Genomic DNA, 57,671 nt, shown 5'->3' on the forward strand with positions numbered 1-57,671 from the left:
CACCACAAGAAGGGCACCAAACCCCGCCGAACAGCTTAAACGGCAAGCTGAGGTGTGTACGCGGGCATCCCGAGGTTCTTCCAGTTGTTCTCCCGCTGGACGGTGAGCACTCCGCGCACGGCCTGGTCGACCGCCCACTCGACCTGACGTGGCTTCGGCTGCATGGCCTGGTTGCGCGGGTCGTTGCGAGCCACCGAGCAGTAGCGCTGGTCGCCGTCGGCCGGGTCGTTCGGATTGCCGGCGGTGACCGAGGCCCGCCCCAGCGCCGGGCTCGCAGCGGAGCCGTTCCCGGTGCCGGTCGCAGGGGTTGTCGACAGGGTGAAGGCCTTGTTCGTGGCCAGCGAGGTGGCCGTGATGTCGACCCGCTGCGGCGCGGTGGGGTCGGCGGGCGCCGCCCGGGGGTCCGGGTTCCGAGTCCGCACCACGGAGGTGACCGCGAGTTCGCCCGACAGCGACATCTCCACGTCGTCGGGCACGGTGACGAGCGAAACCGACGGAGTCGCCGTGCCGGCCGTTCCGGCGCCCGTCACGAAGACCCGCCCGCCGCGGCCCGAGCGCACGCTCACGTCCGTGCGACCACCGGCTGCCAGCTCGGTGACCTTCTTGCCCGCCTTCAGGTCCACCCGGCGCACGCTCGCCGCGGACTCGCCCTCCACCTGCGCGTAGACGACTCCGCCGTCGGCGTCCGCGGCCAGCCGGTACGGCACGCCGTTCGCCGGTGCCAGCACCGTCCGCGTGCCGTCGGGGCGCACACGCACCACCGCACCGGAATCGGCGGCCACGATGCCATCCGCGGCCGGCACCGCCGAGGTCAACTGACCGGGCACGTCGATCGGTTCAGCCAGCTCACCGGTGACGGTGTCGAGTCGCAGGAGCCGCGTCGCGGTGAGGTCCTCGCCACCGCCCTGGGTGAGCACCGCGGTCTCGGTGGGACCACAGCCCGGATTGAAGTAGGCAAGACTGGTCTGCACGGGCAGCTTGCGCACCGGGCCACCGGTCAGGTCGACGATCGCGGTGAACGCGCCACGGTCGTTCAGGACCGCCTCGTTGGTGAAAGTCCGCGGTGCGTAGGCCACTACCGCCCGATCACCCGACGCCGTCACACAGGCGTTGCCGATCCACGCGTCGGTGTCGAACCCAAGCTCCGACAACGACGCCGCCGTCCGCCACTGGTACCCGTTACGGGCCTCGGCCACCAGCACGTGGAACCCGGTGCTGTCGCCCGCCGTGGTCACCGCCCGGTCGGTGGACCGCTCCCAGCCTCCACCCAGCACCTCAGCGCGTTCGGCGGACCGGACACTGCCCGGCGCCGCGGGTCTCGGGTCCGGGGCCGGAACATCCTCCTCGGGCGGGGTGGCCATCGCACTACCCGGTATCAGCCACAACGAATAGAGGACGCACAACAACAAGGCGAGCGATTTTCGCACGGCCACTCCTCGGAAAATGAGATGCACGGAGTCGCCAACTCCGGCGCTCGGACCGAGCGCCGGAGCAAGAGCGACGTGGGCGATCACTCGCCAGGGATCAGGAACGCGCTACTTCCACGCGGTGCAGTGAGTCAGCCCTTCCCAACTGCTGTACCCGCACGCCCGGGTCGACTTGCCCGCCTTGCTCATCGTCGTGGTGGACGCGGAACACGCGTCCCCGCTGCTCACGGACGCGGTACGCGTCCTGGCGCCGGTGCTGTTGTTGATGCCTTCGTGCCAGGCGGTCAATGAGTAGTAGCAATCCGGCTGGTTGATGTCGGTCACCCTGGTCCAGGTCGTCCCGCACGACGCCGAATAGCGGTGATCGACGAGGAACTGCCTGGCCCCCGCCCCGAGCAAGACGATGCTGGCCAGCGACACCGACCCGCTCGTGCAATTCGCGGAGATCGGGCTCTGCCCCTCACACGTCTCCCCGTAACAGGTCGGGGAAGCGGAAGCAGATGGCGCTTCGGACGTTTGCGCAGAGACAGGCGCGCTCGCCCCGACCACGGCGGCCAGCGCGGCGATCGCCATCCCGGCAGTTATGATGAACCTACGTATCATGCAGACCTCCAGGGTGTTGCGGCGACCAAGAACGGTGCGGACGCATTCGGTCCGAGACGTGAAGCGGCCATGTGGGCGAGGTTGCCGTCTGCGTCGACGAGCGACCGGCGACGATCCTCCTCACGTCGTGCCCCGCGCGGTGCGGGACGCTGACGGGACTGTGCGCCGCCGAACGTGTGAAATTGCTGCATCTTTCCGAAATCCGCTGGTCGGAGTGGCCTTCACGATGCCTCGGGAGGGAACAGCGGCTCCGGCGGTGGACATCGGGCCGGGTCGCGTCGGTCGACCGGGTCTGGGGTGAGTCGCCGCCGCCGCGCGCGGGCCACGATGCTGAGCCACCTGTCCCGCCTGCGGTGGGTGCTCCTGACGGTGAGCCGAGGGCTGGGCGGTTACGGCTCCCCCGGCCCTCGGACGTGAACGAGCGAGGTTGACGGCAGGCGACAGACCGTCGCCTCCGCGGGTCAGCGCACGTCGGGCGCCAACAGGGCGCGAACGGTGTCGGCGATGAGGCCGCGGTACCGGGCGGTGGGCGTTCCGTGCTGCAGGTGACGGCGGACGATCGCGTACGGCACGTCGACCATCGCGATGGTCAGCCGTTCCACGTGGTGCGCGGTCGCCCTGCCGAAGACGTCGACCGCCAACTCGTCGAGCAGGGCGGCCACGGGCTTGTTGAGGTCGGCGAGGGTTCGCCTGGTCTCGCCGGGGAGTTCCGCTTCGGCGAGGAGCTGTCCCCGGCTGGTCTGGAGCAGCAGTCGCGCGTCGGTGGGGTGGCGAGCCGCGAACTCCACGACCCAGTCGGCCGCGGCGAGCACGCGTTCGACACCGGCCCCGGCGGCCGCCGCGGCGAGCAGCCCCGCCTGGAAGCGCGTGACGGCGCGGATCCACACCTCGGCGAACAACCGGGTGCGGGAACCGTACCGGTGGTAGAGGGAGCCGGTGGGTGCGCCGCTGCGCGCACTGATCGCTGCCGTGGTCGTCGCCTCCGGTCCGCCCTGCACGAGCAGATCACGCGCGGCGTCCAGGATGGCGTCGTCGCTGTGCACACGGCGTCTGGCCATGCCGACATCCTAAGTCCGCGCTCCGGAACGACCATTCCGACACGGGACGGCACTAGAGTGAGTATTCTAGAACGAGTGCACTAATAACTGGGAGGCAAGATGGCGCGGCATGTGGGTGACCTGCCGCCCGGCCAGGCGGCGACCGCGCTGCGCCGGTTCGGGCTGCCCCAGTTCGCGCGGGTCCGACCCGAGCCGCCGGACTGCCCGGTGGTCACCGTGACCGGCGCGGTCGCACGCCCGACCCAGGTGCGGCTCGACGACCTGCTCGGGCCGCGGGAACGGCGTGCCCTCCGCGCGGATCTGCACTGCGTGACCACCTGGAGCGCACGAGACCTGCACTGGGAGGGCGTGCCGTTCCGCGACGTGCACGCGGCGCTGACCGCGGAGGTCGGCGTGTCCGGCAGGGCCGGCTGGGTGGTCTTCACCGGACTGGACGGTTACCGCGCCTGCCTGCGCCTCGACGACGCCCTCGCCGACGACGTCCTGCTCGCCGACCGGCTCGACGAAGCCCCGCTCGGCGTCGATCACGGCGCTCCAGTGCGCCTGGTCGCGCCGGCGCACTACGGGTACAAGAACGTCAAGCACGTCTGTGCCATCGAGTACCACCGCGACTACGATCCCGGCTCCGCCAAGTGGGCCGCGCACCCCCGGGGTCGGGTCGTCCGCGAGGAACGCAGCAGGTTCCTGCCCGGCCGGCTCTGGCGCCCGATCTGGCGTGCGCTGCTGCCCCGGGTCCGTCAGCGGTACGAGCACGACCGGTGACGTCCGCTTCGAGTTCCGCGGACGTGGTCACCTTTCACGCGCGCTCGACGTCAGGAGGGGCGCAAGACCAGAGCACACCCCCTTCAGGAGACACCGATGAGCGTGCACATCGTCCGGTTCAGCACCGGCACCGAGCAGATCCCCGAGGTCGAGGAGGCCATCGCGGAGTTGTTCGCCGCCGTGGAGAAGGCGGCGCCGACAGATGTCGAGTACGCCGCGACGCGGGTCGGTGACAGTGGCGAGTTCCAGCTCACCCTGCGACTCGCCGACGCCGACGTCAACCCGCTCCTGGGCATCCCGGAGGCGCTGGCGTTCCGGGCCAAGGTCGCCCAGTGGGCGGGCGCACCGGTTCCCCCGCAGCCGCTCACGGTGCTGGCGCGCTACTCCGGCTGACGGCGGAGCTGTCGACCAGGTCGAGTTGACCGCCACGGTCACGTCAGCTTCCATTCACCGACCGATCCCGCCGCACGTGCCGGAGATGAGGGTGACCGAGGTGGTGTTCGCCGAGCTGGTGCACCTGGTGCTGACGGCGCTGTGGCTGGGGTCGATGGTCTACAGCCTGGTCGTCGTGCAGCCCAGGGTCGCCAGGTTCTTCCCGGACGACGGCCGGCGCGAGGAGTTCCTGCTCGCGCTGGCCAACGGCAACCGGTGGCCGGTCGTCGCGCTCATCGCCGGGATCGTGCTGACCGGCGGCACCGTCGCGATCACGGGCGACGGGGCGGTGTCGGCCGGCTACACCGTCGCGGTAGTGCTCGACCTCGTCGCCGCGGTGGTCTTCGCCGACGTCTCGTGGCGGCACTGGCCTGCCCGGGTTTTCGCACTGCCGGAGGAACTTCCCGGGTTCCGGCGCGGGTTGACCGTGCGGACGGTGACCATGACCGTGCTGGTCGGTGCGTCCTTTGTGGTCGCGTTGGCGGTAAGCCTGCGATGAGGATCGTGATCGCCGGTGCCGGCGGGCTGATCGGGACCGCGCTACGCCGGTCCTATGTGGCCGACGGGCACACCGTGATCCGATTGGTGTGCCGGGAACCCGCCGGCGAGGACGAACGGCGCTGGAATCCGACGTCACCGGACCCGGCACTGCTGGCCGGTGCCGACGTCGTGATCAACCTCGCGGGAGCCGGGCTCGGCGAGCGCCGGTGGACGCCCGCGTACCAGGACGTGCTGCGGCGCAGCCGGATCGACAGTGCGCGCACGATCGCGGTCATGACCGCGCAGGCGGACCCGCAACCCCGGATGCTGGTCTCGGCGTCGGGGATGCGTTACTACGGTGTGGATCGCGGCGACCTGGAGCTGACCGAGACAGCGCGCTCCGACCGCTCCGGGTTCCTGCCCGACGTCACCGCGGAGTGGGAGCAGGCCACCGAACCGGCCACGATCCCGGTGCGCCACCTGAGCATGGGCCTCGTCCTCTCCCGTGACGGCGGGGTCCTCCCCCGGCTGCTGCCGTTCTTCCGCGCCGGACTCGGCGCACGGCTGGGTTCCGGCCGGGAGTTCTGGAGTTACGCCGGGCTCACCGACACCGTGCGCGCCATCCGGTTCATCGCCGAGACACCCGGCACGCACGGCCCTTACAACATCACCACCCCGAATCCGGTCCGCAGCGCGGAGTTCACCCGCACCCTGGCCGACGTGCTCGGCAAGCCCGCTGTCCTGCGCGTGCCGCTCTGGGCCCTGCGGCCGGCCATGGGCAAGGTCGCCCCCGAGGTGCTCGGCAGCCTCCGGGTGCTCCCGGACCGCCTGACCGAGGCCGGGTTCCGGTTCACCCAACCGGAACTGGCACAGGTACTGCGCCACGAACTCGCCCGGAGCTGACCCTCGCGCGGCCGGCCGATGGCCCAGCCACGGCCGACCCTCGGAGGCGAAGTCCGCGGATCCGTTGGGTCACAAGCACGCGGGGCCACCGAAACAATCGGGACGGCAAGAACATCCCGAGAGGACTCCCTGTGCGACGACTCCTGACCCTGATCGCCTCGGTGCTGATCGCCGCGGCGGCGGTGCCGGTGCTCGCAGGCACCGCCACGGCCGCTCCCGCCCGTGGCAACACCAGCAACAACCCCGTCATCTTCATCCACGGGTTCGACATCACCGCAGACACCGACTGCACCAGCACGTGGGCGACGGCGGAGAACTACCTCCGGAGCAATGGCTGGACCGGTGAACTCGTCACCTTCGGTTACTACGTGGGCAACACGAACTGCGACGTCCACTACGGATACGGCCTCGACACACCGATCACCATCATTGCTGAAGACCTGGCCTGGTACATCTACGACAACTACTCGAGCAAGGGTCAGAAGGTCGACGTCGTCGCGCACTCGATGGGCGGCCTGATCATCCGAATGGCACTGCTGAAGGTGCAGCTTCGGCACGGAATGGCACAGCCCCGCCCTATCTGTACGTCGAGGACGTCGTCACCCTCGCCACCCCGCACAAGGGCACCCTCGCCGGAGGCGCATGCGACGGGGTGCTCAACTACGGTCAGTGCCAGGACATGGTCCCTGGCAGCGCCATGCTCCAGTACCTGGAGAGCCTGGGCACCGGCTGGGACGGCCACCCGGAACTGCCCGTGTCGGCGATGGGCACCAACTGGACGGTGATGTCGTCGTTCGAGGACTTGATCACCTCGTACAGCTCCGGCATCAGCGTCGCCGCTCAGCACAAGATCCAGTACAACTCGCTCCGGTGCACGGGCGACGAGTTCGGACTGGGACACGGCGACTTCCCGCACAAGTCCGCGGGCAACTACTGCCTGCGTGCCAGGCACTACCCCGGATCGTGGAGCACCTGGGGCATCCTCAACCCGTCCTCCCCCATCGCCCGCGCGTACCTGGGCATCCACCGTCACTCGGCCGCCTGACGACGTAGCCCGATGACGGGCGCGGCCACCACCCGGTGGCCGCGCCCGGTCCATTGTGCCCTGTCAAGGTCAGAGGCGCGACTGGTCCCTATCTCGCGTGTTGGCTGGCGGCGGCGGTCGCGGCGGTCGTGGTGAGTGTGGTGACCGTGGTGCGCAGGCGTCCGCTGGGCCCGCTGGGCGCCGCCGCCGACTTCGGTCTGGCCTGCCTGCTGCTGGCCGTCGCACCGCTGGTGTTGGCCGAGGGCGAACGACTCGGAACGTGGGTCGCGTTCCAAAGCGCGTACGCCCTGTCGGTGGTCATGACCGCCTCCGGGGTGCGCAGCCTCGCCCTCGCCGTGGTGGGCCTGCTGGGCGTCATCGGGTGCTACTTCCTGTTCCTCGGCGAGGATTTCGACGGCCACGCCTCTACCGCGGTCGGCAACGTGATCACCTTCATCGTCTACACGGCGATCCCGCGCCTGTTCGTCAACTACACCCGCCGGGTCGCCCGGGACGCCGACGCCTCCCGCGCCCGCGCCGCCGAACTGGCACGGCGGGAGGAGGAGCGACGGGCCCAGCTGATGATGCACAACGGCGTCGCCGTGATGCGCCTGCTCACCGAACCGGGAACCGACGAGGAACGCGCGCGGCTGATCGACCTGGCGGAAGTGGAGCTGCGGCGCATGCGCTCTTACCTGCGCGGCCGAGAGCCCGACACGGCGGACGCACCCGAGGCGGTGCTCACCGCCCTGGTCAGGCAGGTGTGCGACCGGTTCACCGATCTCCCCGTCGACGCGCTGCTCGACCTCGGCGTGGGCGTGCGGCTGCCCGCGGCGCAGGCCGAGGCGGTGGAGCGGGCGCTGGAGAGCCTGCTGCTCAACGTCCGGGCGCACGCCCGCGCCGAGCAGGTGGTCGTGCACCTCGACCAGGGTCCGGACGGCTGGACGCTGACGGTGTCCGACGACGGCGTCGGGTTCGACCCGGCGACGCGGGCCGTCGGTGTCGGGCTGCGCGAGGTCGTCGTCGGTGAACTGCGCAGGCAGGGGTGCGACGTGGAGATCGAGTCCGCGGTCGGCGACGGCACGACCGTGACGATCTCGTCGGTCCCGGCGCCGGCCCGCGCCGCGCGGGAGGCCCGGTGAAACCCACGGTCGCCGTCGTCGACGACGCGTCGCTGATCCGCGACTCGGTCGGCCTGCTGATGCCCAAGCTCGACGTCGTGGCCGCGGTCGCGACGGTGGAGGACCTGCTGCGCCGCCGCCCGGTCGTCGACCTCGTCGCGCTCGACCTGCACCTGGCCAACATCGACGTGCAACCGGACGTGCGCCAGGGCATCGCCGCGGTTCGGGCGCTCACCCGCCGCGGGTACCGCGTGTGCGTCTACAGCCAGGAGGAACGCCGTTTCGTCCTCGCGGCGTGCATGGCCGCGGGCGCGAGCGGGGTCGTCTCGAAGGCGCTGCCGACGGCACGAGCCGAGCAGCACTTCCTGGACGTCGCCGCGGGCGGAACCGTCGTCCCGCAGCCCGTCGTCGGCATCCTGGAGGTCCTGGTCCGGCGGAACTGCATCACGCTGCTCAGCGAACGCCAACGCCAGATCCTCCACGGCCGAGCCCGCGGTCTCAGCTACGCCCAGGTCGCCAAGCAGCTCTACGTCAGCGAGTCCACGTTGCGCGGCTACTGGCTGGACCTGACCCGTTCGCTGCAGGACTCCCTGGCCGACCTCACCCCCGCCGAGATCGAGCACGCGCTGGGCCTGGCTCCCGGAGACCTCCTGGAGTTCTGGCCCGGCGAGGACTCCGAGGACTGGTGGCGCGTCCGCACCGACCGGTGAAGTCCGCGGATTCGTTGGGTCAGCGCCGGGGAGACCCGCATTAAGGTGGCGTCGACCTGGAGAAATACCGCGGCGTGGTGAACGTCGCGCCATGGGTTCGTCCGCTGCGTCGACCGACTCCGGTCCGACCAACAGGAGGAGATCTTTCATGAGGCTCACGCGTGCGCGCCGGTTGGGCGTTGTCGGCGCGTTGTCAGGTGCTGTGATGGCCTTGGTACCGGCGTCGGCAGGTGCGGAAGGCGACCGGTGGGAGTGTCACGGTGCCGCAGTGCTGAGGTGCGCGGCCATCTGGGAGGACACCGACGGCCGCTACTACGCCCGCGCGAAGATCGTCGACGCCGAGGGCGGCGGTAACTACGACGTCTGGGTCGTCGACGTGCAACTGATCGACGAGTTTGCCGATGGCTCGGGCGTCGTGCGCTCCAACCCCGACCGTGACGGTGGGTTCGACGTCCAGGACCTGGCCCGCACCAGCGCCATCGACCCGTGCTCGTACGGGCGCACGTCGTTCGCGGTGCGGGCGACGTTCTACTGGCGGGGCCCGGTCAACGATTCGGAGACCTGGAAGCCCGACATCAGTTATTCCTTCGGCTGCCCCGACTGAGTGGTGCGCGTGTCCGCCCGCACCGTTCGTGCGGGCGGACAGCGTGGGCTAGCGGCGCGTCAGCATGGCGTCGGCTCCGATGTGGTTGAGGCAGAACTCCACCGAGTGCGCCATCAGCCACCCGGTCTGGGCGTCGCGGAAGATGCGCTGGATCGGTGATGTGGCGACGAAACCCGACCCGCCGCCGACTCGCAGGCACAGTTGCGCGATGTCGCGGGCGACGCGGTTGGCCGTGGGCTTGGCCCGCACCGCCGCGGGGAGGAACAGCGGGGAGTTCCTGTCGGCCAGCCACGCGGTGTTCTGCGCGACCAGGGCGGCGGCCTCCAGCTGGAGGATCGCTTCGGCGACGTCGAACTGCAGGTACTGCTCGGAGGCCAGGGGTTGGCCGGTGGTGGGCAGGGTCCGCGAGCGGGCGTAGCGGACGAGCGTGTCCAGGGCCGTGTCGGCGATTCCGAGCGAGAGCCACGCCAAGCCCGCCGCGATGTGGTTGGGCGTGGGTTCTGGCGACGGTGGGCAGCGTCGGTCGGCGCGGAGCACGGTGCCGTTGAGGCCGACCAGGTGGCTGCGGGTGGCGCGCAGGCCCAGGGTGTCCTGCGGTTCGAAGGTCACGGTGTCGTCGGGTTCGAGCCCGAACAGCGTCGGTTGGCCGTCCACGAGCGCGTTGATCAGGAAGTGGTCGGCGATCTCGCAGCCGGACACGAACCGTTTCGCGCCGGTGAGCCGGTAACCGCCTTCGACGGGTTCGGCGACCTGCTGGGGCGAGAGGAACTGGTTGCCGCCCGAGGGTTCGGACAGCGCGTTGGCGAAGCGGCGGCCGGCGATGAGTTCGTCGGCGTAGTAGCGGGCCACGTCAGGGGTGGAGTGGCGCACCAGTCCCTCGGCGGCGCCGATGTGCATGAGCCACAGGCAGGCGGTGGACGGGTCCGCGGCGCTGATGATCCGCAGGACCGCGCCGACCGTGCGGTAGCTCAGCGCCTGGCCACCCAGTTCGCGGGGCAGGGTGGCCCGGTCCAGGCCACCGGCGTGCAGCGCTCGCAGGTTTTCGACGGGCAGTGTCGCGGTCCGGTCGTGCTCGTCGGTGGTGGCGGCGAACCCGGCGGACAGCTCTCGGGCGACATCGACCCACGACTGCTCGTCCGGGGGTGGCCCCAGTGGATGATCGTCGGGCATGGGCAAGGTCATGGGAACCGAATCCTCTCCGACGAGCTGCTGCCACGCACCGTCCCGGTATACCAGCTCAGGAGCTCATCTCCGCCAGTCCCTTTTCCAGTGTCACGTCGGGCGAGTAGCCCAGCTCCTCCCTCGCGGCGGTGATGTCGTAGGAACGGTCACGGCCGGTGAAGCTCACGAGCCAGTTCGTCAACGGGGGCGCCGACTTCCGATGGAGCAGGCACGCCGCGCGGTCCATCATGGAGGCGATGGGGGCCGCCACCGCCAGCGGAACGCTGCGGCTCTTGGACAAGTCCACGCCGCGGGTCGCCAGCAAGGGGGTCAGGAAGTCCCGAATCGGCATCGGCGTGCCGTCCGTCACGTAGTAGACGCCTTGGTGACGACCCCTGGTCAGCGCGAGGAGCACGGCGCCGACCAGGTTCTCGACGTGCACGAAGTCGACGATGTGCCTGCCGTGGTCGATCCAGGCGAACCGCCCGGCCTCAGCGACCTCGGCCATTTCGTCGATCGTCGTCATCCCGCGACCCCAGATGAACGGCGGGCGGAGCACCACCAGTTCGGTGTTCCCGCCGTCGGCCTCGAGGAGTGCGCGCTCGGTGGCCAGCTTGACCCGGCTGTAGGCGGTGTTGGGCCTGCCTTCCGGTGTCGACTCGTCGACGACAGGTCGACGTTGGCTGCCGTGGAGACGGATGCGGCACTGACGAGCACGAAACGCCGGACCCCGGCCGCAACGCTCGCGGCGTGCAGGGCGACCGTCGGCACGTGATTGGCCTGTTCGAAGAACGAGTCGGGTCCCCAGAACTCCATGTGCGCCGCGATGTGCACGACCGCGTCGACCTCTCCCAGTTCGGCGAACCAGGCCGGCGTCGGGGCCCCGGCCCGGCCGAGGACGGCGAGATCGCCTGACACGGGATCGGCTCCAGCCGCACGCACGCGCCGCATGCTCGACTCCGAGCGGGCGAGCGCCTCGGCGAGCACGGGGTGTCGACACCGAGGTCCCGCCTGGTGGCGGAAGTGGCCCGTTCGCAGCCCATTCGGCTCACCGAGCTCGCACTCGCGGTCGGCATCGCCCAGGGAACCGCCTCCACCCTGGTCGACGCGCTCGTCCGGGACGGACTGCTCGCACGTCGGACGAGCGCGGGCGACCGCCGGTCCGTGCTCCTTCGAGTCACCGCGCAGGGAGCCGCACTGGCCCAGGACTGGACGGCCGGCTACGCACGAGTGGCGGAAGAGCTGTTCAAGCCCCTCACCTCCCAGCAGATGTCGACGCTGGTCGACATCCTCCGGGCTCTGAGCGCAGGCGAGACGTCGGCCGCCGGCGACCGACGAGCGGCACACTCACACCACGGCGACCGACCTCGCCTCGGTGAGTGGTCCGAGACCAACCCCCGAATCCGGTCCGCGCAACTCCCCTGTCGGGCGGCGGAACAGGACCGCGGCGAGCCGGGTGATCGAGTGCCACGGCGTCAAGCCCATCCGGTTCGCCTATTCTCGCGACACACGTCAACGGGAAACCGAAGGCTCGTCCGTCGGAGTTGCCCCGAACGCGGTGCCAGGGTCCGAACGCGTTCCGCGAACCGTCACCAGGTCGTCACGGAGTAGAAACGCCTGCACCCCGTCAGCAGGCCGTCGTCGGCGATGGTGAAGATGTCCGCGAATTCCACGTCGGTCGCCGGATCAGAGGTGAATCGGCCCACCGCGGCGATGCAGTCGCCGTCGGCGATCACCCGCAGCACGTGGTGCGTGCCCTTGGGGCCCTCGGCCGGGGCGAGCACGTCCAGCACCTCTGAGCGGCGGGTCGGCTGGGCCGGGTGGGGCGAGCCGTCCTGCGTTTCGCAGTGCACCAACGACTCCAGTCCTTCGAGATCACCCTCGTCGGCGTAGAGGTAGGAAAGCCGGACGTGATCGACACCGACCGCCGTGACGGTGTCGCTGGGCGGTGGCAGCCGCCGTTCCCCGAGGACCATGTCCCCCTCCTTTCACCCACCTCCCGCGACGTGCGGGGCGGGCCCGCGGAACCGACTCTCCGCTCCTTCGGCAACCGCCCCTTATCACGCCGCTATCGCGCGGGCATCCCCTTCCATAGCCATTCCCAATAGGGTGCGCGATCCCGTTCTTGCGACATCGAGCGGACATACAGAACTCAGGTGCGCAGGTATCTTCTGCATGTCGGCCGGCGCAGGGCCCCACGCCGGGTGGGTGAGCGGAGGTCGCATGGACGAGGTCGGGATCCCGGTGGCGCCCATCGGCGACCACCTGGTGTTCAGGGTCCTCGGGCCGATCGAGGTCGCGGGCGCGGGCGGTCCGGTGCGCATCCCGCCGGGTCGGCAGCAGATCATCCTGGCCTCCCTGCTGGTGGAGGCGAACAAGGTGGTCAGCACCGATCACCTGGTGGACACCCTGTGGGAGGTCAACCCGCCCGACACCGCCCGCACCCAGGTGCAGATCTGCGTGTCACGGCTGCGCAAGACGCTCTCCGACGCCGGTGTGGAGGTGTCGATCGTGACCCGCCCGCCCGGCTACCAGTTGCGCGTCCCCGAAACGTCGCTGGACGTCCACGAGTTCACCCGCGCGGTCGCCGAGGCACGTGCCGCCGCCAAGCGCGGTGCCCTGGCGGAAGCCTCCGAGGTGCTGCGGACCGCGGTGGGTCTGTGGCGCGGGCCGTGCCTGAGCGGGCTGTCGGGCCGTTCCCTGCGCACCAGGGCACTGCGGTTGGAGGAGGACCGGCTCAACGCCGTGGAGACCTACCTCGGCATCGACCTGGAACTCGGCCGGCACCACGAACTGGTCGGCGAGATCGGCAGGCTGGTGCACGAGCACCCGTTGCGGGAGCGGCCGCGCGCGCTGCTGATGCTGGCGCTGTACCGGTCGGGGCGCAAGGCGGAGGCGCTGGAGGTGTACCGCGCCGGCCGCGACCTGCTGGTGGAGGAGCTCGGCCTGGAGCCCGGCGAGGAGCTGAGGGGGCTGGAGCGGGCGATCCACGCCGGTGACGCCTCGCTGCTGCGCAGTCCCGCGCCGCAACGGGATCAGCCGCCCGCCCCTCACGTCGACGCCACACCGTCCAGGGCGGTGCCCCGGCAACTGCCGGCGGACACGGCCGACTTCATCGGCGGGGAGGCGCTGATCCGCACCGCGGAGGAGGTGCTCACCGGCCGACGGGAGCGGCGGGCGATCGGCCTCGTGGTGGTCATCGGCAGGCCGGGCGTCGGCAAGTCGACGCTGGCCGCGCACATCGGGCACCGGATCACGGAGGAGCACTTCCCGGACGGCCAGCTGTACTGCGACCTGCGCGGCACCTACGGCGACGCGGGCCAGTCGGCCGACGTGCTCGGCCGGTTCCTGCAGGCGCTGGGCATCCCCGGTTCCCTGATCCCGGCCGATCTCGCGGCGCGCACGGAGATGTACCGGACGCTGCTGGCGGACCGGCGGGTGCTGGTCGTGCTGGACAACGCCGTCAGCGAGCGGCAGGTGCTGCCGCTGCTGCCGGGCAGCGGCACGTGCGCGGTGGTGGTGACCAGCCGGTCGCGGCTGACCGGCCTGCCGGGGGCGCGTCAGCTCGAACTGGACGTCCTGGACCTGGACCAGTCGCTGCAACTGCTGGGCCGGGTCATCGGGGAGCACCGGGTGTCCGGCGAGCGGGAGGCGGCCGAGGCGCTGGTGCGCACCGTCGGCGGGCTGCCCCTGGCGTTGCGCATCGTCGCGGCGCGGCTGGCGGCGCGGCCGCACTGGTCGCTGGCGTCGATGGTGCACCGGCTGGCCAGCGAGCGGCACCGGCTGGACGAGCTGGCCCACGGCGAGATGACGATCAGGGCGAGCCTGTCGCTGACCCACGACGGGCTCGACCGGGCGACGCGGCGGCTGTTCGGCCTGCTGAGCCTGGCCGAGGGGCCGTCGCTGCCGGGCTGGGTGGCGGGCGCGGTGCTGGACGACGACCGCCCCTACGCCTCGGACCTGATCGAGCCGCTGGTGGACGTCCAGATGCTCGACGTGGTCTCGGTCGACGGCTCGGGCGGCTTCCGCTACCGCTTCCAGGACATCATCCGCCTGTTCGCCCGCGAGCAGCTGTCCACAGCGGACACCGAGGAGCACCGCCGGGTGCAGGAGCGCGTGCTGGGCGGGTGGCTGGCGCTGGCGGAGCAGGCTCACCGGGGCGTGTACGGCGGCGACTTCACCGCGCTGCACGGTGACGCGCCGCGCTGGCACCCGCCCGCCGACCACGTGGCGCAACTGCTGGAACGCCCGATCGAGTGGCTGGAGGGCGAGCTGCCGAACCTGCGCGCGGCGGTGGCGCAGGCGTCCAGGATCGGCATGGACGAGCTGTGCTGGGACCTCGCGGTCACCGCGACGACCGTGTTCGAGGCACGGGGCCACCTCGACGACTGGCGGCACACCCACGACGAGGCGCTGCGGGCCACCAGGGCGGCCGGCAACACCCGCGGCACCGCGGCGTTGCTCGCGTCGCTGGGCACGCTGCACATCAACCGGGGGCGTCCCGCGGAGTCGCGGACAGCGCTGACCGAGGCGATGGAGCTGTTCACCGCGATCGGCGATCCGCTGGGGCAGGCGCTGTGCCACCGCGACCTCGGGCTGCTGACCCGGCAGGCGGGTGACGACGCGGGCGCGCTGGCGCTGTACGAGAGCGCGCTGCGCGGTTTCGGTCAGGTGGACGATGTGGTGGGGCGGGCGATCGTGCTCACGCAGCGCGCGCACATCCTCATGCGCACCGGGCACGGCGACGAGGCGCTGGAGCAGTTGGCCGAGGCGATGGACATCTGCCGCTCGGTCGGTTACGCGGGTGGGATCGCCACCACGATGCGCCGCATCGGCCAGGTGCAGTTGCACCGGGGCGAGCACGCGCGCGCGGAGCGGACCCTGTCGGAGGTGCTGGAGATGGTGCGCGCCAACCGGGACGTGATCGGCGAGAGCCACCTGCTGCACAACCTGGGCGAGGTCAACGCCGCGGCCGGGCGGCACGACACCGCGCGGGACTACTTCGGGCAGTCGATCGCCGTGCGGGAGCGCATCATGGACCACGAGGGCGCGGCGGTGGTGCGGCGGGATTTGGCGCTGATGGAGGCGGGGATCCCCGCTTAGCGCGGAGGAGAGGGCCGCGGTTCGTCACGCGGCGGGTGGGGCGTCGGTGCGGGTGGAGCGGTGGTTCCGGTGAGGCCTGCGGTGCTGTTCCGGGAATCGGCTTCAGTCCCACGGGTTGGTGCCGTCGGTGGTCGGGGCGGCGTCCCACGGGTTGGTGCCGTCGGTGGTGGCCGGGGCCGTGTCCCACGGGTTGGTGCCCTCGGTGGCGACCGGGGCGGCGTCCCACGGGTTGGTGCCCTCGGCCAGTGCGCTCTGGCCGCCGAACAAGGTGGCGACGGTGACGGCGGCGAGAACAACAGCACCCTTGGCGATGGCGGGGAAGTTCATTTTTCTCTCCGTTCCGGCGTGTTCTTCGGTGTTGAGAAAAATGTATGAGGAGAGCCAATCCCGCCCTTATCACGCCATTTATCCCCCGCCTATCACGGGTGATGCCGGCCGCGATAGGCGCTCGGACACGCCCCTGACCAGCTCAGATCAGCCCCAGCCGCACCGCGTGCGCCACCGCGTGCGCCCGGTTGCGCACCCGCAGCCGGGCGGTCAGCTCGTAGATGACGTTCTTGACGGTGTGCTCCGAGCACGCCAGCGCCCGCGCTATCGCGGAATTGCCGAGACCGTCGGCCATGAGCCGGAGCACGGTGGTCTGCTTGGCGGTGAGCGCCTCGACCTCGACCATCGCACCGTCGCCGGACCTGCCCAGCAGCCGCACCAAGGCCTGGTAGGGCACGACGCCGTCGCCGTGCAGGGCCGAGTGCACGCCCGCGACCAGGCGCGACACCGGCGAGGCCACCGGGCAGAGCACCGCGCTGGCGCCCATCCGCACGGCCCGCAGCACCCCGGCGGGGTCGAAGGAATCGGCCAGCACCAGCAGCCGGTCGTGGCCGGGCCGGAACGCGGCGGGGCAGGCGTCCAGCGCCTCGTCCACCGTCTTCGCCGCGAGCACGACGACCACGTCCGGGCCGGGCTGGTCGACCAGGACCATCCCCGCGCCGCGCAGGCGTTCGGCCACGTCGCGCGCCACCGGGCCCACCGCGGTGACGTGCACCCGCACGCCGCTCACAGCAGACCCGCCCGCAGCGCGTAGGCCACGGCGTGCGCGCGGTTGCGCAGCCGGAACCGGTAGGTGATGTCGTGCACCACCGTGGTGACGGTCCGGGGCGAGTAGCACAGCTTCTTCGCTATCTCCCCGGTCTCGTGGCCCTCGGCGACGAGGCTGAGCACGGCGCGCTCCCGCTCGCTCAACCCGGCGCCGGCCAGGACCGACCCGGACGACACCGCCTCGGTGCCGTGCAGCTGGTCGAGCAGGTCGGGCGGGACCGTGCAGTCACCCACCGAGGCGGCCAGCACCGCGCGGGCCAGTCGCTCCGCGCCCGCGTCCCGGCGGCGCAGCAGGCCGCGCACGCCGGCCAGCACCGCGTGCAGGGCCTGCGCGGGCGTCAGGTCGGCCACCACCAGCACCACGGCGCCGTGCCGCGTCCGGGCGAGGTCGAGCACCGCGCGATCGACCTCGTCCACCATCACGACCGTGACCTGCGCGGCCTCCGCGTCGTCCGCGGGCACCACCACCAGTTCGGGGTGCTCGCGCAACGCACTGGCCGCCCCTGCCTCCAGCATCGGGTCCCGGGCCACGACGGCCACTCCCACCAGCGCGCTGACGACAGCACAACTCTGCTCCATGTTCGCCCCCAAGCGACTTCGACGGATGGCATCGCGTTGAGACTGGGTTCGAACGAAGGATCGGCACCGCGGCTATCACGGCGGAATCCCCGACCTATCCACCTGCCGCCGACGAGCGGACAGCGGCGGGATGGGCCGGGGATAGCGCCACCTGCTGCGGGTCAGCGCATCTCGCGCACCGGTTTGGAGGCGAGCACGCCCAGGGCGGTCACGGCGAGGATCACCGCCGTACCGCCGAACATCACCGCGGTGTTCCGCTCGGCCAGCGCGCCGCACACCACCAGCGACAGCGGTGCGACCGCGTAGCCGAGCACCATGTCCACCGAGATGACCCGGCTCAGCACCGAACCCTTGATGTTGCGCTGGATCCAGCTCACCCCGAACACGCCCTGGAAGCCGATGCCGAACCCCATCGCCAGCACGGTCCCGACGGCCACCGCGGCCTGGTCGACGGCACCCAGCGCGGCCATGCCCACCGCGAGCCACCCGGCCAGCGCCGCCACCAGGAGCCCGACCCGGGGCCGGGTGCCCACGGCGCCGCCGACGAGCGTGCCGAGCATCGCGCCGGCCGCGAGGGCGCCGTTGAGCAGGCCCATGGTGGCGGAGCCGCCCTCGACCTCGTTGCGGGCGAGGTTGGCGAAGCCGACGGTGAACGGCCCGGCGTAGCAGAACGTCACGGCCATGTCGACGACGAGGACGGTCCGGATGCGCGGGTCGGCCCACACGTACCGCAGGCCTTCCTTGATCCGCGCCCACAGCGAGTCACCCGCCTCGGCGTCACCGCCGGCGTCCTCCTCCTTCTCGCGGGGCAGCGTGCGCACCGCGGACACGCACAACGCGCACAACGCGAAGCACAGCGCGTCGACGAGGAAGGCGAAGTTGGCGTCCGTGGCGGCGACCACCACGCCGCCGACCGCCGGGCCGAGCACCGAGGCGACCTTCACCCCGGAGCCGAGCAGCGCGTTGGCGGCCGGCAGCACGTCCGCGGCCACCACCGAGGGCAGGATGGACACGCGGGCGGGCTGGAAGAAGGCGTCCACCGCGCCGAACGCCGCGGCGGCGACGCACAGCGTCCAGAACCCGAGCGTGCCGGAGAAGCCCGCCACCGCGACCCCCGCCATCACCCCTGCCCGCGCCCAGCTCGACACGACCATGAGCCGCCGGGGTGACCACCTGTCGCTCAGCGAACCGCCCACGAGGGTGAGCAGCGCACGGGGCACGGCCTGCGCCGCCAGGACGTAGCCGAGCATGAGCGTGGACCCGGTCAGGTCCAGCGTGATCCAGGCGAACGCGATGTAGCTGAACCCGTCACCGAGCAGCGACAGGGCCTGCCCCGCCCACAGCAGGCGGAACGAGCGGAGCCGGGCGGGTGCCCACAAACGCGAACCCGCACCTGCCAACGTGGTAGCCATAGCGGAGACCTTCTTCCTCGCCTGCGGGGCTCAGTAGCGGACGGGCAGCGCGGTGAGGCTGCGGTTGAGCAGGGACAGCTGCCACGAGTGGCGCGTGCCGGCGAGGCGCAGGCCCGGGTACTCGGTGATCAGGACCTCCAGCGCCGAGCGCGCCACCATGCGGGCCAGCGCGGCGCCGATGCAGAAGTGCGCGCCGAACCCGAAGCCCACGTGCGAGGTGTCGGACCTGGTGACCAGGAACCGGTCCGGGTCGGGGTGGCGGTCCGGGTCTCGGTTGGCGGCGGCGGAGACCAGGAAGATCCGGTCGCCGCCGCGGACGGTGTCGCCGTCGAGCCCGAAGTCGCGCGAGGCGACGCGGATGGACATCTTGGATGGCCCGTCGAACCGCATGGCTTCCTCGACCACGGCACGCGCCAGCTCCGGTCGCTCGCGGACGGCGGCGAGCTGGTCGGGGTGCAGCAGCAGGGCGCGCACGGCGTTGGCGATGAGGTTGCTGGTGGTCTCGCCGCCCGCGAAGGCCATCTGGGTGAGCATCCCGATGAACTCGGTCTCGCTGACGGTGTCGCCCACCTGCCCGCCCGCGAGCACGGCGCTGATCAGGTCGTCCCGGGGTTCGGCGCGGCGTTGCCGCACCAGGTCGGCGAGGTAGTCCTCCAGGTTCACCAGCGACTGGAGGGAGGTGCGGTACTCGCGCTCCTCCTGCGCCGCGCCGAGCACGAGGTCGCCGACCCTGGCGTTCCAGTACCAGAACGACGCGCTGTGCTGCTGCGGGACGCCCAGCCAGCGGGCGAACACCAGCGCGGGCAACGGCTTGGCCACGTCCGCGGCGAGGTCACCGATCCGGCCGGGGACGGCGCGGCGGGCCAGCAGCGCGCGGGTGACGCGCTCGATGAGCGCCTGGTAGCGGTTGATCGCGCGGGCGGAGAACTGCTCCTGGAACACCTGCCGGAGCCGCCGGTGGTCGGGGGCGTCGGTGAACACCATCCAGCGGGACAGGATGTCGAACGCGCGCTCGGCGTCACCGCGGGCGCCCTCGGGGACGGCGTCCATCATCGGGCCGACGCGGGCGGCGGAGGCCGCCGGCTCACGCAGCACGCGGGTGAGCTGGGCGTGCCCGGTGACCAGCCAAGCGCGGTGCAGCGGGCTCCAGCGGACGGGCCCGTGGTCGCGCAGGGCGTTGAGGTAGGGGTACGGGTCGGCGTTCACGTCCGGGTCGAGCAGGTAGCGCTCGGTGAACCCCGGCGCGTGCCGGACGGGCTCCAGGATCGCGGTCATCGGCGTGCCTCCGCCCTGATCGCGCCGAGCAGGTCCGCGAACACGCGGGTGTTGGGCTCGGCGAGGATGGTCATGTGGTCGCCCGGCGAGACGTGGACGGTCAGGCCGCCCAGGGCGAGGGAGCGCCAGCGCTCGACGTACTCGGCGAAGCCGACGTCCAGGCCCGGCATCAGCTCGCCGTCGGGCATCGCGGCGGCTTCGGAGCCGACGACCAGGTGGACGTGGCCGGGGTGGGGACGGGGTTCGTAGTCGGCCAGCGCGGCCAGCAGGGAGTGCCACACCTCGATGGGCGCGTCCTCCACCAGGTCGGCCTCGCTGGGTGACATGCCCGCTCCCAGCAGGGTTTCCTTCAGCTCGGCGACGGCGCGGTCGCGCTCGTCGGACGGGGGCAGCGCCCGCACCCGGTCACGCAGCTCCAACGCCTCGGCGAGGTCGTGGGCCACATCCAGCAGGCGGGCGCGGGCGGCCTCGTTCGGCAGGTACGGCTCGATCAGCACCAGCGGGTCCGCGGCACGTCCCCGCTCGTGGAGCTGGGTGGCCATCTCCAGGGCGAGGTTGGCGCCCATGGACCAGCCCAGGACGGTGTGCGGTCCGTCGCCCGCCATCTCCGCCACGTAGTTCGCCGCGATGCCCGGCACGGTGGTGGGGTCCACGCCGCCGAGCAGGCCGCGGGCCTGGAACGCCAGGACGGGCCCCTCGGGTAGCGCCCTGGCCAGCGGCACGAACCAGGCGGCGCTCCCGCCGGTGGGGTGCACGCAGTACAGCGGTGCGCCGTCGCCGTCGCGCAGCCGGACCTCCGAGCGCACCTCGGCGGGGACGTCGCCGCGGGCCGCGCGGTGGACCTGCGCGGCGAGCTGGGCGATGGTCGGGCGTTCCACGAGGTCGCGCACCGACACCGGCACGCCCTTGGCTCGGGCCGTGGCGGCGACCTTCACCGTGGACAGGGAGCTGCCGCCGATGCGGAAGAAGTCGTCGTGCACGCCGATCTCGGCCAGGCCGAGCACGTCGCGCCACACCTCGGCGAGCACCACCTCGACCGGCGTGGACGGTGCGACGTAGTCGGCGCCGCTGTCGCCGCGCCCGCCGTCGGGCAGGGGAAGCGCACCTCGGTCGACCTTGCCGCTGCGGTTGATCGGCATGGCGTCGAGGACGACGAACCGCGCGGGCACCATGTAGGCGGGCATCTTCGCGCGCAACCCCTGCCGCAGTGTGTCCACATCGGACACGTCACCGACGACGTAGGCCACGAGCGCCGGTCCGCCGGGCAGGTCGCGCAGCAGCACCACGGCCTGGGCGATCCCGGGCAGCTCGCCCAGCGCGTGCTCCACCTCCCCCAGCTCGATGCGGAAGCCGCGCAGCTTGACCTGGGAGTCACGGCGGCCGATCCACTCCACGGAGCCGTCGGCACGGCGCCTGCCCAGGTCACCGGTGCGGCACAGCCGCGAGCCGGGCGAGCCGAACGGGTCGGGCACGTAGGTGGCCGCGGTGAGGCCGGGCCGGTCGAGGTAGCCGCGGCCGGTGGCCAGGCCGCCCAGGTGGATCTCGCCCGGGACGCCGACCGGCACCGGCTGCATGTCCGGGTCCAGCACGTACATGGTGGTGTTGCGCATGGGGAAGCCGACCGACGGCCTGCCGCCGCCCGGTTCGCACACCTGCGCGGTGGACCACACCGAGGTCTCGGTGAGGCCGTAGACGTTGTGGAAGCGGCGCCCGCGCGACCAGGCGTCGGCGATCTCGGCGGGGCACGCCTCCCCCGCGACCTGGAGGGTGGCCAGGTCCGGGAACTCCTCCCCCGCCATGACGGCCAGCGCGCTGGGCGGGAGCATGCCCGCGGTGATCCGCAGCTCGCGCAGGGTGCGGGCGAGGTCGGGTCCGGGCAGCAGCGCCTCCTTGGGCGCGGTGCACAGGCGTCCACCGTTGGCCAGCGACCACGTCATCTCCAGGATGGAGGCGTCGAAGCTCGCGGAGGCGAACTGGAGCACCCGGTCGGCGGGGCTTGGCTCGACCAGGTCGCGCTGCCCCTCGACCATGTTGGCCAGGCCGCGGTGCGGGATGACCACGCCCTTGGGTGTGCCGGTCGAGCCGGAGGTGTAGATGACGTAGGCGGCGGATTCCCCGTCCACGTCGTCCACTGTGGACAACCGTGTCGTGTCCGCGGGCAGCGGCCGGTCCAGCAGCGTCGTGTGGCCGTCGAACGGGACGACGCCCACCAGCGGTGTCTGGGTGAGCAGCACGCGCATCCCGCTGTCGCTCGCCATGAACGCCAGCCGGTCCGCGGGCAGCTGCGGGTCCATCGGCAGGTAGGCGCCACCCGCGTGCAGCACCCCGAGGACGGCGCGCACCAGGTCGGGGCCGCGGTCGACGCAGAGGCCGACGACGGTCTCGGGGCCGACGCCCAACGCCTTGAGGTGCCCGGCCAGCAGCAGCGCCTGGTCGTTCAGCTCGCCGTAGGTCAGGTCGACCGGTCCCGCCTCGGACAGGTGGGTGACGGCGACCGCGTCCCGGTCCTGGGCGGCGACGCAGTGGTGGAACGGCGTACCGGCGGGCGGGACGACCGGGCCGCGCGACCACGCCAGGTCCCGGTCCCGGGCCGCGCCCGCGATCGTGGGCCGGGTCACGGGCCCGTCCGGGTCCGCGACCATCGTCTCCAGCAGGTCGCGGAAGACGTCGGCGAGCTGCTCGGCGGTGGTTGGGTCGACGCGGGTGGGGTCGACGTCCAGGGTGAAGCCGTTGACGCTGGTGTTGACCAGCAGCGGGAACATGGTGCGCGCGATCTCCAGCGACTCCTCCCAGGTGTCGCTGGTGAGCCGGTGGAAGTTGACGTAGTTGAAGATCACCTCGACGAGGTTGGGCTCGCCGGGGCGGAAGCGTGCCATGCGCGCCAGCGGGACGCGGCGGTGCGGCAGCATGTCCTGCTCGGCGGCGAACGTGTCGCGCACCAGGTCCAGCCAGGTGGAGCCGGTGCGGCGCACGCCGAACGGCACGGTGTTGAGGAACAGCCCGCGCATCCGGTCCGCGCCCTCCTGCTCGGGCCTGCCGTTGGTGGCCAGGCCGATGGAGTGGCCGCCGACGGGGTCGCCCGGCTCGGCGAACAGGCTCATGGTGTGGTGGAACGCGGCCAGCAGGACCGTCCGGCGCGGCACGCCCGCGAGCGTCGCCAGCCGTCCGATGGCCTCGGTGAGCCCGCCGAAGGAGCGGCGGACCTCGTGGACGACCTCGTCGGAGCGCGATTCGCGGTGGCCGAAGCGCACCGGCCGGAACTGCTCCAGCTCGTCGCGCCAGAACTCCAGGCCCTCCGGCGACTCCAGCGCGGCGAGCTCCAGCGCGACGTACTCGGCGAAGCGCGGTGACGGCGGCAGTTGCGGCGTGCGGCCCTCGACGGCCTGGCGGTGCAGGTCGAGCAGGTCGGCGATGAGCGAGGTGAGGCTCCAGCCGTCGAGCACCACGTGGCAGTCGGTGAGAGTGAGCCTCAGCTCGTGCTCGGTGAGTTGGTGCAGGTGGATGCGCACCAGCGGCGGCGCGGCCAGGTCGAAGCGGCGGGCGAACTCGGCGTCGACGAACCGGCGCAGGGCCGCGCGCTGCTCGGTGCGCGACAGGCCGCGCAGGTCGGAGTAGCCGATCGGCAGCTCGGCGGTGGGGTGCACCAGTTGCAGCGGCTCGCGGAAGCCCACCAGGTCGATGGAGGTGCGCAGGATGTCGTGCCGGCGCACCACCTCGTCGGCGGCGGCCTGGAACGCGGCGAGGTCGAAGCCCTCCGGGGCGGTGATCTTGAGGTCGGTGACGTTGTGGTAGGCCGCGCGGTGCGGGTCGGCCAGCATCTCGTGCAGCATCCCCGCCTGGAGCATGGTCAGCGGGTAGGCGTCGACCAGGCCCTCCGGCAGCCGGGCGCGGTCGGCCGGGTCGAGCAGCGAGAACGGCTCGACCGGCTCGGGCTCGTCCTGCGCGGCGCCTGCCAACGCGACCAGCTCGCCCAGCGTGCGGGCGCGAAACAGGTCGGCCACGCTCAGCCCGAGGCCGGCCGCGCGGGCCAGGCCGACGACGCGCAGCGCGAGGATCGAGTCGCCGCCCAGGTCGAAGAAGTTGTCGCCCAAACCGACCCGGTCGGCACCGACGACCTCTGCCCAGATCGCGGCGAGCGCCCGCTCAGCCGGGGTGCGCGGCGGCACGTGGTCGGGCTGGGTGCGCACGCCGCCCGCCTCGACGGCGACCAGGGCCGCGCGATCGACCTTGCCGTTGGCGGTCAGCGGGAGCCGGTCGTGGCGGACGAACAGGGCGGGGACCATGTAGTCGGGCAGGGTCGCGCGCAACCGGTCGCGCAGCGCGGACGGGTCCAGCCGGGCGCCCTCGGCGAGCACGACGTGGCCGACGAGGCGGGCGCCCCGGGGTTCCGACTGGGCGACGACGGTGGCGTCGGTGATACCCGGGCACCCGCTCAGGGCGCTCTCGACCTCGCCGGGCTCGATGCGGAAGCCGCGGATCTTGACCTGGTTGTCGGCGCGGCCGACGTAGCCGAGCTGCCCGTCCGGGAGCACCCGCACCAGGTCGCCGGTCTTGTAGACGCGCTCGCCCAGCGGGCCGCGCGGGAAGCGCTCGGCGGTCAGCTCGGGCCGGTTGCGGTAACCGCGGGCAACGCCGCCACCCGCGATGTGCAGCTCGCCGACCGTGCCCACCGACACCAGGCGACCGTGGCGGTCGAGGACGAAGCCGTGCTGGCCGGGCAGCGGGCGGCCGATGGGCGAGCGCTCCGCGGCGGTGACGTCGGCCTCGGTGATCAGCCGGTAGGTGACGTGCACGGTGGTCTCGGTGATGCCGTACATGTTGACCAGCGCGGGTTTGCGGCCCGGCGCGGTGAACCAGTCGCGGTAGTCGCGGGTCTCGAAGGCGTCGCCGCCGAACACGACGACGCGCAGCGCCAAGTCGTCGAAGGTGTGCCCGTGCTGTGCCAGGTGGGCGCGGAGTCCCTTGAAGGCGGCCGGGGTCTGGCTCAGCACGGTGACGCCCTCGTCGCGCAGCACCCGGTGCACGGCGTCAGGGTCGCGCGTCTCCTCGCCGGTCAGCACGACGACCCGGCCGCCGCTGCTCAGCGGACCCCACAGCTCCCACACGGAGAAGTCGAACGCCGCGGAGTGCATCAGCGACCACACGTCGCCGGGCCCGAAGTCGAACATCCGGTCGGCGGCGGCGAACAGCCAGGCGGCGTTGGCGTGCGTGACCTCCACGCCCTTCGGCTTGCCGGTGGACCCCGAGGTGTAGATGACGTAGGCCAGGTCGTCGGGGCGCACCTCGACGGGGCCGGCGTCGGCCGAGGCGGGACCGTCAGGGTCGACCAGGGTGACCGGCAGGCCGTCCAGCGCGGCACGGCCGGTGTCGTCGGCCACGACCAGCGACACCCCGGCGTCGGCCACGGTGAACTCGATGCGCTGCCGCGGGTGGCGGGAGTCCAAGGGCAGGTAGGCCGCGCCGGCGCGCCACACGCCCAGCAGGGCCACCGCCAGGTCGGCGGTGCGCGCCAGGCACACCCCGACCAGGGTCTCCCGGCCGGCCCCCAGCGCCCGCAGCCGGGACGCCAGCGCCGTGGCACGGGCGTCCAGCTCGGCGTACGTCAGCGACCGGCCGCCGCCGGTGACGGCGACCGCGTCGGGTGTGGCGGCGACGTGGTCGGCCACCCGGTCCAGGACCAGCCGGGGCAGGCCGACGCCGGCGTCGGAGGCCGCCGGGCCGTCCGGGCCGAGCAGGAACGCGCGCTCGTCCTCCCCCAGCAGTTGCACCGAGCCCAGCGGCTCGTCAGGGCGCTCGAAGAACGCCCGCAGCACGGCGACGGTGTGGTCGGCCAGCCGTGCCACGGAGTCGTGCTCGAACAGGTCGGGCCGGTAGACGAACGCCAGCCGGTAGCCGCCGTCGTGGCCGACGGCCTCCAGCGACAGGTCGAACTTGGCAGTGGTCAGCGCGATCGGGAACGCCCGCGCCACCGTCCCCCCGAGCGAGAAGGCGCCACCGCCGGACTCGGAGTAGGCGAACAGGACCTGGAACAGCGGGTTGCGCGACAGGTCGCGCTCGGGGCTCAGCTCGTCCACCACGCGCTCGAACGGCAGGGACTGGTGGCTCAGCGCGCCCAGCACGCGTTCCCGGGCGCGGTCGAGGACCTGTGCGCAGGTAAGTTCGCCGGACAGGTCGGCGCGCATGACCAGGGTGTTGACGAAGAACCCGACGAGCCCTTCGGTCTCGGCGCGGTCGCGGTTGGCGGTGATGGTGCCGATCGCGACGTCGTCCTGCCCGCTGTGGAAGCCCAGTGCGGCCTGGAACGCGGCCATGATCGTGGTGAACGGGGTGGCGTCGGCGGCGGTGACGGCCGCGGCCAGGTCGGCGGGCAGCTCGACGGTGTGCACGGCGCCCTCGTGCGAGCGCTCCTGCGGGCGCGGGTGGTCGGTGGGCAGCTCCAGCGGGGTCAGCCCGGCCAGCGCGGTGCGCCAGTACTCCAGGTCGGCGATCTCGTCGGCGGCGCGCTGCCACACCGCGTAGTCGGTGTACTCGATCGGGGTGGGCGTCAGGCGTGGCGCCTCGCCCGCCAGGCGGGCCCGGTACAGCTCGCGCAGGTCGCGCACGAGGACGTCCAGCGACCAGCCGTCGGTGACGATGTGGTGCATCGCCAGCACGAGCACGTGGTCGGTGCCGCTGACGCGCACCAGCGTGGCCTGGAAGGCTGGTTCGGCGGCCAGGTCGAACGGGCGCACGGCCGCGGCCCGCACGGTCGCGGCGACGTCGTCGGCCTCGACCACCGCCATCGGCGCGCCGTGCGGCAGGACCCGCTGGAACGGCACGCCGTCCTCGGCGGGGAAGACCACGCGCAGCTGCTCGTGGCGGGCGACGAGGTCGTCCACCGCACCCGCCAGCGCGGCGGCGTCGAGCGGGCCGGTCAACCGCCACGCGGCGGGCATCAGGTACTCGGTGCCACCCGGTGCGAGCTGGTCGAGGAAGTACAGGCGCTGCTGCGCCGCGGACAGGGGTGCTCGCTCGGGCCGGGGCTCCTGGCGGGGGATGCCGGTCGGCGTGGCGGTGACGCCGCGCAGTCGCCGCTCCAGCAGCGCGCGGGCCGCGGGGGACAGACCGGAACGGGTGTTGATCTCCGAGGTGGTCATGACTGGCTCCGTCCGGTTCGTCTCAGAAGGCGGCGTCAAGCGACAGGGACAGGTCGATCTCGTCATCGCTCATCGCGGAGATCTGCTCGACCAGCAGGCGTTCCACCTCCGCTGCGAGCAGCGCGACGGTGGGGTTCTCGAACAGCTCGCGCACCGCGATGGCGCAGTCGAACGCGGCGCGCACCCGGGAGGCGGCGGCCACGGCGCGCATGGAATGGCCCCCCAGCGCGAAGAAGTCGTCGTGCAGGCCGACCCGCTCCACACCGAGCACCTCGGTCCAGATCTGGGCGAGGACCACCTCGGTGGGTGAGGTGGGCGGCACGAACTCGGCCGTCGCGGGCACCTCGGGGTCGGGCAGGGCGGCGGTGTCGAGCTTGCCCTGCACGGTCAGCGGCAGGGCGTCGAGCACCACGAACGCCGAGGGCACCAGGTAGGCGGGGAGGCGGTCGCGGCACCACGCGGCGAGCCGGTCGCCGTCGAGGTGGTCCCCGGCGGCGTAGGCGACCAGGGCACGGTCGCCCCGCACCTCGCGGACCACGACGGCCGCGCCGCGCACACCGGCACAGCCCTGGAGCACCGCCTCGACCTCGCCGGGTTCGATGCGGAACCCGCGGATCTTGACCTGGTTGTCGACCCGGCCGAGGAACTCCAGTTCCCCACCGGGCAGGCGGCGCACGAGGTCGCCGGTGCGGTAGACGCGGCCCGCGCCGAACGGGTTGGCCGGGAACCGCTCCGCGGTCAGGTCCGGGTCGCCGAGGTAGCCGCGGGCCAGCTCCGGTCCACCGACGAGGAGTTCGCCGGGGATCCCGTCGGGTACCGGCCGGCCGAGCGTGTCGACCACGTGAAGGGTGCGCGCGCCCAACGCGGTGCCGATGGGGACGCGGCCCGCGACCGGCGCGGTGACCACGTGGGCGGTGGCGGAGATGACCGACTCGGTGGGGCCATAGGTGTTGACCACCGGCACGTGCGGCAGCAGCTCGAACCAACGGCCCAGCGGGGTGGCGGGCAGCGCCTCGCCGCCGGTGACCAGCAGCCGCAGCGACGCCAGGTCGTCGGCCAGGTCGCCGAGGCGGGCCACCACCTCCTCCCAGTACGACGGGGTGAGCTCGGCGACGGTGATGCCGTGCGCGCGGACCTCGGCGGCCAGCTCGTCCACCGACCACACCTCGTCCGGCCGCAGCACCACGCGGGCGCCGACGGTCAGCGCGGGCAGGAGCTGCTCCAGCGAGGCGTCGAAGGACAGCGAGGCGAACGACAGCACCCGGTCGGCGGAGGTGAGGCGGAACAGGTCGCGGGCGGCGGCCACGTGCGCGGCGAGCGGGCCGTGTTCCACGCCCACTGCCTTGGGCCGCCCGGTGGAGCCGGAGGTGAAGATGACGTAGGCCAGGTCACCGGGGTCCACGTCCAGCGAGATCACGTCGCGCCGGGCGGGCACGACGCCCTCGACCGGGACGATCCCGACCTCCAGCCCGGCCAGCGCTCCCGCCGTGCCGCCGTCGGCGACCACCAGCCGCGCGCCCGCCTCGGCGAGCATGAACCGCAGCCGCTCCACCGGGAACTTCGGGTCCAGCGGGACGTACGCGCCGCCCGCACGCCACACCGCGAGCATCGCCGCCACCGACCACACGCCCCGGCCCAGGCACACGCCGACCGGGTCGCCGCGACGCACGCCCGCGTCGGCCAGCGCCGACGCGAGACCGCCGACCAGCGCGCCCAGCTCGCCGTAGCTCACGGTCCGCTCGCCGCACACCAGCGCGGTGTCACCCGCGTTCCCGGCGATCCTCAGCGGCGGTGTCGGTACCACCGGCGGCGCGACGGTCAGCGCGGCACGTTCCCGCGAGGAGAGCAGGTCGAGGCGGGCCACGTCGGCGTGCGGGTCGGCGACCACGGCCCGCAGCACGCGGGTCACGTGCTCCGCCAGCCTCACCGCGGACACCTCGTCGAACAGGTCCGCGCTGTACTCCACGTCCAGCGAGAACCGGTCGGGGTCGAGCAGGAAGGTCGCCGTCAGGTCGAACTTCGCCGACTCCCACGGCAGCGTGAAGCCCTCGAACTCCAGGCCCGGCACGGTCATCCCGGTGGACACCGCGCTCTCCTGGACGTCGAACATCACCTGGAACAGCGGGTTGCGCGACGGGTCGCGCTCGGGCCGCAGCTCCTCCACCAACCGCTCGAACGGCACGTCCTGGTTGTCGAAGGCGCCCAGCACCGTGTCGCGCACCCGGGCCACCAGGTCCGCGAAGGACGGTTCGCCGGACAGGTCCGAGCGCAGCACCACGGTGTTGACGAAGAACCCGATGAGCCGCTCCAACTCCACCCGGCCGCGCCCGGCGACCGGGGTGCCCACCGCGATGTCGGTCTGCCCCGACCAGCGGGCCAGCACCACCTGGAACACCGCCAGCAGCACGGTGAAGCGGGTCGTGCCGCAGCGCTGGGCCAGCGCGTCGAGGCCCGCGGCCAGCTCGCGCGGCAACGGCACCTCCACCGCGCCGCCGCGCGCCGACCGGGTGGCCGGGCGGGGGCGGTCGGTCGGCAGCTCCAGCACGGGCACGCCGTCCAGCGCCGCCCGCCAGTGCTCCAGCTGGGCGTCCAGCGCGCCCGCCGCGAGCAGGCCGCGCTGCCACACCGCGTAGTCGCCGTACTGCACGGGCACGTCCGGCAGGTCGGCCGCGCGCCCGGCGAGGCGGGCGGCGTAGGAGCGGGTCAACTCGTCCACGACGACGTCCTTGGACCAGCCGTCGGTGGCCACGTGGTGGAACGACAGCACCAGCACGTGGTCGTCGGGCCCCAGCTCCCACAGGCCGGAGCGGACGAGCGGCGGGCGGTCGAGGTCGAACCGTGCCGCGGCGAACTCCTTGGCCCGCGCGCGGACCTCCTCGACGTCGGCGCCGACGTGGCGCTCCAGTGGTACCGGCACGTCGTCGTGCACGAGCTGCACCGGGTGCCCGTCCACCTCGACCAGGGCGGTGCGCAGCACCTCGTGCCTGGCCACGACGTCACCCAGCGCGGCTTCCCAGGCGTCGGCGTCCAGCGGCCCGCGCACCCGCCAGGAGAACCACAGCACGTAGTCCTCACCGGAGTCGGACATGCGGTCGAGGAACCACAGCCGCTCCTGGGCGAAGGACATCGGCAGCGGGCCGCTTCGGTCGACCGGGACGACCCCGGCGGTGGTGACCGGACGGGCCGCGGCGACCAGCAGACCGAACTCGCGGATGCGCGGGTTCTCGAACAGGGTGCGCAGCTCCACGTCGCGCTCCAGGCGCTCGGCGATGCGGGAGACGGCCATCGTGGCGAGCAGCGAGTGCCCGCCGAGGTCGAAGAACCCGTCGTCGATGCCGATGCCGTCCACGCCCAGCACCTCGCCCCAGATGCGGGCGATCTCGCGCTCGACGTCGTCGCGGGGCGCGGTGTAGGCGGCGCCGGTGGACGCGCGGTCGTGGCGCGGTTCGGGCAGGGCGGCGCGGTCGAGCTTGCCGGAGGCCGTCACGGGCAGGGCGTCGAGCCGCACGACCTCCGAGGGCACCGCGTAGTGCGGCAGCCGGCGCGACAGCTCCGCCCGCAGCTCGGTCGGGGACAGGGTGGAGCCGACGACGTAGCCGACGAGGACCTGCCCGCCGTGCGGGTCGGACTTGACCGCCGCCGCGGCGGCCAGCACGCCCGCGCAGCCCGACAGCGCCGACTCGACCTCGCCCAGCTCCACCCGGAAGCCGCGGACCTTGACCTGGTCGTCCACGCGGCCCAGGAACTCCAGGTCGCCTTCGGCGCTCCAGCGCACCAGGTCGCCGGTGCGGTAGAGCCGACCGCCGCGCGGGTCGGGGACGAACCGCTCGGCGGTCAGTGCCGGGCGGCCGAGGTAGCCACGGGCCAGTTCCGGTCCGCCGACCAGCAGCTCGCCGGGGACGCCGAGGCCGACCGGGTCGCCGTGCTCGTCCACGACGAGGACGCGCCTGCCGCCCAGCGGCCGGCCGATCGGGACGCGGTCGGCGTCGGTGAGCTCGTGGGCGGTGGCGGTGACCACGGTCTCGGTGGGGCCGTACGCGTTGAGCACCCGCACGTGCGGCGCGTGCCGCAGCCAGGCGGCCAACGCCCCCGTGGGCACGGCTTCGCCGCCGAGGATGAGCAGCCGCAACGACTCCAGCTCCGCGCCGCCGGTCAGCGACAGCGCCAGCTCGCTCCAGTAGGTCGGTGGGAAGTTGGCCACGGTGATGCCGTGCCGCGCCACGATCGCGGGGACCCGCGAGGGCAACCACTGCTCGTCGGGCCGGACCACCACCGTCGCGCCGCTGGTCAGCGCGGGCAGGAGTTGGTCGAGGGAGGCGTCGAAGGAGAACGAGGAGAACGCGAGCACCCGGTCCTCGGAGGTGACGCCGTAGCGGTCGCGGGCGGCGGCCACGTGCGCGGCCAGCGCGCCGTGCTCGACGCCGACAGCCTTGGGCCGCCCCGAAGAGCCCGACGTGAAAATGACATAGGCGAGGTCGGACGGGTCCGGCGTCACGGCGGGTGCGGTGGCGTCGGGGACGACATCGGCCACGGAAACGTGCCGAACCCCGGCGATGTCGGCGTCACCGATGACGCGGCGCACGTCCGCGTCGGCGACCATGAACGCCAGCCGGTCGGGCGGCAGGGCCGGGTCCAGCGGCACGTACGCGCCGCCCGCGCGCCACACCGCGAGCATGGCCACCACCGACCACGTGCCGCGGGGCACGCACACGCCCACCGCGTCGCCCCGACGCACCCCGGAGTCGCGCAGCAGCGCGGAAAGCCCGCCCACCAAGGCGTCGAGCCGGTCGTAGGTGACGACGTCGTCACCGCACACCAGCGCCGGCCCGTGCCCGCGGACCACGAGCGGCGCGGCGGGCGCCGGGGCCTCGGTAGGGCCGCCCCACGAGTCGAGCAGGGCCCGGCCGGGCAGCGGCGGCAGGGCGGCGGCCAGGTCGGCTACCGGCGCGTCCGGGTCGTCCAGCACGGCGGTGAGCAGGCTCAGGAACCCGTCGGCGAACTGCCGCATCGTGTCGTGGTCGAACAGCGCGGTCGCGTACTGCAGGCGCGCGGCGAGGCTGCCGTCGGGCATCAGGTTGAGGTCGAGGAAGACGTCCATGTCGGTGCCGCCCAGCGGCGCCCGGACCAGCGCGGCGTCCAGGCCGCGCAGGGCGGCCGGCTGGTGGACGGTGTTGAGCAGGGTGAACGACGCCTGCGCCAGCGGGTGGCGGGACAGGTCGCGCTCCATGCCCAGCGCGCCGACCACGCGGTCGAACGGCGCCTCGGCGTGGGAGAGGTCCTTGAGCACGACGTCGTGGACCCGGCGCAGCAGGGCGTCGAACGACGGCCGACCGCCCAGGTCCGAGCGCAGCACCACGGTGTTGACGAAGGGCCCGACCAGGTTCGACACGTCCACCGGGCCGCCCCGGTCGGCCATCGTGGTGCAGGTCGCGATGTCGGTGCGCCCGCTGTAGTGGCCCAGCAGCGACTGGTAGACCGCGAGCAGCAGCATGTAGCGGGTCGCCCGGCGCTCGCGGGCGGCCGTGTCCACGCGGGCGAGCAGGTCGGCGGGCACGCGGAAGCGCACCAGCTCCACGGAACCGTCCCAGACCTCGGGCCGGGGGCGGTCGGTCGGCAGCGCGAGCGGCGCCACCCCGGTCAGCCGCCCGGTCCAGTGCGCGAGCAGCCGTTCGACCCGCGCCGGGGTGAGCCGTTGGTTCTGCCAGGCGGCGAAGTCGGCGTACTGGTGGCGCAGGGCGGGCACCTCCTCGCCCCGGTAGCCCGCGTCGAGCTCGCGCAGCAGCACGTCCCACGACCAGCCGTCCACGGCGATGTGGTGCACGACCAGCAGCAGCAGGTGGTCGTCCTCGGCCAGGCGCGCCAGCACCGCCCGCACCGGCACCTCCGCCGCCAGGTCCAGCGGGCGGCGCAGCTCGCGGGCGAACACCTCCTCCGGGTCACGGGCGTCGACCCGGCGCAGCACGACCGCGCCCGGCAGGTCCACCACGGGCACCGGCTCGCCGTCCACGGCGGTGAACCTGGTGCGCAGCACCTCGTGACGCTCGACGATCCCGGCCAGCGCCCGCTCCAACGCGGGCACGTCCAGCGCGCCGCGGACGCGCAGCGCCAGCGGCAGCAGGTTGTCGGAGGAGCCACGGGTGAGCTGTTCCAGGAACCACAGCCGCCGCTGCGCGGAGGAGACCGCGCCGTGGTCCGTCGCTGTGTGCGCTGCGCCTTCGTTCACTGTCGGCCTCCCTGCGAGCTGAGTTGGACGAAGACTGCTCGCCGGGACGGGCCCCTCACCAGGGAAGAAGCGGCACGACGCGGTTGCCGTCGTGTCTGCGCTTTCTTCTCTACTGCCGCGCACCGCCCGGCGGCATCGTCGGTCCGGCAACGCCAGAGCGACCGACCGATCGGGGAGCACCGATGACACAGGACGAGCGGGTGTACCGGGTCGTCACCAACGACGAGGAGCAGTACTCGATCTGGCCCGCCGACCGCGACCTGCCGCCCGGCTGGGTCGCCGACGGGACCGAGGGGCCGCGCGCGGTCTGCCTCGACCACATCGAGCGGGTGTGGACCGACATGCGGCCGCGGAGCCTCCGCGAGCGGATGGGGCAGCGGGGCTGACGAAGCCCTCGGGAGAGCTGGGAAGGGATGGTCAGCGTGGCTGGAACGGTGCTGTTGCCCGGAGGCGGTTGGCGGCTGTGGAGCCAGTTCGCCCTGCGCGGGACGGGTTTCCCGGCCGCCGGTGTGCTCCGCCTCGCCCCACCGGGACTGGGGGTCGCCGCCGACAAGTTCACCGACGTCGCGCCCCGCGACCGGTGGCAGGGGCCGGAGTGGGAGGAGTTCGAGGCGTTCTTCGACGAGGCCGCGGTGCGCACCGCCCGCGAGTTGCAGGACATCGCCTCCCAGCCGAGGTTCCGCACGGCGCTGGCGTGGCAGAACAAGGCGGTGCTCGGCTCGGGCATCGCGCCGTTCCTGGCGTGGACGCCCACCGCGGCGGGGCGCACCAGCATGCCTCGGCAGCGCGAGGAGCTGGTGGCGCACTACTGGCAGCGGTTCTGCGTCAAGAACGACACCATCGGCTTCTTCGGCCCGGTGGGCTGGGGCAGCTGGGACCTGGACGGCCCGCGCGGCATCACCACCGTGCCGGGCGAGGACTTCCTGGCCTGCTCGGAGGTGTACTTCTCCAGCTGGGGCATCGACGTGCTGGCCAAGGTCATCGGCACCGAGCCGGGGATGCGCCCGTGGGTGCCGCCGCGCCGGGTGTCGTTCGCCCGGATCGCCAACGGCGCGGTGAGCCTGCCCGGTCGCGCCGCCGTGCCGCTGGCCGACGGCCTGGAGGACGTACTGCGGCTGTGCGACGGCGCCCACCAGCCGGTGGAGATCGCCGAACGGCTCGGCCGCGACCTCGACGGCGTGCTCGACGCGCTGGACGAGCTGCTGCGCAAGCGCTGGATCACCTGGCGCATCGACGTCCCGGCCAGCGCCCACCCCGACCTGGCGCTGCGCGCCATCGTCGAGCGCGTCGGCGACCCGGAGGTGCGGCGACGCGCGCTGGACCGGATCGAGGTGCTGCGACGCGGCCGGGAGCGGGTGCGGGCGGCGCTGGGCGACGCCGACGCGTTGCTGGAGGCGATGTCCGCGCTGGAGCACGACTTCGTGGAGATCACGCAGGCCTCGGCGCAGCGCGAGAAGGGCGCCAAGACCTCCGCCAACCGGGCGCTGGTCTACTCCGACTCGCGCCGGGCCGCGACCGCCCGGCTCGGCTCGGCCGTGCTGGACGAGCTGACCCCGCTGGCGCAGTGCCTGACGGCGGCGCGGTGGATGACCAACCGGTACGCCGAGATCGCCCGCGGTCACCTGCGGGAGGCGTTCGAGTCGTTGCGCGCCAAGCGTTCCGCGGTGGACTTGGCGTCCCTGTGGATGGCGTGCCTGCCCGTGCCGCACCCCGACTCGATCGCCGACGCCGACCGGCTGCAGGCCGAGTCGCAGCGCCGCTGGGAGTCCATCGTGGACGCGCCCGAGGGTGCGCGGCGGGTGCGGCTGTCGTCCGCGGCGATCGCCGACCGGGTCCGCGAGGCCTTCGAGGAGCCCGCCACGGGCTGGAACGTCGCCCGCTACATCAGCCCGGACGTGTTCGTCGTCGCGGAGGACGCGGCCGCGGTCGAGCGCGGCGAGTTCGAGCTGGTGCTGGGCGAGCTGCACGTGGGCGTGAACACCATGAGCGCCTCGCTGTTCGTGATGCAGCACCCCGACCAGGACGAGCTGCTGGCCGAGACCGGCGTCGACTACCCCGGCCCCCGGCTGATGCCGATGCTGCCCAAGGAGCAGCCGCCGCGCTGGAACACCCGCAGCCGCCCCGCTTTGAACCGGCCGCAGGACTACCTGGTGGGCATGGTCGACCACACCGCCGACCCGCACCGCCCGCGCACCGCGATGGGCGCGGACGTGCTGGTCGAGGAGCGCGACGGTGACCTGGTCGCGGTGCTGCCGGACGGCGCGGTGTTCCCGGTGATCGACGTGTTCGGCAACGCGCTGACCGCCAGGATCATGGACCGGTTCAGCCTCCGCGCGACGGGCGACCACTCGCCGCGGGTGACCATCGACAACGTGGTGGTCGCCCGCGAGACCTGGCGGTTCACCGCCGAGTCGCTGGAGTTCGCGGCCGAGAAGCACGAGGCCCGCCGGTTCGTGCGGGCGCGGGCGTGGCGCGACGAGCACGAACTGCCCCGCTACGTCTTCATCGTCTCCCCCGCCGAGCCGCGGCCGTTCTACGTCGACTTCGACAGCCCCGTCTACGTCAACGTGCTGGCCAAGGCCGTGCGCCGGCTGGCCCGCAAGGACCCCTCGGCACGGCTGACCGTGTCGGAGATGCTGCCCAACCCCGAACAGGCGTGGCTGACCGACCACACCGGGGCCAAGTACAGCTCCGAACTGCGCTTCGTCGCCTTCGACCAGACCGGGCAGGACCGCCATGTCCAGGACTGACACGGGTCGGGCCGACGCCGCCGGGCTCGACGCGGCCAGGCACCACCCGACCGGGCACGACTCGATCGGGCTCGACGCGGCCGGGCATCCCGACCACCCGGCCATCGTCACCCCCGACGGCGTGCTCACCCACGCCGACCTCGCCCGGCGCACCGACCGGCTGGCCCGCGTGCTGCGCGGCCACGGGGTCGGGCCCGAGGTGGTCTGCGGGATCGCGCTGGAGCGCGGTGTGGACGCGGTAGTCGCGATGGCGGCGGTGCTGAGGGCGCACGGCGCGTTCCTCACCGTGGACACCGACCTGCCACCCAAGCGGGTCGCCGCGCTGCTGGACGGCGCGCGGGCGCTGGTGACCAGCCGTCGCCTCGCCGGGCGGTTCACCGTGCCCGGACCCACCGTGCTGGTCGGGGAGGAAGGCCCCGTCGCGCCGCTGCCCGAAGGGCCGGCGGACCCCCGGTCGCTGGCCTACGTCAGCCACACCTCCGGGTCCACCGGCGCACCCAACGCCGTGCTGGTCGAGCACCGCTCCCTGCGGGCCTACCTGCGGTCGACGGTGCGCGACAACGACCTCGGCCCGGACACCGTGGCGCTCCAGCTGGCGCCGCTGGGCTACGACGCCTCGATCCGCGACACCCTGGCCCCGCTGCTCGCGGGCGGCAGCCTGGTGGTGCTGCCCCGGTCGGCGCTGCTGCGCCCCGAGGAGCTGTTCGAGGCCGTCCGCGCCTACGGCGTCAACACGATCCTGAGCACCACCCCGTCGTTCCTGACCTTCCTGTCCCGCCAGGACGGCGCGGCGCGGGCGCTGCGGGACGTGCGGCTGGTGGCGACCAGCGGCGAGTCCCTGCGCCCGTTCCTGGCCGCCGGCGGCCGGTCGCTGGTGCCGGGCAGGCTGGTCAACCAGTACGGACCGACCGAGTGCACCATGACGTCCACCCGCCACGAGGTACCCGCACGGCCCGAGGCGGACGTCGACCTGATCGGCACGCCGCTGGACGACGTGGTGGCGCGGCTGCTGGACGGCGCGATGCGACCGGTGCCGGACGGCGAGGTCGGCGAGGTCTACCTCGGCGGTGTCGGCGTGGCCCGCGGCTACGCCGACAAGCCGGCCCTCACCGCGACGCGGTTCGTGCCCGACCCGTGCGGGGAACCGGGCGCACGCCTGTACCGCACCGGCGACCTGGCCCGGCGACGGCCGGACGGGGTGCTGGAGTACCTGGGGCGCAACGACCGGCAGATCAAGGTCCGCGGCTACCGGGTCGACCCGGCCGAGGTCGAGGCGGTCCTGCTGACCCACCCGGCCGTCACCGGCGCGGCGGTCACCGCGGCCACCGACGACCAGCAGCGCGCCTACCTCGTCGCGCACGTCACCGGTGAGCTGGCGCAGGTCCGCGACACGGCGCTGCGCGCCCACCTGGCCGAGGCGCTGCCGCCGCACCTGATGCCCCGGCACTTCACCCGCCTGGACCGCTTCCCCACCACCCGCAGCGGCAAGGTCGACCGCGTGGCGCTCGCCGGGGGTGCGCGGTGACCCGCCTCGACACCAGGCTGGGCACGGCCGACGTGCTCGCCGCCGCACGGCGCATCGAGGGGCACGTGCTGCGCACGCCGCTGCTGGCCCTGGACGCCGTGCCGGGCGTCCTGCTCAAGGCCGAGCACGGCCAGCGCGGCGGGTCCTTCAAGATCCGCGGCGCGGCCAACGCGCTGCTGGCCGAGCCGTGCGGCGAGGTCGTCACCGGCTCCTCGGGCAACCACGGCATCGCGGTGGCCACGCTGGGCCGCGCGCTGGGCGTGCCGGTCACCGTGGTGATGGCCGAGGGCGCGAGCCGGGCGAAGGCCGCCGCGCTGCGCCGGCTCGGCGCGACCGTGCTGGAGGCACCGGGCGGAGTGGACGAGCGCGACCGCCTCGCCCGCGAGCACGCGGCGTTGTCCGGGGCCGGGTTGGTGCCCTCCTCCGACCACGAGCTGGTGGTCGCGGGTCAGGGCACCGTGGGCCTGGAGATCCTGGAGGACGTGCCGGGGGTCGACGTCGTGTTCGTGCCGACCGGCGGCGGTGGGCTGCTGGCGGGCATCTGCCTGGCCGCGCGGGACCTGCCGGTGCGCGTCGTCGGCGTCGAACCTGCCGACGCCCGCCGCTACGCGCTCTCACTCGACCGGGGCTCACCCGTGGTGGTGCCGCCGTCGCGCACCATCGCCGACGGGCTGCGCGGGCAGCGGCCCGGCGCCGTGACGCTGCCGGTGGTCGCCGACCGCGTCGACGACCTCGTGGGCGTCACCGACGACGCCATCACGCACGCGGCGGCGCTGCTGCGCCGGGCGGGCGTGCACGCCGAACCCAGCGGCGCCGTGGCGCTGGCCGGGGCACTGCAATCGGGTTTCACCGGGACGGCCGCGGTGGTGGTGTCCGGCGGCAACACCGCCGAGGCGCTCGCCACCACTGGCCTTGCGGCCTGACCACCACCTACCTCGCACCCCGACCACCACCCGCCACACAGCCGACCACACCACCGGCCACGCGGCCCCGACCACACCACCCGCCGCCCGGCCCGACCACACACCACCACTGGAGGGATCGACCATGACCGCCATCGGCATCACCGCGACCGAGCTGACCGACCTCGTCGTCGAGGTCTACCGCGACGCGCTGGCCAACCCGTCGCTCGACTCCGAGAGCGACTTCTTCGAGGCGGGCGGCGATTCGCTGGCCGCGTTCCAGATCACCGCGCGCCTCCAGGCGGCGCTGAGCGTGGACGTGCCGGTGGCGCTGGTCTTCGCCTACCCCTCCCCCGCCGACCTCGCGTCGGTGGTCGAGCAGGAACTGGAGGTCGGCTGACATGACCGGCGAGCAGGAGGGGCAGTCGCGGGAAGGGCGGTCGCTGCCCGGCGGGCGGTGGCGACTGTGGGACCAGTTCAGCGTGCGCGGCGCGGGATTCCCGGCGGACGGCGTGCTGCGGCTCGCGCCGCACGGGCTCGCCCTGGCGGCCGACCGCTTCGCGGCGCAGAAGTCCCAGCAGGGCCCGGAGTGGAAGCTCTTCGAGGAGGCGTTCGAGGAGGCCGCGACCAAGTCGGCGCTGGAGCTGCGCGACATCGCCGCGGGCGACGCGTTCCAGAGCGCGGTCGCCTGGCAGAACAGGGCGGTGCTGGGCCGCGCGGTGCGGCCGTTCCTGGAGTGGGAGCCCGGTGACGGGCGCACGAGCCGCACCCGACAGCGGGAGGAGCTGATCTCCCACTACTGGCAGCGGTTCTGCGTCAAGAACGACACGATCGGCTTCTTCGGCCCGGTCGGCTGGGGCAGGCTGGACGACGACACCGCGGGCGTCGCGGTCGACGCCGGGGAAGGACTCGTCGCCGAAACCACCGTGTACTTCGCCAGTTGGGCGATCGACGCGCTGGCCCGCGTGCTCGCCGAGGACGCGGCGCTCGCGCCGTGGGTCGCACCGCGCCGGGTGCCCTTCGTGCGCATCGGTGACGGTGAGGTGGCCCTGCCGGGCTGTGCCCCGAAACCGCTGGCCGCGCCGCTGCTGGACGTGCTCGCGCGGTGCGACGGCACCCGTTCCACCCTCGCGATCGGCGAAGAACTGGGCCGCGACGTCACCGACGACCTGGCGGAGCTGGAGCGCCGCCGGTACCTGGTGCGGCGGCTGGAGGTCCCCGCGGGCTCCCACCCGGAACGGGCCCTGCGCACGTGGCTGGAGGGGTTGCCCGCCGACGTGGCCGCACTGGGCCTGGCCGCGCTGGACACCTTGGAACGGGGACGCGACCGGGTCGCCCGGGCGTCCACACCGGACGAGCTGGTCGAGGCGATGTCCGCGCTGGAGCGGGAGTTCGAGGCGCTGACCGACGCCGCTGCGGCCCGCGAGAAGGGCGGGTCCACCGCGCCGGGACGGGCGCTGGTGTACTCCGACGCCCGGCGCGCGGCCACCGTCCGACTCGGTGGGACGGTGCTGGAGGAGCTGGCGGCCCTGGAGCCGCTGCTGGTCAGCGCCGCCTGGCTGACGTCCTCGCTCGCCCGGCGCGTGCTGGACGGGGCGCGGCGGGTGTTCGACGCCTCGGGACCGGTGGACCTGGCGACGTTCTGGTTCGCGTGCATGCCGGTGCTGCACCGGGACGCGGTGGCCGACCTGGCCGAGCTGCGCGCCGAGTTCTGGCGGCGCTGGGCCGGTGTGCTGGACCTGCCGGCGGGCGTGCGCGACGTGCGGCTGTCGGCGGCGGAGGTGTCGGCGCGGGCCAACGAGGCGTTCGCGTCCCCCGGCGGCGGCTGGAACGCCGCCCGCTACCTCAGCCCGGACGTGATGATCGCCGCGACGGGCGTGGACGCGGTGGGGCGCGGCGAGTTCGGCCTGGTGCTGGGCGAGTTGCACGTGGCCATGAACACCCTGGGCGCGTCGCTGTACCTCGACCAGCACCCGGACCGCTCGGAGCTGGTCGAGCTGACCACCCGTGACGTCCCGGGCCCGCGCCTGCTGCCCCTGCTGCCCAAGGAGCACCGGTCCCGGCTGTCGACGCGGGTGCGCCAGAGCCTGGTGCGCCCCGAGGACTACTACGTTGCGCTGGTCGACGACACCGCCGACCCGCACCGCCCGCGCAGCCTGCGCAGCGCCGACGTCCGGGTGGAGCTGCGCGACGACGAGCTGGTGGCGGTGCTGCCCGATGGCGCGGTCTTCCCGGTGGCCGACGTCTTCGGCCACGTGCTCACGACGCTGGTGGTCGACGGGTTCCGGGTGCTCCCCGAGGCCGACCACACCCCCAGGGTGAGCGTGGGCAGGCTGGTGGTGTCACGGGAGACGTGGCGGTTCCCGGTGGCGGAGCTGGGGTTCGCCGACGCCAAGACCGAGGCCCGGCGCTTCGTGGGCGCCAGGGCGTGGCGGGCACGGCACGACCTGCCCCGCTTCGCGTTCTTCACCTCCCCGGCCGAACCACGTCCGGTGTTCGTCGACTTCGACAGCCCGGCCTCGGTGACGCTGCTGGCCAAGGCCGCGCGCCGCCTGGCCCGCGCCGACGCCTCCGCCAGGCTCACCGTGACGGAGATGCTGCCCACCCCGGAGCAGACCTGGCTGACCGACGACAAGGGGGAGGTCTACACGTCCGAACTGCGCTTCGTCCTGCACGACACAACCTCCTGACACCTCCACGGCCCGCACGGCCCCGCCCCCGGGCGGGGCCGCAGGTGTCCGCGACCAAGCGCGCGATCGACGGCGCGGGGTCCCGGACGACGAGGTCAGGATGATCATCGCCCGGCGCATCCCGCAGGTGGGCACTCCGCCGGCCGACCCCGGCGAGATCCCGTCGTTCGACGAGGACGCCGCGGGCGGCTGCGGCTGGACGAACCGTCGACCGCCGCGGCTTCGTCAAGCAGGTCCGCTCGCAGGGCCGTCCCGCTGGGTGATGCCGGGCCCTGATCGCCGCTCCAACGGTGGGGTTTTCGGGTGACCGGCGCGGAACCGGGTTGCCGGGTGGGCCGGGTCCGCACACCGTGGGAGCAGGAGCCGGGGACCGGTTCCGGTGCGGATCGCGACGCGGTGCGGAGGTGCTGATGAGCAGGTCGGATCAGGCTCGGGGCGCTGCTCTGGAGCGGCCGTGAGCGTGTTCGACCTGCCCCGGCTGCACTTCGGCGGCACGGCGCGGACCAGCCTGCCCACCGGGCCACGCGGCGGCCTGGTGGACGTCACCACCAACACCGCGCTCACCGACAGCGGCCCGTTCCCGGTGGGGCGGCCGGCCCACGAGTACCACGACTACCTGATGGACCGGGGTCCCCGGTACGACGCCGCGGGCCGGCCCTGCCCCGACGGGGTGTTCAGCGCGACCGCGGGCTGGAACTTCGGCGGCAGCGGGCACTTCGCCATCGACGCGACGATCACCGGGGTGGAGCGCGAGGCCGGCCGGCTGGACCCGGACGACCCGCTGGTGGGCCGCAGCGTGGACATGTGGGGCCACCACAACGAGTACCTCGCGACCACCGTCAACCGGGCGCGGGTCTTCGACGTCGACCCGACCGCCGCGGACACGATGACCGTCGTGGTCGGCCAATTCGGCTTCGGCCGCGCCGGGCGGTCGCACGACGTCGGGTACGCGGTCACCGGGCAGGTGGCGGGCACGTCACCGCCGCGGTGGCAGAACCCGGACCACCTGCCCGACGTCGGCGACCACTTCCTGGCGGCGGAGCTGCGCAGGTCGGTGGTCTACCAGTTCGTGGTCGAGGAGCCGCGGTGGCTGGACGGGACCTCCCCCGCCGTCGAGCACCTGAAGGCCGCGGCGGGCGACGGGCTGGTAGTCCAGTTCGCGCTCAGCCACATGGCCCCGCCCACGGCGCCGGACACGCCGAACCTGTGGCGGCTGCGTGGCACCATCGCACCGTGGCGCGCGGCGGAACTGCGCACCCATCCCGCCGGGCGGCTGCTCGTGCCGTGCGGCGAGCGCACCGGGCTGCACACCCTCAGCGTCGACGTGTCGCCGACGCACGTCACGTTCAACCTGATCACGGCGGTGCCGCAGCCCTGGGGCGGTGGCGACCTGCTGCTGCGCACGGTCGAGTCCGACGAGCTGGTCGCGACCGTGTCCGAGAAGGTGCACGAGCACGCGCCGACCGGCGGAATCGTCACCGTGCCCGCGGCGTCCGGGGCGCAGGCCGCGAACGACCAGGCGTTGCGGGTGGTCCGCCTCGACCGGCACGGCCACCCGGTGGAGCTGCTGCGCGAGGTCGAGCTCAACGTCCAGTCCGACGACGCCGCCCTGGTCCTCGACCACACCGACGGCACCGGGGAGCACGACGCCAGGGTGACATTCCGGGCGTTCCTCCGCGGCAGGCCGCACCCGGTCGCCCCCGTGGTGCGCCAGCGGCACGACCTGCTCGCGATCGGCGAGGTCGACGTCGACGGCACCGGTCTCGGCGGTTTCACCGTCCGCGGGCTCCGGGCCGGTGTCACCCGGGTCGAGCTCGGACCGCACGGCGTCGTCGCGGTCCGGGTGCTGCCCGACGACCGGGAGCTGGACGACATCCCGGAACAGGACGTCACCTTCGAGCTCGTGCACGAGAAGGTCCTGGCCTACTACGAGCTGGTGTCCTCGTTCATGCGCACCGAGGTGTTCAGCCTCGCCGACCGGTGCATGGTCGAGACCTACGCGACGCTGGTGTGGCAGATGTGCGACCCGCGCAACAAGGGCAAGACCTACTACATGCCGCCCACCAGGGACCTGTCGGCGCCGAAAGCGCGACTGCTGCTGAAGTACCTGCGCCGCCAACAGCAGCGGGCACCGCACCCGATCACCGCGCAGACGCCGCAGACGCCGTGGACGCCGCCGATCACCACCCGCGCCGAGCTGGTCGCCGCGCTGCGCCAGGCCGTCACCCTCGAACTGGCGGTGATGCTGCAGTACCTCTACGCGGCCTACTCCGTGCCGACCTACGGCGTCGGCGCGGCGTGGGTGCGCGAAGGCCGGTGGACCGCGGAACAACTCGAACTCGCCTGCGGCGACGGCGGGCAGACGCTGCACACCGGGATCCGCGGCGGTCTGCTCGGCGTCGCCCGCGAGGAGATGGTGCACTACCTGGTCGTCAACAACATCCTCATGGCCGTGGGCGAGCCGTTCTTCGTGCCCGAGGTGGACTTCACCACGATCAACGCCCGCCTGCCGCTGCCGGTGGACTTCGCGCTCGAACCGCTGCACCTCGGCAGCGTGCAGCGGTTCATCGCCATCGAGGAGCCCGACGACCACCGGCCGCGCGGTGGGCCGTACCGGTCGCTGAGCGAGCTCTACAGCGCGATCCGCGACGGCCTGTCCCGGGTGCCGGACCTGTTCGCGGTCGAGCGCGGCAGGGGCGGCGGCGAGCACCACCTGTTCCTGCGCGAGTCGATCGACGCCACCCACCCCGACTACCAGTTCGAGGTGGACGACCTGTCCAGCGCCCTGTTCGCGGTCGACTTCGTGACCGAGCAGGGCGAGGGCGGCGTGCTGCCGGCGGCCGGCGACCCCGGCCCGTCGCACTACGACACCTTCCGCCGGATCGCCGACCTGCTCATGACCGAGCACCTCCGCGGGGAAGGCCGGCCGTGGCACCCGGCCCACCCCGTGCTGCGCAACCCGACCACGGGCACCGGTTCCGGGGTGGGCCAACCCGTCACCGACCCCGACACCGCGCGGGTCATGGCGCTGTTCAACAGGTCCTACTGCCTGATGCTGCTGCTGACCGCGCAGCACTTCGCCGAACGACCCGACACCAGCCTGCGCCGGTCCGAGCTGATGAACGCCGCGATCGACGTGATGACGGGGATGATGCGGCCCCTCGCAGAGCTGTTGGTGACGCTGCCCTCCGGCGTTCCCGGCCGCACTGCGGGCCCTTCCTTCGAACTGCCGGAGCCCCCGGTCCCGGTGTCCCGGCCCGACGTGGCCCGCCGCAGGATCGCGCGGGAGTTCGCGGACCTCGCGGCGCGGTGCCGCCGGGACGACCGGGTGCCCGACCGGGTGGCCGGGATCAGCACCCACCTCGCGGCGCGGTTCGGCGGGCCACCCCGCTGACCGACCCGCCAACCCACCCCAGGGGACCGACATGACCAACCTGGTCGACATCCGGCTCGACGTGAGCCCCGGCGACGTGCAGGAGCACCTGCTCGACGTGGCCCGCCGCCACCCGCTCGCCCGCGTGGCCTGGGCAGGCGGCGAGGTGTGGCTGGTGAACGAGCCCGAGCTGGTCCGCCTGGCGTTCCGTGACCGCGGGCTCACCAAGGAGGCCGACGCGGCGCCCGACTGGTTCGACGACGCCACCGGGATGATCGGCTCCGCCCAGACCTCCCGCGCCGCCGCGCTGATCACCAGCGAGGGCGCCGAGCACACCCGGCAGCGCAAGCTGCACGCCGCGGTTTTCTCGGCCCGGCACCGGGAGCGCTGGGAGGAGCTGATCACCGAGGTCGTCCGCGACCTCCTGCGCCCGCTCGACGGGGACGTCGACCTGGTGCCCCGACTCGCCTACCCGCTGCCCGTGGCGGTCATCAGCGCCGTGCTCGGGCTGCCGCCGGAGATGCGCGAAACGCTCGTCCAAGCCTGCCGGCTGGTCACCCACGGCGCGGACGAGGCCGAGCGCGAAAGGGGGCGCGTCCAGCTCTACGGCGGCGTCGGGGCCTTCCTCGGCCCACGACGGCACGAGCTGCGCCCCGGCATGATCGCCGACCTGCTGGCGCTGCACGAAGCCGACGGCTCGGTCAGCACCGTCGAGATCGCGACCTGGACCCCCGGCCTGGTCATCCCCGGGCACGAATCAACGACGAGCGTGCTGGCCGCGCTGCTGGCCGACGTGCTGGACGAGCCACCGGACAGGCGCCCGACCACCGCGGGGGAGGTCGAGGCGCGCGTCGAGGCCGCCCTGCGCGCCCACCCGCCGTTCCCCTTGGCCACCTGGCGGTTCACCACGTCCCCGGTGCTGCTCCAGGAGCACGAGATCCCGGCGGGCAAGCCCGTCCTGCTCAACATCTCGGCCGTCAACCACGCCTCACCGCCCACGGCGCACTACACGTTCGGCTACGGCGCCCACTACTGCGTCGGCGCGGCACTGGCGCGTGCCGAGCTCCGGATCGCCCTGACCGAGTTCCTCCGGGAGTTCCCCGACGCCACGCGGACGACCCGTGAGACCCGCTGGGTGAGCGGGTACGCCATCCGGCAGCTCACCTCGCTGCCGGTCCGCCTCCGGGGCACGGCCTGAACCGGTGCCCGGGGCGGCGTTGCGCCGTCCCGGGCACCGGGTGCTGTCGCGTCACCCCGGCCAGCCGGTGCGCAACGGCAGGGTCCGCGGACCGTGGAAGATCAGGTCGTGGTGGTAGCTCACCGGTTGCCCGGCGGCGTGCGGCGCGGGCAGGGCCCGCACCAGCGCGGTCAGGGCGAGCTGTGTCTCCAGGCCCGCCAGGGCGGCGCCCAGGCACCGGTGGGCGCCGTAACCGAACCCGCAGTGCCGGCGGGGTGCCCGGTCCAGCCGCAGCTCGTCGGGCTGCTCGAAGCGGCCTGGATCGCGGTTGGCGGCGCCGAGCACCAGCACCACCTTGTCGCCAGCCCGGACCCGCCGACCGCCCAGCACCACGTCCCGCCCGGCCCGCCGGCTCACCATCTGCACCGGGCCGTCGTAGCGGATCAGCTCGTCCACGTGGTCGGCGGTGAACACCGGCCGCGAGCGCAACACCTCCGGGTGGTCCAGCAGCGCCAGCACGGACTTGCCGATCAGGTGGGCCGTGGTCTCGTGGCCCGCGGTGAGCAGGTGCACGCCCGTGCCGGCGACCTCGTCGGGAGTGCACCCGGCCCGCACGAGCGGCGCGAGCAGCCCGTCCTCGGCCGGGTCGGCGGCGGCCCGGAGGAAGTAGTCGCCCAGGTCCCGGGCCGCCTCCTCGGCGGCGGCGTAGTCGCCCTTGCGGGTCGAGCTGGCCTCTTGGAGCGCGAGCGCGCGCCGGTGCAGCCACTCCCGGTCGGCCGCGGGCAGGCCGAGCAGGTCGCACATCACGTGCAGCGGCAGCCTGGTCGCGAAGTCGGCCACCAGGTCGATCTCGGGTCGGCCCGCGAGGGCGGCGACGAGGCCGTCGGCGACCCGTTCGACCCGCGGGCGCAGGGAACGCACCGCGGCGAGGGTGAACCGGCCGGCGAGCACCGACCGCAGCCGCGTGTGCCGCGGCGGATCGAGGAACACCAGCCAGTCCCGCACGAGGCGGGTCAGCGCGTCGCAGCCGGGCGGGAAGACCAACCCGCCGCGGGTGAAGTCCGCGCTCCCCAACACCTCCATCGTCGGCTGGTGGCCGAACACGTACCACGCGCCGCTCGCGGAACTCCAGTGCACCGGTTCCTCCGCGAGGTACCGCCGGTACAGCGGGTAGGGCCGGATGATCTCCTCCTGCCCCAGGGAGCGGTGGTCGAACGGCGGCAGGTCGGACCGGGTCACGTGCAGCACGCTCACGCCGACACCGCCGTCCGCGTCCGGCTGTCCAGGTGGATCCGCCGCGCGGCGTCGACCGCGGACCGGATGGCGCCGTCGATCCACGCCGGGTTCACCGAGCAGTGGTCCCCCGCGAAGTACAACCCGTTCTCCGGGCTCGCCGCCCGCAGCCGCTCCTCCGCCCGGCCGGCGTCGTCCAGCTCCCACTGGCTGACCGCCGCACCGCTGCTCCACCAGTGGTGGCCCCACGCCATGCTGGCCGCGCCGATCACCATGCCTGGCTCCAGCAGTTCCGGGTGCATCCGGCTCAACTCCCGCAACACCGCCTCGTGCCGGTCGTCCGCGGGCATCCGACCGAAGGACTCCGCCTCCTCCCCCAGCGTGTAGCTCGCCAGCAGCACGGCACCCTGCGCCGGGTCGCACTCCGCCGGCACGTAGTAGGTCTGGCGCACGCGCCCGCCGCTGAACGACGCGCCGCCGGAGATCCCGTCCCCGGTCCAGAACGCCTCCCGGCAGTGGAAGGCGACCTTCGTGGCCGGCCAGTAGGTCATGCCGCGGATGGCCTCGACCTTGGCCCGGCTCAGGTTGCGCAACCGGATCCGGCGCAGGACCGAGAACGGCAGCGTGCACAGCACCCGGGGGCAGCTCCGCGTGACCACGCGGTCGCCGGTGCGGACCTGCACCAGCACCCGCTCACCGCACACCTCCAGCCCGACCACCTCGCACCCGAGGCGCACCGGTGACCGCAACCGCGACACCAGCGCCTGGACCAGCTGGTCCATCCCGCCTTCGAGGCGCACCAGGTCTGGGCTGGTCTCCGACAGCACGTCGTCGATGAACCGGGCCAGCCGGCCACCGCAGCCGGCCCGGGCCCCGGGGTGCGCGGCGAAGAAGGCGTGCAGGTCGACCTGATCGCGGTCGGGGCCCACCACGAACGGCGCCAGGTCGACCCGGTCCACCGCGTCCAGCAGTTCCGCGGTGAAACCGCGCTCGCGGAAACCGGCCGGACCGATCGCGTTCCCCATCGCGGTCAACCACGCGCCGAACAGCACGGTCTCCTCGCGGTACCGGTTGTCGGCGAGCTCCGCGCGGAAGTCCTCGACCAGGATGCGCGCGGCTTGGCCGAGCCGGACGAAGCCCCGGCTGGTGGCGTGGTACGCCTGCGGTTCGGAGAACAGGGTCCGGAACGGCCGGACCTTACCGGACAGACCCATCCGGTGGACGTAGTCCAAAGTGTACCGGTGGTCGCCGGGCACCCGCATGGCGCCGAGCTCCACCAGCGGCCCGTCGGCGCCGAAGCGGTGGGTGAAGATGCGACCGCCCACGCGCCCGCTGCCCTCCAGCACCTCCACGCGATGCCCCAGCGACTCCAGCTCGTGGGCGGCCACCAACCCGGCGATACCCGCGCCCAGGATCGTGATGTGCGGGGCTTCCGGACCGGGTCTTGCCGCTTCGTAGGGATGATCGGTGGTGAAACGACGGTCGACCACGTGCATGCCGGGCATGAAATCTCCTCAGATAGGGCATCTCAGCGACCGCGACCGCGCCCTCGTTGCGCAACCACGGTGTGCAGAGTTCCCTTGTCCCAGCAACCCCTCCGCCCTTGGTGCCACTCGAAATTCCCACCGTCAGAGGGATTCCAAGACACAGGTCACGCAGCGGAACCGGCGACCACTCCTGTCCTTAATGGACACCTGACGCGACTAAAGTCTTTACCCGATCGGATGGCCGAAGATGTGCGCGCCCCGTGCGGCCAGCAGAATCGACGGGAGGAGCGGACCGACCACGACCGGAGGTGGCACCCGTGCCCGCAGGCAGTGCACCGCCCTCGACCCGCGAATCGGACGTCCTGGTCGTCGGAGCCGGCCCGGTGGGCCTGGCGATGGCGCTGGACCTCCGCTACCGGGGGATCGACCACCTGGTCGTCGAGCGGCGGGACGGACGGATCCCCCAACCCGGGGTGAGCACGATCGGACCGCGGTCGATGGAGCTGTTCCGGCGGTGGGGGCTGGCCGACGACATCCGCGCCGCGGGCTGGCCGCCGGACCACCCGCTGGACGTCGCCTGGGTCACCCGGGTCGGCGGGCACGAGCTGCACCGCTTCGAGCGGGGCAGCGTCGCCACCCGCCCGGAGTTCCGGCACACGCCGGAACCGGACCAGGTCTGCCCCGCGCACTGGCTGCAACCGCTGCTCGTGGGCGCGGTGGGCAAGGCCCCGGACGGCCCGCTGCTGCTGAGCCACCGGCTGGACTCGTTCACCCAGGACGACGACGGCGTCACCGCGCACGTCACCGACCTCGGCACCGACACGACGAGCGTGATCCGGACCAGGTACCTGGTGGCCTGCGACGGCGCCTCGTCCCCGGTCAGGCGCTGGTGCGGCATCGACGCGCCGGCGCGGCACGAGACCAAGGTGCTGCGCAACATCCTGTTCCGCGCGCCGGAGCTGACCCGTCACCTGCTCGAGCAAGGCCACCGGCCGGCCATGGTCTACTTCCTCATGCTCTCCAACGAGCTGCGCTACCCGCTGCGCTCGATGGACGGCAGGGAGCTGTTCAACCTGACCGTGTCCGGCCCGGCGCTGACGGCGGACGCGACCGCGCTGCTGCGGGACGCGATCGCGTTCGACACACCGGTCGAACCCGTGGCCGACGACGAGTGGCACCTCACCCACCGGGTGGCCGACCGCTACCGGCACGGCCGGGTCTTCCTGGTCGGGGACGCCGCCCACACCGTGTCGCCGTCCGGCGGGTTCGGCATGAACATCGGCATCGCCGACGCCGCCGACCTGGGCTGGAAGCTGGCCGCCCACCTTTGCGGCTGGGGCGGTGAGCACCTGCTGGACAGCTACGAGGCCGAGCGGCGGCCGGTCGCGCTCGACAGCCTCGAAGCCGCCAACCAGCACCTCCAGCGGACGTTGGCCCGCGAGCTGCCCGTCGACCTGCGCGCGGACACGCCGGAGGGCGAGCGACGGCGCGCGGAGATGGCCGAGCGGCTGCGCGCGGGCGGTGCCAGCAAGGAGTTCGACAACCCCGAGGTCCACTTCGGCTACCGCTACAGCTCCCCGTTGATCCTCGGTACCGGCGCCGACCTGACGCCGGAGTGGCGACCGGGCAGCGACCCCGGTTCCCGGGCCGCGCACGCCTGGCTGCGGCCGGGTGTGTCCCTGCTGGACGTGTTCGGCGAGGGGTTCGTCCTCCTGTGCTTCGAGCACGACCCGCAGGGCACCCGGGAGGTGCGGGGGGCGTTCGACGCGCGGGACGTCCCGCTGCGGGTCGTCGAGTGCGCGGACCCGGAGGTGGCGCGGATGTACGCGTGCCCGTTCGTGCTGGTCCGCCCGGACGGCCACGTCGCCTGGCGGGGCGAGCGGCTGCCCGCGGACCCGGTCGGGCTGGTGGACGCGGTCCGCGGTTCGGTCCTGGCGGCGGTGCCGTCGGGCTGACGGGCCCGTGCTACGGAATCGGGGAAGCGCCGGCGCCCACGGGCGCCGGGGCACCGGCGGCGATCCGCTCCAGGCGCGGGACGAGGTCCTCCACCGGCGGCAGGGCGAGCATGTGGCGCTGGGCGAGTCGGGCCCGCGCGGTCACCGCCGCGTCGTCCAGCAGGGTCCGGCACGCCGCGGCGATCGACTCCACCGAGCTGTCGGTCACGTGCAGGCCGAGCCCGAGTTCCCGGACCCGCTGGGCGTTGGCGAACTGGTCCCCGTACCGGGGCAGCACGGCCATCGGCACGCCGGCCGCGATCGACTCGCGGATGCCGTGGTAGCCGCCGTGGGTGATGAACAGCTGGGCGCAGCGCAGCAGCAAGGGCTGGGGGACGTGGTCGGCGAGCCGGACGTTCCCGGGAACCGGGGAGTCGGCCGGGATCAGGCCGCCGGTGGCGACCACGCCGACGCAGTCGGTCTCGGCGAGCGCGGCGACGACGGCCAGCAGGGCGGACCGCGTGTCGGCCTGCACCGCGACCGTGAAGGGGTCGACGGCTTGCGCGTGCAGCACGGAGATGACGGTCCCGAACGACGCCAGCACCAGGGGCCGGTCCGCGGGCAGTGCGAGGACCCAGTCCGGCAAGACCTCCGCGCGGTCGATGGCGTCCGGCTGCCGGCAGGTGATCGCGTCCGGCAGGTCGGGAGGGGCGAACGAGTACGACGCGGGCATGAAGTCGAGCCGACCGTGGCGGTGGAGCGGTTCGAGGTCGTCCCACTCCGGTCGGCCGAGCTCGCGCCTGCGCGCGTTGAGCTGGACGAGCAGGTAGTCCGGGAGCAGTGCGTTGGCGGTACCGGCCGGGGCGGGGATGTGCGGTACTCCGAGTTCTTCGGCGAGCAGCACGGCCGCGAACTCGGCCTCGCCGCGCAGCACGAGGTCGGGGCGGAACCGTTCGGCCACCGCGGCGAGGGCGTGGTACCCCTTGACGATGTGCGGACCGGCGAAGAGGCGGACGCTCACCTTGCGGGCCAGGGTGAGCGCGTCCTCCTCGGCGCCCTGGCCCGCCTCGGCCAGGGCCGGGCTCACGTCGGGGATCAGCGGCGGCAGGTCCGGTCGGGCGGGGAACGGTTCGCCGTCGAACACGCGCAGCAGCGGCACCGTGGTCGCCACGAGGACCTCGTGCCCCGCGCCCGCCAGGGCCCGCGCCACCGGGAGCAGCGCCCTGGCGTGGGAGACAGCGGTGGTCACGCAGCACAGCACTCGCATTGGCGCGCCTCTCGGTTGCCCCTGATCCGATCACCGCCCGGTGACCGTCACCTGCCGACGACCACGGTAAGGCGAACCAGGTCACGCCACCTGCGCACGCACCCGAACGAGTCGCGCTGACGAGCCCGGCCCCGGCGACCTCAGCCGGTGTGGGTGAACTGCCCGTGCCCGGCCTCCTGGGACGACGGCGCCGCGCGGTGCCCGCCGAGCGTGGTCGCGGCGATGAGGGCGGCGATCACGAGCACGACGGCGGTGGCGAGGAAGACGGCCGCGTAGCCGTCGGTCAACGCGCGCAGCGGCGGACCGCCCGCGCCCTCGACGGTGGCGAGGTAGATCGTCGTGAACACGGACAGGGCGATGCAGCCGCCGATCTGCATGACCGAGTTGACCAGCGCCGAGGCGGCTCCCGCGTCGCGCGGGGCGACGCCGGCCAGGGCGACGTTCTGCAGCGGGACGATGGTGCAGGCGATGCCGACACCGGTGACGAGCAGCCCGGGCAGGACCTGGTCCCAGTAACCGCCGTCCGGGGTGATGCGCGTCAGGTGCAGCATCCCGGCCGCGGCGACCAGGGGGCCCGCGGTCATCAGCACGCGCGCACCGAACCTGGCGAACAGCCTCGCCGCGACCGGCGCGGTGACCATGGTGGCGACCGTCATGCCCAGGGAAGCCAACCCGGCCAGCAGCGGGCTCAGGCCGAGCACGATCTGCAGGTGGAAGGCCAGGTACAGGGTCATCCCGATGAAGACCGCACCGACGATCGCCTGGATGAGCAGCGCCCCGGCGCGGACGCGGTCGCGGACGACGCGCAGCGGCAGCAGGGGCTGGGCGACCCGGGACTCGATCCACACGAACAGGACGAGCAGCACCAGGCCGAGCGCCAGGGAGGTGACCGCCCACGAGTCCGTCCAGCCCGCCTCGGCGCGGGTGAACCCGAAGACCAGGCCGCCCAAGCCGAGGGTGACCGTGACGGCGCCGGCGACGTCGTAGCGGTTGTCGCCGTCGGCCCTGCTCTCGGAGACGAACGCCAGCGCGCCGACCAGGCCGACCAGCGCGAAGGCGATGTTGACCAGCAGGCACCACCGCCAGCCCGCGAACTGGGTGAGCGTGCCGCCCAGGGCGAGGCCGACCGCCGCGCCGGTCCCGGCGACGGTGCCGAACACGGCGAAGGCGGTGCCGCGCTCGCGCCCGGACGGGAACGTGACCGTCAACAGGGCCAGCGCCGCCGGTGCGAGCAGGGCGGCGAACACGCCCTGCAGGCCGCGAGCGAGGATCAGCTCGGAGGGGCTGTGCGCGAGCCCGCCCCACGCCGACGCGGCTCCGAACCCGAGCATCCCGACCACGTAGCCGCGCTTGCGGCCCCAGTAGTCGGCGACCCGGCCGCCGAGCAGCAGCAGCGCCCCGAACGCCAGGACGTAGGCGGTGACGACCCACTGGCGCTGGGCGTCGGTCATACCCAGGTCTTCCTGCGCCCGCGGGAGGGCGACGTTGACGATGGTGGCGTCCAGCACCACCACGAGCTGGGTCAGGGAGAACACGGCGAGGGCCCACCAGCGCCGAGGGTCGAGCGAGGGGACGGGGACGGGGACGGACACGATGGAGCCTCCGGCTTCCACACGATGGGGACGCTGGAGGTTTCGAGCCTCGGATCGCCCGCGCGCCGGCGGGTCAGACCACCTCGGCCTCGTGGCCGAGCAGGACTGCATCTTAGCCCATTCGGAGGCACCGCACGCGCCGCGGGATGTTCCGCGGCGCGCGGTGGACGTGCCCGCGGGTCGACGGGCGACGACGACCACGTCCGTTCGATCCGAGGTCCCCCATCCAAGACCAGGATGCCCGCACTCGTGGGTGCAATGCCCGCGGTCGAGGGGCGAACCCGCCTGCGCGGTACGTAGTCGCGGCCGCACCCTCGCGGACGTCACGTTCCCCGATCGAGTCGGGAGGCCACCCCGACGGGTCGTGTCCCGCGCGGGGACCTGGCTCGTGCACCGGTCCCTGGCAGCATCGGTCGGTGGTCGGCGCGATGTCGACCCCGGCACCGGGAGAAGAGCCTTGACGCTGCAGGAGTCACGCACCGGAACGTCGTCGCACACCGACGCACCTGACGCGTTCGACCTGTTCGCCGCCGACGACGGACCGGTCGGGCACGACGTGTGGGAGCACGTGCAACGCGGCCTGATCTACCCGTCGCCGCACGCGGTGTTCGCGACCTTCTGGCGCGCCGCGGACGACCGGGCACCCACCCTGGCCCAGGTGTCGACGATCCTCCAGCAGCTCAGGGACGAGATCCACGCGGACTTCGGCAGCGCCAACACCACCATCGTGACCGGCGTCGGCTTCCGCCTGTGGCACGAGTGGTGCCGCGAGGCGGGGTCGCGGCCACCGCGGGGCATGCGGTTGCGCCACCCCTCCGGCGAACCCGGCGTGGACGCGGAGCACGCGCCGTCGAAGGTGTTCGAGCGGTCGAACGGCACCTTCGTGGACTCCGGCGCCGACCTGTGGTTCCACATCAAGTCCGACAACCGGGAGCACTGCCCCGGCGTGCTCGAGCGGCTCAGCGCGAAGCTGGCCGCGACCGGTGGCATCGATCCCACCCGGACGGTGGACCAGGAGGCCGCCACCAAGTCGGTGCGCGCGGACAAGCGGGGCGGCAAGGTCGTGGGCTGCCGCTTCTCCGAGAACCTCAACAACCCCACCAGCCCGGTGAGCCTGCAGAAGCACACCCTCGTCGGACTGGACGACCCGGACTACCTCGGCGCGTCGTTCGTGCTGGCACAGCGCTTCACCATCAACTGGTCGAACCTGCTGAACATGAACCCCGACCAGATCGAGGACCTGGTCGGCCGCACCGCCGACGACATCATCATCCCGTCCCGCGACGACCGCAGCCACATCACCCGTTCCCGGGCGCAGGACGAGATGGGCAACACCACTCCCCTGCTGCGGCTGAGCCTGCCCTACGGCACCTCTACCGCGCTCGAAGACGACGACCTGCTGGCCAAGGGCGCCAGCCGCCGCGACGAGCGGGGCATCTACTTCGCCGGCTTCGCCAACTCGGTGGGGACGCTGGAGAAGATCATGGACCAGCAGATCGGAAGGTCCGAGGGCTTCATGGCCGACCGGCTGCTGTCCAACGTCCGCTCCGACCTCGGCGGGTTCTACTTCATCCCCAGCCAGCTCAACCTGGACCTGCCGCCCACACCGGTGCCGGACCTGGCGCGCTCGTGGAGCGACTTCCCCGGCGTGGACTGGGAACGCCTGGACCGGCACTTCGACCGGCGCTCGGCCAACGGCTACATGTACTACAACCACCACGACTACCAGCACCGCATGGCCACCATCCCCGACGACCAGCGCGAGCACTGCCGGCCACCCTCGCGCCGGGTCCTGTGGCTGCTGGAGACGGTGTTCTCCCGGTGGCAGGACAGCTGGTACTTCGACCGGGCGCAGCAGGAGCTGGAGCACCTGTCGGTCTACGTCGAGCGGTACCACGGTGCCGAGCAGGCGCGGGAGGTGATGGCGCTGCCGGTGGTCGAGCGCGTGGGCTGGGCCGCCAAGATCGGCCTGGGCAAGGTGTTCGCCGGCCACGACTACGGCTTCCGCGGCCGGCGGCGCGTGGGCGGCAGGACCGTCAACGGCGCCGACACCTACCACATCGACCCGGCCGAGCTGATCGTCGGCGCCATGCCCAACCTCGGCCTCGGCCAGGGCAAGCACGTCATCGACTACACCCGCGACGACGAGCAGCTGCAGAACTTCTTCCGCGGCCTGAGCGCCGCCTCCGGCGTCGGGCACGTCGTCCCCGGCTACCAGCGCCTGCTCGACAAGGGCCTCGACGGCCTGATCGCCGAGGTGTCGGCCAAGCTCGACACGACCGACGACGAGGCCAAGCGGCAGTTCTACCGCGCGATCGTCCTGGCCCTGGAAGGCGTCGGCGAGCACTGCCTGGCCTTCGCCGACCTGGCCGCCGAGCTGGCCCACGACACCCAACCGTCCCAGCGGGCCGAACTGGAGAACCTGCTGGCGATCCACGGCCGGATGCGCAAGCTGGCCCACCAACCGCCCGACACGCTCGTCGAAGCCGCCCAGCTGATCTTCACCCTGCACTCCTGCCTGCACCTGATCGGCGAACCGACCGCCATCGGCCGCCTCGACCAACTCCTGGAACCCTTCCGCGAGCAGGACCACCGACTCGGGCTGATCACCGACGAGCAGGCGCAGGAGATCGTCGACTGCCTGTGGATCAAGCTCGGCGAGAAGGTCCTGTGGAACCGCACGTTCGTGGAGGACCACCAGCCCTACGGCAACATGGCCATGGGCGGCTTCAGCGGCAACTACCCCCAGGGCGCCGCCACCAACCAGTGGGTCCAGCAGATCACCGTCGGCGGAACGCTGCCCGACGGCGCGGACGGCGACGGCACTCCGGCTTACAACACCACCACGATGCTGTGCCTGCTCGCCGCCCGCAGGTTGCCGCTCAACGCACCCTGCCTGTCCTTGCGCGTCCGACCCGACATGCCGCGCGAGTACGCCGAGGAAGCCGCCCGTGCCCTGCTCAGCGGCGGCGCACACCCCATCCTGCTCAACGACGCCAAGATCATCCCCGGACTGGTGCGCAGCGGCGAGGCCATCGGTGACGGCACCCACCCCACCGAGTCCACCCCGGTGCGCGAGAAGGCAGGGCCGAAGTGGCGCAGCGAGGTGACCCTCGACGACGCCCGCGACTACGCCTGCGACGGCTGCTACGAACCCCAGTTCCCCGGCAAGAACTGGTTCACCCTCGGCCAGGTGAACATGCTGCAGGTGCTGGAGGCCACCCTCAACCAGGGCAAGTCCTGGCTCACCGCGGGGCCGATGTACTTGCGCGGGCAGCGGGTGTCGTTCACCTCCGCCAAGCCCTCCGAGCTCACGTCGTTCGACCAGGTGGTCGAGCTGTACTTCACCCACCTGTCCTGGATGTACGCCAAGCAGGTCGACGGCCAGCTCGCGGCGTTCGGGACGATGAGCGACGTGTGCCCGTCGCCGCTGCTGTCCTGCTTCGTGGACGACTGCGTCGAGACCGGCTTGGACTACTACGCGGGTGGTGCCCGGTACAACGTGATCGCGCCGGGGCTGATCGCCCTGCCCAACGCCATCAACTCCCTGCTCGCCATCCGGCACCTCGTCTACGAGCCCACCACCGCGGCGACCTCCCTGCCCGAACTGGTCGAGGCGCTGATGTGCGACTGGGGCGAGTCGATGACCGAGCCGTTCACCAACTCCCTGGTGGGAGCCGGCCGCATCGCCGCCCGCGCCGAACGCTTCCGCGACCTGCGCCGGGCCGCGCTCGCCCTGCCCCGCTACGGCCGGGGCGACGAGGAGGTCGACGAGTTCGGCAACCGGTTCCTGCGCCGCGTCTCCGACACCGTGGTCTCGGTGCTCACCGACCCCGCTCTTCCTGTCGCGTCCAAGCTGGTCAAGCTGGCCGAGGACATCGGGACCCCCGACCACCCGTTCGGCGTCCAGATCCAACCCGGCGTGGGCACCTTCGAGAACTACCTCGAGTTCGGCGCCGCCACCGGCGCGTCACCGGAGGGACGACGACGCGGCGAAACGCTCGCCTCGGACCTGAGCCCCACCCCGAGCCCGGCCGACCTCCCCGTCGACCACCAGGAAGAGGCGATCCTCGACTCCCTGCGGGGTTTCGCCGGTGACGGCGCGGAGTCCTTCTGGGACGCCGCACCCACCGACTTCAACATCCGCGAGGACTTCCCCCACGAAGCCCTGGTGGGGGTGATCGAGGAGTTCGCCCGCGGCACCGGTTCCAACCTGCTCACCATCACCTGCGCCGACCCCGGGACGATGGCCGCCGCCCGGCTCGACCCCGAGCAGTACGACCTGTTGCGCGTCCGGATGGGCGGCTGGAGCGAGTACTTCATCAGCCTGTTCCCGGACCACCAGCACCAGCACGAGCGCCGGCCGATCAGCGTCCCGGACGTCGAGTCCGCACGCACCGCCGATCCCTACCCCGTCCGGTCGTGAGGTGACGCCCCGGCGACGCCGGTGTCCCAGCCGACCGTCGCGGCCACGGTGTTCTTCGCCCTGGGCGGTCTGCGGGTTGCGCAAGGCCGGTGGGAACCCGCAGACCGACCGCGTGAAAGCCGACGTCGTGCTCCGCCCGCTCTCCCAAGTCGCGGGGCAGTGCCGCTCGGCTCCAGGTCACTCGACGGCGAACCCGTCAGAGCGACC

Annotated in this window: 38 protein-coding genes; 21 read left to right on the forward strand and 17 right to left on the reverse strand. The window is 72.9% G+C overall.

The genetic code is table 11. The features are described 5' to 3' along the window. Positions 1–35 precede the first annotated feature (35 nt). The 3 genes from A6A25_RS32125 to A6A25_RS32135 form a co-directional block, all read right to left on the reverse strand. Positions 36–1,427, reverse strand: a complete 1,392-nt coding sequence (locus A6A25_RS32125; RefSeq protein WP_143193546.1) for a hypothetical protein — start codon at positions 1,425–1,427, stop codon at positions 36–38. Between the two features lie 108 nt (positions 1,428–1,535). Then, the gene (locus A6A25_RS32130) at positions 1,536–2,000 is read right to left on the reverse strand and encodes a DUF2690 domain-containing protein (protein WP_158073853.1); all 465 of its coding nucleotides are present in this window, start codon (positions 1,998–2,000) and stop codon (positions 1,536–1,538) included. Between the two features lie 491 nt (positions 2,001–2,491). Then, positions 2,492–3,088, reverse strand: coding sequence for a TetR/AcrR family transcriptional regulator (locus tag A6A25_RS32135; protein ID WP_073896675.1), 597 nt, complete (start codon positions 3,086–3,088; stop codon positions 2,492–2,494). 99 nt (positions 3,089–3,187) lie between these two features. Between A6A25_RS32135 and A6A25_RS32140 the strand changes: the two genes are divergently transcribed. The 9 genes from A6A25_RS32140 (at position 3,188) to A6A25_RS32180 (ending at position 9,124) form a co-directional block, all read left to right on the forward strand. Next, a complete protein-coding gene (locus A6A25_RS32140; RefSeq protein WP_073896677.1) occupies positions 3,188–3,850 on the forward strand; it encodes a molybdopterin-dependent oxidoreductase in 663 nt (220 codons plus the stop codon). Positions 3,851–3,946: 96 nt separating this feature from the next. Beyond that, entirely contained in the window at positions 3,947–4,243 is a 297-nt protein-coding gene (locus A6A25_RS32145) for a hypothetical protein (RefSeq protein ID WP_073896679.1), read from the forward strand. 85 nt (positions 4,244–4,328) lie between these two features. Then, positions 4,329–4,781: a hypothetical protein gene (locus A6A25_RS32150; RefSeq protein ID WP_073896681.1), complete on the forward strand. Its 453-nt coding sequence runs from the start codon at positions 4,329–4,331 to the stop codon at positions 4,779–4,781. Then, positions 4,778–5,665 carry a TIGR01777 family oxidoreductase gene (locus A6A25_RS32155; RefSeq protein WP_073896683.1) on the forward strand — a complete coding sequence of 296 codons (888 nt, stop codon included), beginning with the start codon at positions 4,778–4,780 and terminating at the stop codon, positions 5,663–5,665. Before A6A25_RS32150 ends, A6A25_RS32155 begins: the two co-directional genes overlap by 4 nt. 188 nt (positions 5,666–5,853) lie before the next feature. Further along, on the forward strand, positions 5,854–6,450 hold the full coding sequence (locus tag A6A25_RS46940) for an esterase/lipase family protein (RefSeq protein ID WP_380734404.1): 597 nt from the start codon (positions 5,854–5,856) through the stop codon (positions 6,448–6,450). Next, on the forward strand, positions 6,345–6,710 hold the full coding sequence (locus A6A25_RS32165) for a hypothetical protein (RefSeq protein WP_143193547.1): 366 nt from the start codon (positions 6,345–6,347) through the stop codon (positions 6,708–6,710). The genes A6A25_RS46940 and A6A25_RS32165 overlap by 106 nt, the downstream gene beginning before the upstream one ends. A 140-nt stretch (positions 6,711–6,850) precedes the next feature. After that, on the forward strand, positions 6,851–7,831 hold the full coding sequence (locus tag A6A25_RS32170; RefSeq protein ID WP_198932933.1) for a sensor histidine kinase: 981 nt from the start codon (positions 6,851–6,853) through the stop codon (positions 7,829–7,831). Then, positions 7,828–8,520: a LuxR C-terminal-related transcriptional regulator gene (locus tag A6A25_RS32175; RefSeq protein WP_073896687.1), complete on the forward strand. Its 693-nt coding sequence runs from the start codon at positions 7,828–7,830 to the stop codon at positions 8,518–8,520. Before A6A25_RS32170 ends, A6A25_RS32175 begins: the two co-directional genes overlap by 4 nt. 268 nt (positions 8,521–8,788) lie before the next feature. Further along, entirely contained in the window at positions 8,789–9,124 is a 336-nt protein-coding gene (locus A6A25_RS32180; protein WP_073896688.1) for a hypothetical protein, read from the forward strand. A gap of 48 nt (positions 9,125–9,172) precedes the next feature. Here A6A25_RS32180 and A6A25_RS32185 read toward each other — a convergent pair whose 3' ends face one another. Together A6A25_RS32185 and A6A25_RS32190 are read right to left on the reverse strand one after the other, a co-directional pair. Continuing rightward, positions 9,173–10,306, reverse strand: coding sequence for an acyl-CoA dehydrogenase family protein (locus A6A25_RS32185; protein ID WP_073896689.1), 1,134 nt, complete (start codon positions 10,304–10,306; stop codon positions 9,173–9,175). 55 nt (positions 10,307–10,361) lie between these two features. Next, complete coding sequence (locus A6A25_RS32190) at positions 10,362–11,285, reverse strand: NAD-dependent epimerase/dehydratase family protein (RefSeq protein ID WP_198932934.1); 924 nt, start codon at positions 11,283–11,285, stop codon at positions 10,362–10,364. Between A6A25_RS32190 and A6A25_RS46945 the strand changes: the two genes are divergently transcribed. Next, positions 11,276–11,896, forward strand: a complete 621-nt coding sequence (locus A6A25_RS46945) for a MarR family winged helix-turn-helix transcriptional regulator (RefSeq protein WP_380734389.1) — start codon at positions 11,276–11,278, stop codon at positions 11,894–11,896. The genes A6A25_RS32190 and A6A25_RS46945 overlap by 10 nt on opposite strands. Here A6A25_RS46945 and A6A25_RS32200 read toward each other — a convergent pair. Next, a complete protein-coding gene (locus tag A6A25_RS32200) occupies positions 11,875–12,261 on the reverse strand; it encodes a nuclear transport factor 2 family protein (RefSeq protein ID WP_073896692.1) in 387 nt (128 codons plus the stop codon). The genes A6A25_RS46945 and A6A25_RS32200 overlap by 22 nt on opposite strands. Positions 12,262–12,508: 247 nt before the next feature. Between A6A25_RS32200 and A6A25_RS32205 the strand changes: the two genes are divergently transcribed. Beyond that, positions 12,509–15,388 (forward strand): AfsR/SARP family transcriptional regulator, encoded by a 2,880-nt coding sequence (locus tag A6A25_RS32205; RefSeq protein WP_073896693.1) that lies wholly within the window; start codon positions 12,509–12,511, stop codon positions 15,386–15,388. Between the two features lie 102 nt (positions 15,389–15,490). Here A6A25_RS32205 and A6A25_RS32210 read toward each other — a convergent pair whose 3' ends face one another. From A6A25_RS32210 to A6A25_RS32240, 7 genes are all read right to left on the reverse strand, one after another. Beyond that, positions 15,491–15,715, reverse strand: a complete 225-nt coding sequence (locus A6A25_RS32210; RefSeq protein ID WP_073896694.1) for a hypothetical protein — start codon at positions 15,713–15,715, stop codon at positions 15,491–15,493. Between the two features lie 142 nt (positions 15,716–15,857). Beyond that, the gene (locus A6A25_RS32215; RefSeq protein WP_241829023.1) at positions 15,858–16,445 is read right to left on the reverse strand and encodes a helix-turn-helix transcriptional regulator; all 588 of its coding nucleotides are present in this window, start codon (positions 16,443–16,445) and stop codon (positions 15,858–15,860) included. Further along, positions 16,442–17,014, reverse strand: coding sequence for a helix-turn-helix transcriptional regulator (locus tag A6A25_RS32220; RefSeq protein ID WP_241829024.1), 573 nt, complete (start codon positions 17,012–17,014; stop codon positions 16,442–16,444). Before A6A25_RS32220 ends, A6A25_RS32215 begins: the two co-directional genes overlap by 4 nt. A gap of 209 nt (positions 17,015–17,223) precedes the next feature. After that, on the reverse strand, positions 17,224–18,474 hold the full coding sequence (locus A6A25_RS32225) for an MFS transporter (protein WP_073896707.1): 1,251 nt from the start codon (positions 18,472–18,474) through the stop codon (positions 17,224–17,226). 30 nt (positions 18,475–18,504) lie between these two features. Then, a complete protein-coding gene (locus A6A25_RS32230) occupies positions 18,505–19,749 on the reverse strand; it encodes a cytochrome P450 (protein ID WP_073896709.1) in 1,245 nt (414 codons plus the stop codon). Further along, a complete protein-coding gene (locus A6A25_RS32235) occupies positions 19,746–26,885 on the reverse strand; it encodes a non-ribosomal peptide synthetase (RefSeq protein WP_073896711.1) in 7,140 nt (2,379 codons plus the stop codon). The genes A6A25_RS32230 and A6A25_RS32235 overlap by 4 nt, the downstream gene beginning before the upstream one ends. Before the next feature lie 22 nt (positions 26,886–26,907). Next, positions 26,908–33,108, reverse strand: coding sequence for a non-ribosomal peptide synthetase (locus A6A25_RS32240; protein WP_073896713.1), 6,201 nt, complete (start codon positions 33,106–33,108; stop codon positions 26,908–26,910). Positions 33,109–33,290: 182 nt separating this feature from the next. On the opposite strand from A6A25_RS32240, the gene A6A25_RS32245 reads away from it, so the two are divergent. The 8 genes from A6A25_RS32245 (at position 33,291) to A6A25_RS32280 (ending at position 45,546) form a co-directional block, all read left to right on the forward strand. Continuing rightward, on the forward strand, positions 33,291–33,494 hold the full coding sequence (locus A6A25_RS32245) for an MbtH family protein (RefSeq protein WP_073896715.1): 204 nt from the start codon (positions 33,291–33,293) through the stop codon (positions 33,492–33,494). Between the two features lie 27 nt (positions 33,495–33,521). Then, complete coding sequence (locus A6A25_RS32250; RefSeq protein WP_073896716.1) at positions 33,522–35,858, forward strand: lantibiotic dehydratase; 2,337 nt, start codon at positions 33,522–33,524, stop codon at positions 35,856–35,858. Beyond that, the gene (locus tag A6A25_RS32255; protein ID WP_083668847.1) at positions 35,845–37,383 is read left to right on the forward strand and encodes an amino acid adenylation domain-containing protein; all 1,539 of its coding nucleotides are present in this window, start codon (positions 35,845–35,847) and stop codon (positions 37,381–37,383) included. Before A6A25_RS32250 ends, A6A25_RS32255 begins: the two co-directional genes overlap by 14 nt. Then, positions 37,380–38,306 carry a threonine ammonia-lyase gene (locus tag A6A25_RS32260; protein WP_073896717.1) on the forward strand — a complete coding sequence of 309 codons (927 nt, stop codon included), beginning with the start codon at positions 37,380–37,382 and terminating at the stop codon, positions 38,304–38,306. The genes A6A25_RS32255 and A6A25_RS32260 overlap by 4 nt, the downstream gene beginning before the upstream one ends. Positions 38,307–38,430: 124 nt before the next feature. After that, positions 38,431–38,685: an acyl carrier protein gene (locus A6A25_RS32265; protein WP_073896718.1), complete on the forward strand. Its 255-nt coding sequence runs from the start codon at positions 38,431–38,433 to the stop codon at positions 38,683–38,685. 1 nt (position 38,686) lies between these two features. After that, a complete protein-coding gene (locus A6A25_RS32270; protein ID WP_073896719.1) occupies positions 38,687–40,975 on the forward strand; it encodes a lantibiotic dehydratase in 2,289 nt (762 codons plus the stop codon). 454 nt (positions 40,976–41,429) lie between these two features. Beyond that, a complete protein-coding gene (locus A6A25_RS44950) occupies positions 41,430–44,369 on the forward strand; it encodes a ferritin-like domain-containing protein (protein ID WP_073896720.1) in 2,940 nt (979 codons plus the stop codon). 31 nt (positions 44,370–44,400) lie between these two features. Continuing rightward, positions 44,401–45,546 (forward strand): cytochrome P450, encoded by a 1,146-nt coding sequence (locus A6A25_RS32280; protein ID WP_073896721.1) that lies wholly within the window; start codon positions 44,401–44,403, stop codon positions 45,544–45,546. 51 nt (positions 45,547–45,597) lie between these two features. Here A6A25_RS32280 and A6A25_RS32285 read toward each other — a convergent pair whose 3' ends face one another. Together A6A25_RS32285 and A6A25_RS32290 are read right to left on the reverse strand one after the other, a co-directional pair. Next, positions 45,598–46,779, reverse strand: a complete 1,182-nt coding sequence (locus A6A25_RS32285) for a cytochrome P450 (RefSeq protein WP_083668848.1) — start codon at positions 46,777–46,779, stop codon at positions 45,598–45,600. Further along, on the reverse strand, positions 46,776–48,263 hold the full coding sequence (locus A6A25_RS32290) for a flavin monoamine oxidase family protein (protein ID WP_073896722.1): 1,488 nt from the start codon (positions 48,261–48,263) through the stop codon (positions 46,776–46,778). The genes A6A25_RS32285 and A6A25_RS32290 overlap by 4 nt, the downstream gene beginning before the upstream one ends. 299 nt (positions 48,264–48,562) lie before the next feature. On the opposite strand from A6A25_RS32290, the gene A6A25_RS32295 reads away from it, so the two are divergent. After that, positions 48,563–50,200 (forward strand): FAD-dependent monooxygenase, encoded by a 1,638-nt coding sequence (locus A6A25_RS32295; RefSeq protein ID WP_073896756.1) that lies wholly within the window; start codon positions 48,563–48,565, stop codon positions 50,198–50,200. 10 nt (positions 50,201–50,210) lie between these two features. Here the strand turns inward: A6A25_RS32295 and A6A25_RS32300 are convergent, their stop codons facing one another. Together A6A25_RS32300 and A6A25_RS32305 are read right to left on the reverse strand one after the other, a co-directional pair. Continuing rightward, the gene (locus A6A25_RS32300; RefSeq protein ID WP_241829025.1) at positions 50,211–51,428 is read right to left on the reverse strand and encodes a glycosyltransferase; all 1,218 of its coding nucleotides are present in this window, start codon (positions 51,426–51,428) and stop codon (positions 50,211–50,213) included. 158 nt (positions 51,429–51,586) lie between these two features. Next, on the reverse strand, positions 51,587–53,038 hold the full coding sequence (locus A6A25_RS32305) for an MFS transporter (RefSeq protein WP_073896758.1): 1,452 nt from the start codon (positions 53,036–53,038) through the stop codon (positions 51,587–51,589). 457 nt (positions 53,039–53,495) lie between these two features. Between A6A25_RS32305 and A6A25_RS32310 the strand changes: the two genes are divergently transcribed. After that, positions 53,496–57,464, forward strand: coding sequence for a Dyp-type peroxidase (locus tag A6A25_RS32310; RefSeq protein ID WP_241829026.1), 3,969 nt, complete (start codon positions 53,496–53,498; stop codon positions 57,462–57,464). Positions 57,465–57,671 lie beyond the last annotated feature (207 nt).

Source organism: Saccharothrix sp. CB00851, from assembly GCF_001905065.1.
Lineage (GTDB): Bacteria > Actinomycetota > Actinomycetes > Mycobacteriales > Pseudonocardiaceae > Actinosynnema.

What these genes read in the sequence shown, in the direction of transcription:
- A6A25_RS32130 (WP_158073853.1), bottom strand. Translation starts at nt 2,000, where the DNA reads ATGGCGATCGCCGCGCTGGCCGCCGTGGTCGGGGCGAGCGCGCCTGTC.
- A6A25_RS32135 (WP_073896675.1), bottom strand. Translation starts at nt 3,088, where the DNA reads ATGGCCAGACGCCGTGTGCACAGCGACGACGCCATCCTGGACGCCGCG.
- A6A25_RS32140 (WP_073896677.1), top strand. Translation starts at nt 3,188, where the DNA reads ATGGCGCGGCATGTGGGTGACCTGCCGCCCGGCCAGGCGGCGACCGCG.
- A6A25_RS32145 (WP_073896679.1), top strand. Translation starts at nt 3,947, where the DNA reads ATGAGCGTGCACATCGTCCGGTTCAGCACCGGCACCGAGCAGATCCCC.
- A6A25_RS32150 (WP_073896681.1), top strand. Translation starts at nt 4,329, where the DNA reads ATGAGGGTGACCGAGGTGGTGTTCGCCGAGCTGGTGCACCTGGTGCTG.
- A6A25_RS32155 (WP_073896683.1), top strand. Translation starts at nt 4,778, where the DNA reads ATGAGGATCGTGATCGCCGGTGCCGGCGGGCTGATCGGGACCGCGCTA.
- A6A25_RS32165 (WP_143193547.1), top strand. Translation starts at nt 6,345, where the DNA reads ATGGTCCCTGGCAGCGCCATGCTCCAGTACCTGGAGAGCCTGGGCACC.
- A6A25_RS32185 (WP_073896689.1), bottom strand. Translation starts at nt 10,306, where the DNA reads ATGACCTTGCCCATGCCCGACGATCATCCACTGGGGCCACCCCCGGAC.
- A6A25_RS32200 (WP_073896692.1), bottom strand. Translation starts at nt 12,261, where the DNA reads ATGGTCCTCGGGGAACGGCGGCTGCCACCGCCCAGCGACACCGTCACG.
- A6A25_RS32205 (WP_073896693.1), top strand. Translation starts at nt 12,509, where the DNA reads ATGGACGAGGTCGGGATCCCGGTGGCGCCCATCGGCGACCACCTGGTG.
- A6A25_RS32210 (WP_073896694.1), bottom strand. Translation starts at nt 15,715, where the DNA reads ATGAACTTCCCCGCCATCGCCAAGGGTGCTGTTGTTCTCGCCGCCGTC.
- A6A25_RS32225 (WP_073896707.1), bottom strand. Translation starts at nt 18,474, where the DNA reads ATGGCTACCACGTTGGCAGGTGCGGGTTCGCGTTTGTGGGCACCCGCC.
- A6A25_RS32230 (WP_073896709.1), bottom strand. Translation starts at nt 19,749, where the DNA reads ATGACCGCGATCCTGGAGCCCGTCCGGCACGCGCCGGGGTTCACCGAG.
- A6A25_RS32235 (WP_073896711.1), bottom strand. Translation starts at nt 26,885, where the DNA reads ATGACCACCTCGGAGATCAACACCCGTTCCGGTCTGTCCCCCGCGGCC.
- A6A25_RS32245 (WP_073896715.1), top strand. Translation starts at nt 33,291, where the DNA reads ATGACACAGGACGAGCGGGTGTACCGGGTCGTCACCAACGACGAGGAG.
- A6A25_RS32250 (WP_073896716.1), top strand. Translation starts at nt 33,522, where the DNA reads ATGGTCAGCGTGGCTGGAACGGTGCTGTTGCCCGGAGGCGGTTGGCGG.
- A6A25_RS32255 (WP_083668847.1), top strand. Translation starts at nt 35,845, where the DNA reads ATGTCCAGGACTGACACGGGTCGGGCCGACGCCGCCGGGCTCGACGCG.
- A6A25_RS32265 (WP_073896718.1), top strand. Translation starts at nt 38,431, where the DNA reads ATGACCGCCATCGGCATCACCGCGACCGAGCTGACCGACCTCGTCGTC.
- A6A25_RS32270 (WP_073896719.1), top strand. Translation starts at nt 38,687, where the DNA reads ATGACCGGCGAGCAGGAGGGGCAGTCGCGGGAAGGGCGGTCGCTGCCC.
- A6A25_RS32280 (WP_073896721.1), top strand. Translation starts at nt 44,401, where the DNA reads ATGACCAACCTGGTCGACATCCGGCTCGACGTGAGCCCCGGCGACGTG.
- A6A25_RS32290 (WP_073896722.1), bottom strand. Translation starts at nt 48,263, where the DNA reads ATGCCCGGCATGCACGTGGTCGACCGTCGTTTCACCACCGATCATCCC.